Source organism: Nocardioides sp. NPDC057767, assembly GCF_042798275.1.
GTDB lineage: Bacteria > Actinomycetota > Actinomycetes > Propionibacteriales > Nocardioidaceae > Nocardioides.
The window spans coordinates 1-56,415 of sequence record NZ_JBHVKJ010000023.1 but is presented as its reverse complement, the minus strand read 5'-3'; the positions used below and the strand labels follow the sequence as shown (position 1 = coordinate 56,415).

Annotated in this window: 51 protein-coding genes and 3 tRNA genes (1 of these 54 only partly in view); 30 read left to right on the top strand and 24 right to left on the bottom strand. The window is 69.5% G+C overall.

Going from position 1 to position 56,415, the window contains the following annotated elements; translation table 11 throughout:
• On the bottom strand, nt 1-360 hold the 5' portion of the coding sequence (locus ACFVDI_RS13780; RefSeq protein WP_378905812.1) for a hypothetical protein. The gene continues 96 nt to the left of window position 1, outside the view; the window shows 360 of its 456 coding nt (coding positions 1-360); its start codon is at nt 358-360; its stop codon lies off the left edge, out of view.
• Between the two features lie 108 nt (nt 361-468).
• On the opposite strand from ACFVDI_RS13780, the gene ACFVDI_RS13775 reads away from it, so the two are divergent.
• Nucleotides 469-1,434: a hypothetical protein gene (locus tag ACFVDI_RS13775; protein WP_378905810.1), complete on the top strand. Its 966-nt coding sequence runs from the start codon at nt 469-471 to the stop codon at nt 1,432-1,434.
• Between the two features lie 49 nt (nt 1,435-1,483).
• Here ACFVDI_RS13775 and ACFVDI_RS13770 read toward each other — a convergent pair whose 3' ends face one another.
• Both ACFVDI_RS13770 and ACFVDI_RS13765 read right to left on the bottom strand, forming a co-directional pair.
• A complete protein-coding gene (locus ACFVDI_RS13770; RefSeq protein WP_378905808.1) occupies nt 1,484-1,969 on the bottom strand; it encodes a YfbM family protein in 486 nt (161 codons plus the stop codon).
• A 34-nt stretch (nt 1,970-2,003) separates the two neighbouring features.
• Nucleotides 2,004-3,236 (bottom strand): MFS transporter, encoded by a 1,233-nt coding sequence (locus ACFVDI_RS13765; protein ID WP_378905806.1) that lies wholly within the window; start codon nt 3,234-3,236, stop codon nt 2,004-2,006.
• Between the two features lie 79 nt (nt 3,237-3,315).
• Between ACFVDI_RS13765 and purS the strand changes: the two genes are divergently transcribed.
• Both purS and purQ read left to right on the top strand, forming a co-directional pair.
• Entirely contained in the window at nt 3,316-3,567 is a 252-nt protein-coding gene (gene purS / locus ACFVDI_RS13760; protein ID WP_378905804.1) for a phosphoribosylformylglycinamidine synthase subunit PurS, read from the top strand.
• Entirely contained in the window at nt 3,564-4,250 is a 687-nt protein-coding gene (purQ, locus tag ACFVDI_RS13755) for a phosphoribosylformylglycinamidine synthase subunit PurQ (protein WP_378905802.1), read from the top strand. Before purS ends, purQ begins: the two co-directional genes overlap by 4 nt.
• A gap of 111 nt (nt 4,251-4,361) precedes the next feature.
• On the opposite strand, the gene ACFVDI_RS13750 is transcribed toward purQ, so the two are convergent.
• Entirely contained in the window at nt 4,362-5,651 is a 1,290-nt protein-coding gene (locus tag ACFVDI_RS13750) for a glycoside hydrolase domain-containing protein (protein WP_378905800.1), read from the bottom strand.
• A 158-nt stretch (nt 5,652-5,809) separates the two neighbouring features.
• Complete coding sequence (locus ACFVDI_RS13745) at nt 5,810-7,249, bottom strand: MFS transporter (protein ID WP_378905798.1); 1,440 nt, start codon at nt 7,247-7,249, stop codon at nt 5,810-5,812.
• A gap of 174 nt (nt 7,250-7,423) precedes the next feature.
• Between ACFVDI_RS13745 and ACFVDI_RS13740 the strand changes: the two genes are divergently transcribed.
• The 7 genes from ACFVDI_RS13740 (at nt 7,424) to ACFVDI_RS13710 (ending at nt 11,843) form a co-directional block, all read left to right on the top strand.
• A complete protein-coding gene (locus ACFVDI_RS13740) occupies nt 7,424-7,975 on the top strand; it encodes a TetR/AcrR family transcriptional regulator (RefSeq protein ID WP_378905796.1) in 552 nt (183 codons plus the stop codon).
• 24 nt (nt 7,976-7,999) lie between these two features.
• Nucleotides 8,000-8,506, top strand: coding sequence for a general stress protein (locus ACFVDI_RS13735; protein ID WP_378905794.1), 507 nt, complete (start codon nt 8,000-8,002; stop codon nt 8,504-8,506).
• A 101-nt stretch (nt 8,507-8,607) separates the two neighbouring features.
• On the top strand, nt 8,608-9,027 hold the full coding sequence (locus ACFVDI_RS13730) for a hypothetical protein (RefSeq protein ID WP_378905792.1): 420 nt from the start codon (nt 8,608-8,610) through the stop codon (nt 9,025-9,027).
• Nucleotides 9,028-9,037: 10 nt separating this feature from the next.
• Nucleotides 9,038-10,834 (top strand): M91 family zinc metallopeptidase, encoded by a 1,797-nt coding sequence (locus ACFVDI_RS13725; RefSeq protein ID WP_378905790.1) that lies wholly within the window; start codon nt 9,038-9,040, stop codon nt 10,832-10,834.
• A gap of 7 nt (nt 10,835-10,841) precedes the next feature.
• Nucleotides 10,842-11,432, top strand: coding sequence for a hypothetical protein (locus ACFVDI_RS13720; RefSeq protein WP_378905788.1), 591 nt, complete (start codon nt 10,842-10,844; stop codon nt 11,430-11,432).
• Nucleotides 11,432-11,596 (top strand): hypothetical protein, encoded by a 165-nt coding sequence (locus ACFVDI_RS13715; RefSeq protein WP_378905786.1) that lies wholly within the window; start codon nt 11,432-11,434, stop codon nt 11,594-11,596. Before ACFVDI_RS13720 ends, ACFVDI_RS13715 begins: the two co-directional genes overlap by 1 nt.
• A 43-nt stretch (nt 11,597-11,639) precedes the next feature.
• The gene (locus tag ACFVDI_RS13710) at nt 11,640-11,843 is read left to right on the top strand and encodes a hypothetical protein (RefSeq protein ID WP_378905784.1); all 204 of its coding nucleotides are present in this window, start codon (nt 11,640-11,642) and stop codon (nt 11,841-11,843) included.
• 40 nt (nt 11,844-11,883) lie between these two features.
• Here ACFVDI_RS13710 and ACFVDI_RS13705 read toward each other — a convergent pair whose 3' ends face one another.
• The gene (locus ACFVDI_RS13705; protein ID WP_378905782.1) at nt 11,884-13,233 is read right to left on the bottom strand and encodes a glycoside hydrolase domain-containing protein; all 1,350 of its coding nucleotides are present in this window, start codon (nt 13,231-13,233) and stop codon (nt 11,884-11,886) included.
• A 180-nt stretch (nt 13,234-13,413) separates the two neighbouring features.
• Between ACFVDI_RS13705 and ACFVDI_RS13700 the strand changes: the two genes are divergently transcribed.
• The gene (locus tag ACFVDI_RS13700) at nt 13,414-14,037 is read left to right on the top strand and encodes a hypothetical protein (protein ID WP_378905780.1); all 624 of its coding nucleotides are present in this window, start codon (nt 13,414-13,416) and stop codon (nt 14,035-14,037) included.
• 55 nt (nt 14,038-14,092) lie between these two features.
• A complete protein-coding gene (purL, locus tag ACFVDI_RS13695; protein ID WP_378905778.1) occupies nt 14,093-16,381 on the top strand; it encodes a phosphoribosylformylglycinamidine synthase subunit PurL in 2,289 nt (762 codons plus the stop codon).
• Here purL and ACFVDI_RS13690 read toward each other — a convergent pair.
• Nucleotides 16,300-17,049: a DUF2306 domain-containing protein gene (locus ACFVDI_RS13690; RefSeq protein WP_378905776.1), complete on the bottom strand. Its 750-nt coding sequence runs from the start codon at nt 17,047-17,049 to the stop codon at nt 16,300-16,302. The two genes, purL and ACFVDI_RS13690, sit on opposite strands and share 82 nt — an antisense overlap.
• A 103-nt stretch (nt 17,050-17,152) precedes the next feature.
• Here ACFVDI_RS13690 and ACFVDI_RS13685 point away from each other — a divergent pair, with 103 nt between their 5' ends.
• Both ACFVDI_RS13685 and ACFVDI_RS13680 read left to right on the top strand, forming a co-directional pair.
• Nucleotides 17,153-17,887: a TetR/AcrR family transcriptional regulator gene (locus tag ACFVDI_RS13685; RefSeq protein ID WP_378905774.1), complete on the top strand. Its 735-nt coding sequence runs from the start codon at nt 17,153-17,155 to the stop codon at nt 17,885-17,887.
• A gap of 44 nt (nt 17,888-17,931) precedes the next feature.
• The gene (locus ACFVDI_RS13680; RefSeq protein ID WP_378905772.1) at nt 17,932-18,951 is read left to right on the top strand and encodes a CAP domain-containing protein; all 1,020 of its coding nucleotides are present in this window, start codon (nt 17,932-17,934) and stop codon (nt 18,949-18,951) included.
• 4 nt (nt 18,952-18,955) lie between these two features.
• Here ACFVDI_RS13680 and ACFVDI_RS13675 read toward each other — a convergent pair whose 3' ends face one another.
• Genes ACFVDI_RS13675 through ACFVDI_RS13665 form a run of 3 tightly spaced genes read right to left on the bottom strand, consistent with a single transcriptional unit; the run spans nt 18,956 to nt 22,327 of the window.
• Nucleotides 18,956-20,458 (bottom strand): DHA2 family efflux MFS transporter permease subunit, encoded by a 1,503-nt coding sequence (locus ACFVDI_RS13675; protein ID WP_378905770.1) that lies wholly within the window; start codon nt 20,456-20,458, stop codon nt 18,956-18,958.
• Nucleotides 20,459-20,513: 55 nt separating this feature from the next.
• Nucleotides 20,514-21,320 (bottom strand): ABC transporter permease, encoded by an 807-nt coding sequence (locus tag ACFVDI_RS13670; RefSeq protein WP_378905768.1) that lies wholly within the window; start codon nt 21,318-21,320, stop codon nt 20,514-20,516.
• A complete protein-coding gene (locus tag ACFVDI_RS13665) occupies nt 21,317-22,327 on the bottom strand; it encodes an ATP-binding cassette domain-containing protein (protein ID WP_378905766.1) in 1,011 nt (336 codons plus the stop codon). Before ACFVDI_RS13665 ends, ACFVDI_RS13670 begins: the two co-directional genes overlap by 4 nt.
• Nucleotides 22,328-22,539: 212 nt before the next feature.
• On the opposite strand from ACFVDI_RS13665, the gene ACFVDI_RS13660 reads away from it, so the two are divergent.
• Nucleotides 22,540-23,496 (top strand): helix-turn-helix transcriptional regulator, encoded by a 957-nt coding sequence (locus tag ACFVDI_RS13660; protein WP_378905764.1) that lies wholly within the window; start codon nt 22,540-22,542, stop codon nt 23,494-23,496.
• Here ACFVDI_RS13660 and ACFVDI_RS13655 read toward each other — a convergent pair.
• The 3 genes from ACFVDI_RS13655 to ACFVDI_RS13645 are packed head-to-tail and all read right to left on the bottom strand — an operon-like array spanning nt 23,476 to nt 25,565.
• Complete coding sequence (locus tag ACFVDI_RS13655) at nt 23,476-24,027, bottom strand: GNAT family N-acetyltransferase (RefSeq protein ID WP_378905761.1); 552 nt, start codon at nt 24,025-24,027, stop codon at nt 23,476-23,478. The genes ACFVDI_RS13660 and ACFVDI_RS13655 overlap by 21 nt on opposite strands.
• Before the next feature lie 34 nt (nt 24,028-24,061).
• On the bottom strand, nt 24,062-24,826 hold the full coding sequence (locus ACFVDI_RS13650; RefSeq protein ID WP_378905758.1) for a serine hydrolase: 765 nt from the start codon (nt 24,824-24,826) through the stop codon (nt 24,062-24,064).
• Between the two features lie 10 nt (nt 24,827-24,836).
• Complete coding sequence (locus ACFVDI_RS13645) at nt 24,837-25,565, bottom strand: hypothetical protein (RefSeq protein WP_378905755.1); 729 nt, start codon at nt 25,563-25,565, stop codon at nt 24,837-24,839.
• A 62-nt stretch (nt 25,566-25,627) separates the two neighbouring features.
• On the opposite strand from ACFVDI_RS13645, the gene ACFVDI_RS13640 reads away from it, so the two are divergent.
• From ACFVDI_RS13640 to ACFVDI_RS13630, 3 genes are all read left to right on the top strand, one after another.
• The gene (locus tag ACFVDI_RS13640; protein ID WP_378905753.1) at nt 25,628-25,999 is read left to right on the top strand and encodes a sterol carrier family protein; all 372 of its coding nucleotides are present in this window, start codon (nt 25,628-25,630) and stop codon (nt 25,997-25,999) included.
• Between the two features lie 356 nt (nt 26,000-26,355).
• Nucleotides 26,356-27,192 carry a hypothetical protein gene (locus ACFVDI_RS13635; RefSeq protein ID WP_378905750.1) on the top strand — a complete coding sequence of 279 codons (837 nt, stop codon included), beginning with the start codon at nt 26,356-26,358 and terminating at the stop codon, nt 27,190-27,192.
• Between the two features lie 108 nt (nt 27,193-27,300).
• Nucleotides 27,301-28,668, top strand: coding sequence for a dipeptidase (locus tag ACFVDI_RS13630; RefSeq protein WP_378905747.1), 1,368 nt, complete (start codon nt 27,301-27,303; stop codon nt 28,666-28,668).
• Here the strand turns inward: ACFVDI_RS13630 and ACFVDI_RS13625 are convergent.
• The 3 genes from ACFVDI_RS13625 to ACFVDI_RS13615 form a co-directional block, all read right to left on the bottom strand.
• A complete protein-coding gene (locus ACFVDI_RS13625) occupies nt 28,665-30,467 on the bottom strand; it encodes a sensor histidine kinase (protein WP_378905744.1) in 1,803 nt (600 codons plus the stop codon). The two genes, ACFVDI_RS13630 and ACFVDI_RS13625, sit on opposite strands and share 4 nt — an antisense overlap.
• 140 nt (nt 30,468-30,607) lie before the next feature.
• Entirely contained in the window at nt 30,608-32,452 is a 1,845-nt protein-coding gene (locus tag ACFVDI_RS13620) for a sensor histidine kinase (protein ID WP_378905741.1), read from the bottom strand.
• 47 nt (nt 32,453-32,499) lie between these two features.
• Nucleotides 32,500-34,392 (bottom strand): ATP-binding protein, encoded by a 1,893-nt coding sequence (locus ACFVDI_RS13615; RefSeq protein ID WP_378905738.1) that lies wholly within the window; start codon nt 34,390-34,392, stop codon nt 32,500-32,502.
• 179 nt (nt 34,393-34,571) lie between these two features.
• Between ACFVDI_RS13615 and purF the strand changes: the two genes are divergently transcribed.
• Together purF and purM are read left to right on the top strand one after the other, a co-directional pair.
• Entirely contained in the window at nt 34,572-36,089 is a 1,518-nt protein-coding gene (gene purF, locus ACFVDI_RS13610) for an amidophosphoribosyltransferase (protein ID WP_378905735.1), read from the top strand.
• Nucleotides 36,090-36,103: 14 nt separating this feature from the next.
• Nucleotides 36,104-37,171, top strand: coding sequence for a phosphoribosylformylglycinamidine cyclo-ligase (gene purM, locus ACFVDI_RS13605; RefSeq protein WP_378905732.1), 1,068 nt, complete (start codon nt 36,104-36,106; stop codon nt 37,169-37,171).
• Nucleotides 37,172-37,295: 124 nt separating this feature from the next.
• Here purM and ACFVDI_RS13600 read toward each other — a convergent pair whose 3' ends face one another.
• Nucleotides 37,296-39,419 carry a PhoX family protein gene (locus ACFVDI_RS13600; RefSeq protein ID WP_378905729.1) on the bottom strand — a complete coding sequence of 708 codons (2,124 nt, stop codon included), beginning with the start codon at nt 39,417-39,419 and terminating at the stop codon, nt 37,296-37,298.
• A 287-nt stretch (nt 39,420-39,706) separates the two neighbouring features.
• Between ACFVDI_RS13600 and ACFVDI_RS13595 the strand changes: the two genes are divergently transcribed.
• A complete protein-coding gene (locus ACFVDI_RS13595; RefSeq protein WP_008360564.1) occupies nt 39,707-39,898 on the top strand; it encodes a DUF3073 family protein in 192 nt (63 codons plus the stop codon).
• A gap of 50 nt (nt 39,899-39,948) precedes the next feature.
• Here ACFVDI_RS13595 and ACFVDI_RS13590 read toward each other — a convergent pair whose 3' ends face one another.
• The 3 genes from ACFVDI_RS13590 to ACFVDI_RS13580 all read right to left on the bottom strand — a co-directional run bounded on the left by ACFVDI_RS13590 (nt 39,949) and on the right by ACFVDI_RS13580 (nt 44,937).
• Entirely contained in the window at nt 39,949-41,247 is a 1,299-nt protein-coding gene (locus ACFVDI_RS13590; RefSeq protein WP_378905726.1) for a hypothetical protein, read from the bottom strand.
• Nucleotides 41,248-41,297: 50 nt separating this feature from the next.
• Complete coding sequence (locus tag ACFVDI_RS13585; protein WP_378905723.1) at nt 41,298-44,726, bottom strand: SCO7613 C-terminal domain-containing membrane protein; 3,429 nt, start codon at nt 44,724-44,726, stop codon at nt 41,298-41,300.
• Nucleotides 44,727-44,863: 137 nt separating this feature from the next.
• Nucleotides 44,864-44,937, bottom strand: a tRNA-Phe gene (locus ACFVDI_RS13580).
• A gap of 115 nt (nt 44,938-45,052) precedes the next feature.
• Here ACFVDI_RS13580 and ACFVDI_RS13575 point away from each other — a divergent pair.
• The 6 genes from ACFVDI_RS13575 (at nt 45,053) to ACFVDI_RS13550 (ending at nt 50,242) form a co-directional block, all read left to right on the top strand.
• Nucleotides 45,053-45,125: transfer RNA gene (locus ACFVDI_RS13575), tRNA-Glu, on the top strand.
• A 108-nt stretch (nt 45,126-45,233) separates the two neighbouring features.
• A complete protein-coding gene (gene macS, locus ACFVDI_RS13570) occupies nt 45,234-46,355 on the top strand; it encodes a MacS family sensor histidine kinase (protein WP_378905720.1) in 1,122 nt (373 codons plus the stop codon).
• Nucleotides 46,328-46,987: a response regulator gene (locus tag ACFVDI_RS13565; RefSeq protein ID WP_378905717.1), complete on the top strand. Its 660-nt coding sequence runs from the start codon at nt 46,328-46,330 to the stop codon at nt 46,985-46,987. Before macS ends, ACFVDI_RS13565 begins: the two co-directional genes overlap by 28 nt.
• A gap of 35 nt (nt 46,988-47,022) precedes the next feature.
• Nucleotides 47,023-48,816, top strand: a complete 1,794-nt coding sequence (locus ACFVDI_RS13560) for a hypothetical protein (RefSeq protein WP_378905714.1) — start codon at nt 47,023-47,025, stop codon at nt 48,814-48,816.
• A gap of 76 nt (nt 48,817-48,892) precedes the next feature.
• A tRNA-Asp gene (locus ACFVDI_RS13555) sits at nt 48,893-48,966 on the top strand.
• Between the two features lie 604 nt (nt 48,967-49,570).
• A complete protein-coding gene (locus ACFVDI_RS13550; RefSeq protein WP_165111345.1) occupies nt 49,571-50,242 on the top strand; it encodes a hypothetical protein in 672 nt (223 codons plus the stop codon).
• 191 nt (nt 50,243-50,433) lie between these two features.
• Here ACFVDI_RS13550 and ACFVDI_RS13545 read toward each other — a convergent pair whose 3' ends face one another.
• Entirely contained in the window at nt 50,434-51,483 is a 1,050-nt protein-coding gene (locus ACFVDI_RS13545; protein ID WP_378905711.1) for a hypothetical protein, read from the bottom strand.
• Between the two features lie 282 nt (nt 51,484-51,765).
• Between ACFVDI_RS13545 and ACFVDI_RS13540 the strand changes: the two genes are divergently transcribed.
• Both ACFVDI_RS13540 and ACFVDI_RS13535 read left to right on the top strand, forming a co-directional pair.
• Nucleotides 51,766-52,113 (top strand): WhiB family transcriptional regulator, encoded by a 348-nt coding sequence (locus ACFVDI_RS13540; protein ID WP_378905708.1) that lies wholly within the window; start codon nt 51,766-51,768, stop codon nt 52,111-52,113.
• Between the two features lie 30 nt (nt 52,114-52,143).
• On the top strand, nt 52,144-52,500 hold the full coding sequence (locus ACFVDI_RS13535; RefSeq protein WP_008360579.1) for a metallopeptidase family protein: 357 nt from the start codon (nt 52,144-52,146) through the stop codon (nt 52,498-52,500).
• Nucleotides 52,501-52,800: 300 nt separating this feature from the next.
• Here ACFVDI_RS13535 and crcB read toward each other — a convergent pair whose 3' ends face one another.
• From crcB to ACFVDI_RS13520, 3 genes are read right to left on the bottom strand one after another with little or no spacing between them, the layout of a single operon-like run.
• Nucleotides 52,801-53,166, bottom strand: coding sequence for a fluoride efflux transporter CrcB (crcB, locus tag ACFVDI_RS13530; protein ID WP_328528725.1), 366 nt, complete (start codon nt 53,164-53,166; stop codon nt 52,801-52,803).
• The gene (locus ACFVDI_RS13525; protein ID WP_378905703.1) at nt 53,163-53,651 is read right to left on the bottom strand and encodes a fluoride efflux transporter FluC; all 489 of its coding nucleotides are present in this window, start codon (nt 53,649-53,651) and stop codon (nt 53,163-53,165) included. Before ACFVDI_RS13525 ends, crcB begins: the two co-directional genes overlap by 4 nt.
• A gap of 18 nt (nt 53,652-53,669) precedes the next feature.
• The gene (locus tag ACFVDI_RS13520; RefSeq protein WP_378905701.1) at nt 53,670-54,614 is read right to left on the bottom strand and encodes an ATP-binding protein; all 945 of its coding nucleotides are present in this window, start codon (nt 54,612-54,614) and stop codon (nt 53,670-53,672) included.
• Nucleotides 54,615-54,926: 312 nt separating this feature from the next.
• Here ACFVDI_RS13520 and ACFVDI_RS13515 point away from each other — a divergent pair, with 312 nt between their 5' ends.
• Nucleotides 54,927-56,369 carry an NAD(P)/FAD-dependent oxidoreductase gene (locus ACFVDI_RS13515; protein ID WP_378905698.1) on the top strand — a complete coding sequence of 481 codons (1,443 nt, stop codon included), beginning with the start codon at nt 54,927-54,929 and terminating at the stop codon, nt 56,367-56,369.
• The last annotated feature ends 46 nt before the right edge of the window (nt 56,370-56,415 follow it).

The window sequence follows — 56,415 nt, the reverse complement described above, 5'->3', positions numbered from 1 at the left end:
CCGGGGTAGTCGAGCGACGGTCCACAGCGTCACCCGCAGGCCAGCGAGGAGGGGTCCGAGGACCGCGCCGGTGTAGCGGGTGACCGAGCTCAGGCTGCTCGCCGCAGCCAGCAGATCCGCCGGCACGACCGACGGCACCGTCGCGCCGGTCCCGAGGGCCGCGCCGATCAGCGTGGCCATCGAGACAGCGGCGGCCGCCGCGGCGTACGCCGATGACCCGGTCAGCTCGAACAGCTGCAACGGCACCGCGAGGCCGCTGAACGAGCCGCCGATCGCGGTCACGGCGGAGGCGAACCACAGACGCCGGTACGCGGGAAGCTGCAGCGGGCGTACGTCCATGAGGAGGGAGCGCAGTCGCATGGCTCCGACCCTGGCGGTTGCCCCTGGGACAAGGTCCACCGTTGCACGGTCGAAGTTCGCAGTCACTTGGTGGCCGCGAACTTCGAGTGTTTGGGTCAGACTGTGGGTGTGGCCGACTCGGGGGACGTGAGGCAACCGTTTGACCGTGATGGCATGGTGCGGTTGCGCGACGAGATCCAGGGCGGCGTGATCTCGCGGCGCCAGTTGCGCGAGCTGCGCGCGCAGGACCACGACATCCGCCGCCTCGTACGAAACTGCGAGCTCACCGCGATCCATCCGGGGGTCTATGTCGGTCACACCGGCAACCCGACCTGGGGTCAGCGGGCGTGGGCGGCGGTGCTGGCCTGCTGGCCGGCGGCTCTGACCGGGAGGTCGGCGCTCCCGAAGCCACCGGAGCGGGCGCCGATCGAGGTGATGGTGCCGATGGGTCGCACGGTGCGTGCGCCCGAGGGTGTGATCGTCCGTCGCCGGGCCCGTTTCGAAGGGTACGTGGACTGGGCCGACTATCCGCCGCGACAGCTGATCGCGGAGGCGGCGATCGATGCGGCCGCGGAGGCGGCCGACGTCAATGAGGCATTTTCGATGCTCGCCGACCTGGTGCAGAGCAAGGCGCTGAGGGCCGGGGCGTTGGTCGAGGCCCTGTCACATCGCCGACGCCTGCGCGATCGGCATCTCCTCGGCGAGTTGCTCGAGGATCTCAAGGCCGGCGCGTGCTCGGTGCTCGAGCGCGAGTATCTCAGGTGCGTCGAGCGCGCTCATGGCCTACCGGCCGGGGAGCGCCAGATCGCCGACTCGGTCGATGGCGTCTCCGTCGAGCGCGACGTCACCTATGCCGCGTACGGTCTGGTCGTCGAGCTCGACGGGCGCGCCTTCCACGGCAGTGCTGCATCGCGCGATGCCGATCACGCTCGCGATCTGGCTGCCGCTGCTGCGCGCGGCCTGCGCACCGTCCGGCTCACCTATGGGCAGGTGCTCCGTGATCCGTGCCGGACGGCCGCCCGCATCGGCGATCTGCTGAGGCTCGGCGGTTGGGAGGGTCAGGTTCGCTCGTGCTCGGTGTGTGCAGATGCGTAAGATCGAAGATCGCAGTCACCGGGTGGCTGTGAACTTCGACCTTGGAACATCAAGTCAGCTGCTGGATGACCGAGAGGCCGTTGCTTGCGGCATGCGCATAGAACGCCCGGAGTTCCGCCAGGTGCTCGAACGTGTAGGCCTGGCCGTCTTCCTCCCAGATACCGACCGGATAGAGTTCTGCAGCGTTCATCGCCGCCCCGTCGTAGCGCGATGTGAGTTCAGCTTCGCTGAGTGCTGATAGAGCCGCGTGCACCTTGACCGTGCGGTCCGCGCACAGGTGGCGCGGGCGCCCGTAGCCGTTGTCCTCGCCGAACTCGTCTCCGCCGAAGATCGCGTCACCAAGAGGGGGTTCACCCTCCCAGACGCTGCCTGTCAGCAGCCAGTGGATCCCGTGCCACGCCTTGTCCACGTCGACAAGCCGTGGATCGTTGTCGTCAGCGAGCCGCTCCTCGAGGTCCCAGAGTCGCTCCGGGTCGGTCTTGATGCCCTCGGCCGTCGTTTCGTCGACCGCCAAGGCGATCCAGATCATTCCCATGGCAGGAGCATGCGCCATCGACTCCGGCGACACATCAGGTTCTTGGCAGATCCGTTCGGAAGGTGAGCATCGGCCGGGAGGTGACGCCGACCGCGACCAGGGCGAGCAGGCAGGTGAGGCCACCGCTGACCAGGGCGAACGGGCCCGAGGTGAGCTGGGCGACGGCGCCGCCGCGGAGGTTGCCGACCTCCGGGCCGCCGGCTCCGACGATCATCTCGATCGCGGCTGTGCGGCCGCGCAGGTCGTCGGGCACCGCCAGCTGGATCAGGGTGCCACGGGTGACCACGCTGACCGAGTCGGCCGCGCCCGCGACGGCGAGCAGGGCGAGGCAGAGCCACGGTGAGGTGGCCAGCCCGACGGCCCCCAGGCTGAGGCCCCACACGGCGGCGGCGCCGATGGTGATCACACCCGGCCGGCTGCGCCGGGTGAACGAGCCCGAGACGAGGGAGGCCGCGACCCCGCCGACCGCGATCGCGGTCAGGAACAGCCCGAGCGTACGTGGGTCGCCGCCGAACCGGGCCTCGTTGATCAGCGGGAACAGGCTCACCGGCATGGCCAGGACGGTGGCTGCGAGATCGACGAGCAGCACGCCGCGTACGACGGGCTGGGTGGCGGCGAAGCGCAGCCCTTCGAGGATTCCGCCGCCGCTCGTTCTGGTGACGGGAGCGAGGGCCGGGAGGCCGCGCACGCCGAGGAAGCCGGCGGCGAAGGAGACGGCGTCGACGGCGTAGGCGATCTCGAGACCCGCGTAGCCGATGATCAGGCCGCCCAGTGCCGGGCCCAGGAGCATCGACCCCTGGAAGCTCAGCCGGTTGAGGGCGAGCCCGGCGGCGACCTGGTCGGCCGGGAGCAGACGCGGGATCACGCCCATGCCGGCGGGGGCGGCGACCGCGCCGGTCCCGGCGATGAGCGCGACCAGCGCGAGCACGGGCCCGAGCGAGGCGGGGGAGGTGCCGAGCCAGAGGGCCTGGGCGACCAGCAGCCCGGCCAGCGTGAGCTGGACGACGGTCGTGGCCATCAGGATGGTGCGCCGGTCGGCCCGGTCCGCCACGGAACCGCCCCAGAGCCCGATCGTGAGCATCGGGACCAGCTGCGCGAGCGCGACGCTGCCGGACCAGAACGGGCTGTGGGTCGCCTCCCAGACCTGGTACATCACCGCGACCACCGAGATCTGTCCACCCAGCCCCGAGACCGCCCGCCCGATGAAGAACCGGCGGAAAGCAGGTGACGTACGCAACGGCGTCATGTCGATCAGCAGATGGCGCACGAGGAGCGATCGTAAAGACCGGATCGGGCGGGTGCCAACGGTTTAGGTGAGCGGCGTATGGCCCACCTACACTGCAGCCATGCCTCGCGTTGTCGTCGACGTCATGCCCAAGCCCGAGATTCTCGACCCGCAGGGGAAGGCCGTGCTCGGCGCCCTGCCGCGGCTCGGGTTCACCGGGGTCACCGAGGTCCGTCAGGGCAAGCGGTTCGAGCTGGAGATCCCCGAGGTCACCGACGAGGCGCTCGCGCAGATCGAGAAGCTGGCCGAGACCTTCCTGGCCAACACGGTGATCGAGAACTACGTCGTCCGCGTGGAAGAGCCGGTCAAGTGAAGATCGGCGTCATCACCTTCCCGGGCACGCTCGACGATGTCGACGCGCAGCGCGCCGTCCGCATCGGCGGCAACGAGGCCGTTGCGCTCTGGCACGGCGACCACGACCTCCAGGGCGTCGACGCGGTGATCCTGCCGGGCGGCTTCTCCTACGGTGACTACCTGCGCTGCGGTGCCATCTCCCGCTTCGCCCCGATCATGACCGAGGTCATCGAGGGTGCCCAGAAGGGCCTCCCGGTCCTCGGCATCTGCAACGGCTTCCAGATGCTGGTGGAGTCTCACCTGCTCCCCGGCGGCCTGCTGCGCAACGACCACCTCAAGTTCATCTGCCGCGACCAGAAGCTGCGCATCGAGAACACCTCGACCGCCTGGACCTCCGCCTTCACCCAGGACCAGGAGATCGTCGTCCCGCTGAAGAACGGCGAGGGGCAGTACGTCGCCGACGCCGACACCGTCAAGCGGCTCGAGGACGAGGGCCGTGTCGTGGCGCGCTACCTCGACGTGAACCCCAACGGCTCGGTCAACGACATCGCCGGCATCACCAACGAGGCCGGCAACGTCGTCGGCCTGATGCCCCACCCCGAGCACGCCGTGGAGACCCTCACGGGATCGGGCACGGACGGGCTCGGCTTCTTCACTCTGTCGTTGGCGATTGCCTCGCAATTCGCGAGCGCTTCCGCTTGACCCTCGTCTTCCTCCGCTGCGCTCGTCGCTTCGCTCCTCGCTCCGCTGCGTCCAGACGAGCGGCGCTCCAGCGCTGAGCCGGCCGAGAAGACCTTCGCCTGACCTCTCACCTCAGCGGCCCCGAGACAGGTCGTACCAGGTGATGTCGGTCGCCATGCCGTTGGTCGTGCGCCCGAGGCGCCGCTGGTAGGCGACGAGGCCGACGTGGGTGTTCCAGTCGAGGACCCCGGTCACCTTGACCCGCTCCTCGGTGCGGGTGGTGGAGTTGAGGGCGCGCTGGAGATCGCGGACCTGGTCGCCGGCCGAGCCGCGCTTCAGGAGCGGGTGTCGGTTGGCGGCCCACAGCGTCTTCCAGGCGCCGCGGGTCCACAGGTCCCGGACGGCGAGGCCGTGCGTACGCTGCCAGTTGTGGACGGCGGCGCGCAGCGCGGAGCCGTAGTAGCCGCTCATCACGCCGTCGAAGGTGCCGCGGGTGCTGAGCATGCACTTGAGCGCCTTCACGTACGCCGCGGGCGGCGTGTAGGTCGACGTCGCCGGGCGGAGGTCGGGGTAGTAGTCGAAGTCGACGCGTACGCCACCGCACCTGACCACCGGCGGTGCGTAGGAGCCGCGGCCGACGTCGAGATAGTCGGAGTCGATGTTGATCGTGACGCCGCCGTGCGTCTCGTCGTGGCCGCCGCGATACTGCTTGACGCGGTCGTGGTCGCTCCACACGGTGTCCGGGATGTACGTCGTCGAGGTGTTCGCCTTGCCGTCCCAGTCGGCGATCCAGATGTCCGACGGATACGTGAATCCGGGCGTTTGCGCGCGCCGGACGTCGTAGATCGCCTTGATCCCCGACGCCGCGCTGGAGTACATCGCCGAGCGGTAGCCCAGCACCTTGATCCGGTAGCTCCACGCGGAGATGAACCACATCGCCGACTCGCGGCAGACCCGGTTGGAGATGTCGAAGGCCTCCAGGTCGTAGAACATCGTGCTGCCGGCCGCGATCCCGTAGCCCTTGGCGGCGGTGACCGCCGCGTTGGCCTCGTTGATCGCCTGACGCCTCGCCGCCGCGTACCCGTCGGTCGGGTCAGGGTTGATCTTCGGATCGTCGCCGTAGCGCGGATAGCGCGGGTTGCACGAGGCCTGCGGGCCGAGCGTGATCGGCAGCAGCCGCCAGCCGCGGGCCTGCTGGTTGCGCACCCAGGTCGCCGAGAGGTACGTCTGGACGCGGCAGCCACGTGACTTGCCGGAGATGTAGATGCCCACGCCGGTGAAGTTCGAGTACTTCCACCACTGGTCCATCGCGGTCTGCGACGGGGCCTGGCACTGGTCGAAGCCGAAGCCGGTGAAGTTGCCCGGGGTGACCGGGTTTGCGGCCGTCGCGGGACCGGCAGAAGCCAGTCCCGCGACAGCCATGACGCCTGCGGTGATGCCGGCGACCAGGATGCGCCGGGCGTGCCCGAATGTAGTGATACCCCCCCATGGTGTGAAATTTGCAGATGGATGACCGGGACGGCAGAGGCAGAACGACTCGTGCCGATGGTCCAACGTCCCCGATCTCGCGGACAGCGACCTCAGTCGACCTCGACCGCTGCTCTTCCCGTGACGTACGACGGTGCCCCGGAGGGGCGTCGGAGCACGACGCTCAGTGAGGCGATGATCCCCAGCGCGCCGAGGGCGGCCGCGGCGTAGAAGGCCTCGCGCATCCCGGGCACGACCTCGCCGGGGATGCCGTTGGCGACGTAGACCGAGGCGATCACGGCCAGGCCGATCGAGCCGCCGAGCTGCTGCATGGTCTGCACCAGACCCGAGGCCGAGCCGGCGTGAGCGGCGTCGACACCCTCCAGGCCGAGGGCCGTGGTGGAGGTGAAGACGAGCGAGGCGAAGGCACCGTTGAGGAGGAACGGAGCCAGGACGGCGCCGGCGTACGTGCTCGTCTCCGACAGCGTGCTCAGCCACACGAACGACGCGGTGAGGCCGGTGGCGCCCAGGACCAGGAGCCGCGGCATCCCGATCCGGGCTGCGATGCGGGGTGCGATCCGGGACATCGCGAAGATCATCAGGGTGAGCGGCAGGAACGCCAGCCCGGAGGCGAGCGGCCCCATGCCGAGCACGCCCTGCAGGTAGATCACGGTCAGGTAGAACGTCGCGAACTGCGCGCCGACCAGCCCGACCGCGGCGATGAACGCGGCGACGCGGCGGTGGCTGTTGAACAGGTGGAGCTGCAGCAGCGGGTGAGCGACCCGGCGCTCGGTGAGCACGAGGGCGACCAGCAGGAGCAGGCCGACCGCGATGCCGCCGATGGTGCGTACGGACGTCCAGCCGTGCTCCGGAGCACCGATCAGCGACCAGACGATTGCGGCCGCGCCACCGGTGGCGGTCACGGCGCCGACGATGTCGAAGCGTCCCGGTCGCCGAGCGGTCTCGGAGACCAGGCGACCGACGAGGGCGAGCACGACGAGCCCGATGGGTACGTTGATGAACAGCGTCCAGCGCCACGACGCGATGTCGGTCAGGATGCCGCCGAGGATGAGGCCGATCGAGGCGCCGCTGGAGGAGACCGCTGCGAAGAGCGCGATCGCCCGGGCCCGGCCGGCCTCGTCCTTCGCCGAGGTGGTCAGCAGGGCCAGCACCTGAGGTGCGGCGATCGCGGCACCGAAGCCCTGCAGCGCCCGGGCGATGACGAGCAGATCGTCGGTCGGCGCGAGCCCGCCGGCCAGGGAGAAGAGGGTGAAGACGGACAGGCCCGCCACGAACGTACGTCGCCTGCCGAAGACGTCGCCGAGGCGACCGCCGAGCAGCAGCAGGCCGCCGAAGGCGAGGGTGTAGCCGTTGAGGACCCAGGTGAGTGCCGCCGGCGTGAACTCGAGATCCCCGGCGATCCGGGGGAGCGCGACGTTCACGACCGCCGAGTCGAGCACGATCATCAGCTGGGCGACCAGGACCAGGGCGATCCCGGCGCCGGCGGCCTTGGTGGCCGCGGGTGGCGTGGGTGGTGCCACGGTGGATGTCATTCGAGAGCTCCTGTTGGAGACGGAAAGGGAGTACAGTGAAGCGGAGGAAGTCTCCGCTTGACTATGACACTACCGGAGAGTGTCTCCGTTTAGCAACGCATTTAGATGGCCGGGCGGTGACTGCTGTTAACTTGAGGCCCCCGCAGTGCAGCGGGAGCCACCGAGGAGGTCCTGATGAGAGCCGACGCGCAACGCAACCGCGAACGGCTGATCGAGGTCGCCCATGCGGTCTTCAAGGAACGTGGTCTCGACGCGCCTCTCGACGAGGTCGCCCGGCGGGCGGGCGTCGGTCCCGGCACCCTCTACCGCCACTTCCCGACGCGCGAGGCGCTCCACGATGCGATCATGGCGACCTGGATCGAGGAGGTCTCCGCCCATGTCGAGAAGGCGATGGCGACCGAGGGCGGTTGCCGCGAGAAGCTCCTCGCCTGGTTCGAGGAGTACGTCGCTCTGCTGACCCGCCACCAGGGCGCGGCCGCCAAGATCACCGCCTCCCTGGGCTGTCAGGACTCACCGCTGCGCACCAAGTGCCAGACCTACGCCGACGCCAATGAGAGCGTGCTGACGGAGATGGCCGACCACGGTGTGCTGCGCGAAGGTGTCGACAACCTCGACGTCTGCCGCCTCCTGGGCGGCGTGGCGACCATGGCCGACCAGTCCTCGCTCGAACCCAAGGACGTACGTCCCATGCTCGACGTCATTGCGAACGGCGTCCTCAAATCCTGACCTGCCCTGGGGCAGACTGGACGCATGTCCTTCACCTCGCCGGTCAGCGGCCCGCAGAGCCCGCTGAAGCTGGAGTTCCCCCAGTCGCTCGCGACCTATGACGACTACGCGGCGGCGCAGAAGTCGGTCGACTTCCTCTCCGACAAGGAGTTCCCGGTCGAGAACTGCATGATCGTCGGCACCGAGCTGAAGCAGATCGAGCGGATCACCGGACGCCTGACCTGGAGCAAGGTCGCGCTCGCCGGCGTCCTCTCCGGTGCCTGGCTCGGTGTCTTCGTCGGCCTGATCATGTCGCTCTTCGGCGGCGAGAACTTCCTCTTCATCCTGCTTTCGACGGTGCTCCTCGGCGTCGTCTTCGGCCTGATCTGGTCAATGATCGGCTACGCCGCGACCAAGGGCACCCGCGACTTCTCGAGCGTGAAGATGATCGTCCCGACCAAGTACGAGGTCCTGGTCGAGCACAAGGTCGCCGCCCGCGCCCGCGAGCTCCTCGCCGACCTGCCCGGCGCCCTCCCCAACCCGTTCTCCTGAGCGCACACCGCCGCACGCGTCTCGGATGATGAGACGTGTGCGGCGTTCGCGTGTAGCCCCGCGTGTTCCGGGGAAGAACTCCGTTGAAGAGGGAGGCCCCGATGTCATCTCAGATCAACGTACGTCCCGGCGAGCTGGTCAAGCTCGCCGACCGCTGCATCGACTGGGCGATGGACCTGACCGCTGCGACCACGGACAACGCCGGCGCACTCCATGTCGCTCAGCGCGACGCCGGCAACACCCAGGGCGGCTACGACACGACGGCCGCCCACGGACCGTTGGTCGAGGCCGCGTCGAGCGCGCTCGAGTCGTTCGCGGCGGTCTTCGAGGCCGACGCCGACGCCCTGATGCTGTGTGCGTTCGACATCTCCGCGACCGATGAGGAGACGGCACGAGCCGCCCAGTCGAGCAACTCGCTCCCTCCGGGGCCGTTGCCGCGTCCGCCGGAGCCGACCCCGGGTCCGAAGCCGCCTTCGCCCACCCCGAGCCCGTCGCCGGGCCCCACCCCGACCCCGCGCTGAGGAGCACGAGATGTCCGAAGGCACCTGGAAGCTGTGGGACGACGCGGCCTCGATCGACGAGGCGTCACGAGGCTGGGCCTCGGTGGCGAAGGCGCTCGACGGTGTCACCGAGTCGTTCATCAGCGGCTCCAAGGATGTGGTCGCCGACTGGGAGGGCCAGACGGCCGAGTCCTACGAGGGGCACCGCAAGACGCTGCTGACCGACCTCGACAAGGCGCGCGAGCTCGCCGACAAGGGGTCCGCGGCGATGGCCCGGATCGCCGGCACCGTACGCATCGCCCAAGGTCACCTCGACCAGTCCTGGGCCACCGTCGCCCACATTCCGCACCAGGGCAGCCCGTCGGGTGACATCCGGTTCCAGCCCGAGACCCCCGAGGACAGCAAGCTGGTCACCGACGCCATCGCGCGCGCCTACGAGATCCGCACCGGCCTCGATCGCGACCTCGACGCCGACCGGCAGGTGCTGGTCGACACCACCGCCGCCTGGCAGGGTCTGTCGACGAGCATGGCGGCGATCGCCGAGTCCGGACAGGACCCGTTCCACGTCCCGGCCGACGTCGACTCGGTCGGCATGATCAACGTCGACGGCAAGACCTACATCAACACCGGCAGCGGCGACGACGTGGTCACGGTCGGGATCAATCCGCTGACCGGGAAACAGGTCGTCACCGTCAACGGCCAGATGTACGAGGTGCCGCCCGGCAACGAGATCGTCATCCGCGCCGGCGAGGGCAACGACGAGATCAACGTCCCGCAGGGCACCAACGTCAATCTCTCCCTGCTCGGGGGCAGGGGTGACGACCGGCTCGACGGCGGCAGCGGGAGCGACCGCATCCTCGGTGGCCAGGGCCGCGACCACGTCTTCGCCGGTGACGGTGACGACCGGGTCTCGGGTGGCACGGATCGCGACTACATCGACGCCCAGGGCGGCAACGACCTCGCCACCGGAGCGGGTGGGGACGACACCGTCTACGGCATGGCCGGAAACGACCGGATCAGCGGTGGTCGCGGCCAGGACTACCTCGAAGGTGCCGACGGCGACGACGTGCTCGTCGGTGGCGACGGCAACGACATCGCCTCCGGCGGCGACGACAACGACCGGATCCACGGTGGCGCCGGCGACGACGTGAGCTACGCCGGGCGGGGCAGCGACACCACCTATGGCGGCTCGGGTGACGACAAGGCCCACAGCGAGTCCGGTGACACCGATGAGGACGTCGAGCAGCACGTGACGGTCCAGATCACCGAGGTCCCGGAGTGGATCAAGATCGAGGGGTCACCGGAGTTCGTCGCCCGGACCCGTGCCGACCTCGAGATGCTGGCCGCGTCGCCGACGGGGCAGCAGATGCTCGCCGCGCTCGACCGGAGACACGACGACTCGGGTGTGTTCGGGATCGGGCAGGAGAACCTGACCATCCGCGAGTACGTCGGTGACACGCCGAACAGCTCGGCGTCCGACGGGCCGATGGGCGGCAACGAGATCAAGTACATGCCGGACATCGACACGATGAACACCGGCAACCGTGCTCCCCAGACGCCTGTCGACGGCCCGCCGGTCGCGGTGCTCTACCACGAGATGGCGCACGTCTACGACTACATGCATGACACGCTCGAGCCCGGGGAGTATCACGGTGACGACCCCGAGAACCAGGGGACCAACAACCGCGAGCGCGAGGCTGCCGGTCTGCCCGTCGACCACGACAACGACCCGAGCACGCCGGAGCAGATCGACCCGGACCATCCCTACGTCTACACCGAGAATGGGCTCCGCGACGAGATGGGGGCACCACACCGTGACCACTACTAGGTTGATGATGCTCGCATCGCTGCTGACGGCGGGAGGTCTGGTGATGAGCGGGTGCGCGAAGGCCCCCGAGGGCGAGCGGGAGATCGAAGGGGTCCGGTTCGAGTCGGAGATCGCCACTTCCGGCGATGCCCTGGAGATCAGCTATCGGGTGGTCAACGACGCGGATGTCGACGTCTACGTGGTCGACTCGGTTCCGACGTACGCCAACGGAGCGCTGCAGCCCGCTTCGGCGGACACCGTCTACGTCCTGGGCAGCGGCGGGAGCCGGGCCGAGGTGAGCAAGCGGATCTTCGCGCTGCCGGACGACACGTCGTTCGCCCAGATGCCGGCGGTCGGCTGGGTCGAGCTCGCGGCGGGCGAGGAAATGGAGCGAGACGTACGTTTGCCGCTGCCGCTCGAGGAGTATCGCCCGTTCGACGACGACTCGGCCCCGAACCTTCCGGACCCGGTAGACGAGGTGATCTTCTGCGTCGGTGTTCTTGACCTCCGTGACCTCTACCCCGACGGCGTGCCGGCCAGGGTCACCGGCCTCGCCCACTCCGACTCGGCCGCCGAGTCCCAGCAGATCTTCTGCTCCGATCCGGTGTCCCTGGACTGATGAAGCGGGTCGGCGTGCTCGCGGCGGCGCTGCTGATGCCGCTCAGCGGGTGCGCCGAGGATCCGCCCTACGGTGAGTTCGGTCCGTCGGGATCGGCGCCGGAGCCAGGGGCCACCTTCCATGCCGAGGTGACGGTCAGCGACACCGAGGTCCAGGTGAGCTAGCGGTTCGCCAACGACGGTGATGAGCCCCTGCTGCTCATCAACCTTGCCCGCGGTCCCCGCCGGTGCCGGCGTCCGCTACCGGGAGGATGCGGCGTACGTCACCGAGGACGCCGGCGGTGGGGCACTGTTGTCGCAGACGCTCTTCGGCTTCCCTGACACCGATCAGACCTGGGCGTCGATCCCGACGGTAGGGGTCACGGAGGTGGCGCCGGACGAGGCTGTCGAGGTCGGGGAGTTGTGGAGCTGAGCGTGGCCCATAGGTCACGCTCAGCTCCACGACCTCGGAATCAGCGGCCGTGAGCCAGGTCGTACCAGGTGACCTCGGTGGCCATGCCGGTTGCGGTGCGGCCCAGGCGCTTCTGGTAGGCGGCGAGGGCGACCTGGGTGTTCCAGTCCAGGACGCCGGTGATCTTCGGGCGCTCGGGTGCGGAGGTGGCACTGAGCGCACGCTGGAGGTCGCGGACGCTCTCGCCGGCGGAGCCACGCTTCAGGAGCGGGCGGCTGTTGGCTGCCCACAGCGTCTTCCAGGCGCCTTGGGTCCAGGTCTTGCGCACCGCCAGTCCGTGCGAGCGCTGCCAGGCATTGACCGAGCGCACCAGTCCGGCGTCGTACGTCCCGTCGATCGGGCCGCCGAAGTTCCCCCGCTCGCGGAGGATGCACTCGAGCGCCTTGGTGTAGATCGGCGAGGGAGTGTAGGAGCTGGTGCGCGGCCTCAGTGCGGGATAGCTGGTGAAGCTGACCGGCACGCCGCCGCAGTGCGTCACCGGCCGCGCGTAGGAGCCGCGGCCGAGGTCGACGAAGTTGGAGTCGATCTCGATGGTGGTGCCGCCGTGGGTCTCCTTGTGCGGGCCGCGGTACTGCTTGACGCGCTTGTGGGGGTTCCAGGGGGTGTCCGGGATGTAGCGGGTCGAGGTGTTGGGGCGGCCGTCCCAGTCGGCGATCCACAGGTCCGCGGGGTAGACGAAGCCGCGCGGCTGGGCGTGCCAGACGGCGTACATCGCCTTGATGCCGGTGGACGCGCTCGAGTACATGGCCGGTCGGTAGCCGAGCGCCTTGATCCGGTGGTTCCAGGCCGACACGAACCACATCGCCGACTCACGGCAGCGCTTGTTGCCGATGTCGAAGCCCTCGAGGTCGTAGAACATCGTGCTTCCGGCGGCGATGCCGTAGCGCTTGGCCGCGTCCACGGTCGCGTTGGCCTGGTTGACGCCCTGGCGCTTCGCCGTGGCGTACTGGTTGGTCGAGTCGGCGCTGATCCGCGGGTCGTCGCGATAGCGCGGGAAGTGCGGGTTGCAGGACGCCTGTGGGCCGAGCGTGATCGGCAGGAGCCGCCACCCGCGCGCCTGCTGGTTGCGCACCCAGGTGGCGCTCAGGTTGGTCTGGGTGCGGCAGCCGCGCGAGTTGCCGGCGATGTAGATGCCGACCGCGCTGAAGTTGGAGTGCTTCCACCAGCGGTCCATCGCCGTCTGCGACGGCGCCTGACACTGGTCGAATCCGTAGCCCGTGAAGTTGCCCGGCGTGACCGGGTTCGCGGCCGCGGGGCTGGGTGCTGCCAGCCCGGCGATCCCGACGACGCCGGAGATCAGGCTCGCGCCGAGTGCCCGTCTGACGTACCTGCGCCTGGTGAAGTCCCCCATATTTCGTCACGGTAGTCACAACCGTCACTCAGTTACCAGTGGACTCGCGCAGGCGGCGATGTTTGGTCAGGACGTTCGTCCCGGCTGATTTGCCCTAACCAAAGCCGGGCCGCGGCGTTAACTTGGTAAAGAAGCGGACCGCAAAGGGGGTTGGGGCCGGTGCAGGGACGACGTGATCGGGTGACTCCGGTCCTCTTCGCGATCACCGTGCTGCTCGCGCTGACGGTCGCCGGGATCATCCACGTCGCGCACGGCGGCGAGATGGTCGGGCCGTTCGTGGCCGCCGACCAGGTGAGCTCGACCACGAAGCGGGTCAACACGCCCTATGTCTGCTGGGACGGCAACGGCTCCGGCTCCCTGACCCGATGCCCGGACCCGCGCGGCGAGGACGGCATGACGTGGGTCTTCCCGGGCTACGCCGATGCCGCCCGCAGCGGCGAGTGCGACCGGCGCGACACCGGCCCGCGCGACCTCTTCGTGGAGTGCTCGATCTCCTGGCGCGGCAGCGAGATCCACCTCCACTACGCCTACTCGAGCGACTGGCAGGCCGGCCGCCGGAAGTACGCCGCCACCGGCTCGACCCCGAAGATCGAGCAGCGCCCCGACGGCGCGATGTCGCTCTCCTGGCGCCCGCGCCGGCTGCCCACGCCGCACGGTGAGGCCTCGTGGATCACCGCCGAGATGGTGGAGGGTCACGGCTGGAGCGTCGCCGCCTATGCCGCCGACGGCGAGGTCGCCCGGCAGGCGCTCGAGGAGTTCGGTGAGATCCGCGACCTGCGGGAGTGGCGCGGGCTGCCCAGATGATCGGGCCCGGGTGACGACTCGGGGGATTGGGCACTTCTGACGTAGATTTCTGCCCGTGACCGAGACTTCGTCCGCTGCCGTTGCGTCCGATCTTCCGCTCCTGGACACCGTGCACCACGCTGCCGGTGACCCCGACCGCGAGCAGCCCTGGGCCGAGCTCGGCCTGAAGGAGGACGAGTACGCCGAGATCAAGCGCATCCTCGGCCGCCGGCCGACCGGCGCGGAGCTGGCGATGTACTCGGTGATGTGGTCGGAGCACTGCTCCTACAAGTCCTCCAAGGTCCACCTGAAGCAGTTCGGCGAGATCCCGCAGGAGACCCCGGCCGGCAAGATGCTCGCGGGCATCGGCGAGAACGCGGGCGTGCTCGACGTCGGCCAGGGCTATGCGGTCACCTTCAAGGTCGAGTCCCACAACCACCCTTCCTACGTGGAGCCCCACCAGGGCGCCGCGACCGGCGTCGGCGGCATCGTCCGCGACATCCTCGCGATGGGTGCCCGGCCGGTCGCCGTCATGGACCCGCTCCGGTTCGGCCCGCTGTCCGAGGAGGACACCCACCGGGTGCTGCCCGGCATCGTGTCCGGCATCGGCCACTACGGCAACTGCCTGGGCCTGCCCAACATCGGTGGCGAGGCGGTCTTCGACGCCTCCTACCTCGGCAACCCGCTGGTCAACGCGCTCTGCGTCGGCGTCCTCCGTCACGAGGACCTCCACCTGGCCAAGGCCTCCGGCGCCGGCAACCTGGTGATCATGTACGGCGCGCGCACCGGGGGCGACGGCATCGGTGGCGCCTCCATCCTCGCGAGCGTCGAGTTCGACGAGGACGGTCCGGCCAAGCGGCCGAGCGTCCAGGTCGGCGACCCGTTCATGGAGAAGCTGCTGATCGAGTGCACCCTCGAGCTCTTCTCCGCGGGCATCGTCCGCGGCATCCAGGACTTCGGCGCGGCCGGCATCTCGTGTGCCACCTCCGAGCTCGCCGCCGCCGGTGACGGCGGGATGCACGTCGAGTTGACCAAGGTCCCGCTGCGTGACTCGACGCTCGCGCCGGAGGAGATCCTGATGAGCGAGTCCCAGGAGCGGATGATGGCCGTCATCGCGCCCGAGGACGAGGCCACCTTCATGGCGATCTGCGACAAGTGGGACGTCGAAGCCGCCACGATCGGCACGGTCACCGGCGAGGGCCGGCTCCGCGTCGACTGGCACGGCGAGCCGATCGTCGACGTCGACCCGCGCACCGTCGCCCATGACGGCCCGGTCTACGAGCGCCCCTACGCCCGCCCGTCGTGGCAGGACGCGCTGCAGGCCGATGTGGCCGAGAAGCTCCCGCGGGCGGCCTCCGCCGACGAGCTCCGCGAGACCGTCCTGAAGCTGGTCGCCTCGGAGAACCTGTGCGACAAGTCCTGGATCACCGAGCAGTACGACCGCTACGTCCGGGGCAACACCGTCCTCTCCCAGCCCTCCGACGGCGGCATGATCCGCGTCGACGAGTCGACCAACCTCGGCGTCGCGCTCGCGACCGACGCCAACGGCCGCTTCGCCAAGCTGGACCCCTACGCCGGTGCCCAGCTGGCGCTGTCGGAGTCCTACCGCAACGTCGCCTCCGTCGGCGCCAAGCCGCTGGCCATCTCCGACTGCCTCAACTTCGGATCTCCCGAGGACCCCGACGTGATGTGGCAGTTCGCCGAGGCCACCCGCGGCCTGAAGGACGCCTGCCTCGAGCTCGGCATCCCGGTCACCGGCGGCAACGTGTCCCTCTACAACCAGACCGGCGAGGTCGCCATCCACCCCACGCCGGTGGTCGCGACGCTCGGTGTGATCGAGGACGTCACCACGCGTACGCCGTCTGACTTCCAGGCCGCCGACGAGGTCGTCGTGCTCCTCGGTGAGACCCACGAGGAGCTCTCCGGCTCGGAGTGGGCCCACGTCGTGCACGGTCACCTCGGTGGGCTGCCGCCGAAGGTGAACCTGGGCGCCGAGAAGGCGCTCGCCGAGCTGCTGCTGGAGGCCCGCTTCATCACCTCCGCCCACGACCTCTCCGACGGTGGCCTGATGCAGGCCCTGGCCGAGCCGGCGATGTCCTCCGGAATCGGCGTCTCGGTCACCCTCGCCGGCGACCCGTTCGTCGCGCTCTTCTCGGAGTCGGTCGCCCGCGCGCTCGTCACCGTCAAGGCCGACGACGTCGAGCGGCTCACCTCGCTGGCCGAGCGCCACGGCGTCGCGGCGACCAAGCTCGGGGTGACCGGTGGCTCCGCCTACCGGGTCTCCTACGACGGCGGTGCCGTCGAGATCCCGCTCGAGGAGCTCACCGGCGTCTGGCGCTCGACGCTGCGCGACGCGCTCTCCTGACGGTTCCCTCGCCGTCGCGGCTTCCGGTGGATGATCCACTCGGCGATCAGCAGGTTCACGACCCAGCTGACCCAGGCCGATGCCGCGGCGGCGCTGGCGAGGGTGGGGTCCTCGGTGCCGATGTCGGCGCCGGTCATGACGTCGGGCACGAAGATCATGATCAGCACCATGCCCCAGAAGCGGTTGGCGATGATCGAGAACGCCATCGCGTAGCTGCGGTACATCCACTCGCGGTGGTCCTTGAACCGCCGCTGCCGGGCGGCGCGGTAGCCGAGCACCGTGAACAGCAGGAAGAGCACGCCCAAGAAGGTGTTGCCGACCTGCTGGGACGGTCCGGCGACGGGGAACTGGCTGGTGACCAGTGCAGCCACCCCGGTCGGGATCGCGGTGACGACGTAGGTGCGGCCGGTCCAGCGGTGCACCGCGGGATGGTTGGCGCGCAGCCACGGCCACAGCTGGAGCACGCCGCAGCAGAGCATCACCGAGCCGAAGAAGATGTGCGTCACCAGCGCGGGGTAGAAGGCCGGTCCGCGGTCGGTCTCGACAAGCGACTGGGACGGGTCCAGCCCGACATATCGAGGCAGCGCCGTCACCAGGAAGATCACGGTTGCGGCGGCCAGCGGGAAGACCCACCACTGGTGCGCCAGGGGTCGTGGGGGTGTGCTCATGGGTCATCCGATCTAATAGCGTATGTTGTTAACTGTTTATAGATTACGCAGTTTGGCCGGACGGTCAACCGGTTTCGGGAAGGAGCAGGGCATGATGGAGGCGATGAGTTCTGACCTGATCCCTCGCCTGTGGGGCAAGCCTCCGGCCGGCCGGCGCGGCCCCAAGCCGGCGCTGAGCCTCGCCCAGATCGTCGAGGCCGCCTACGTCATCGCGGACGAGCAGGGCCTGGCCGCCGTCTCGATGGCTCGGGTCGCCGAAGCGGTGGGCTGCTCACCGATGGCGCTCTACCGGCACGTGAAGAACAAGGACGAGCTGCTCATCCTGCTCGCCGACCGGCTCTGCGCCGAGCTGCCCGCGCCCGACCGCGACCTGGGCTGGCGCGAGGGTCTGGCGGCCTGGATGCGCGCCCAGGTCGACCTCGTCGTGCGCAAACCGTGGTTCCTGGACCTGCCGGTCGCTGCGGCGCTCCCCGGCCCGAACCGCCTGGCCTGGATCGACCTCGGCTTCTACTATCTGCGCGAGGTTGCGCTGCCTGCCGAGGAGAAGCTGGCGATCGTCGGGATCGTCGCGCAGTACGCGCTGGGTGAGGCGAAGATCGAGGTCGAGGCGGCGCTCTCCGACACGGAGAACCCCTACGCCTCCTTCGAGCAGATGCTCGTGACGTACGCCGATCCGGAGCGCTTCCCGAGCCTGATGGAGTCGATGGCGACCTGGCGGCCTGCTGGGCCTGGCGAGGGGTCCGACTCCGACGACCCGTCCGCCTTCGGGCAGAGCCTGCTGATGGCCGGGATCGCCGCCCACATCGAGCGCCACCTCGAGCGCAGCGCCCCAGAGTAAAGGTCGATACCCTGGCGGGGATGTCCCCCCACCTTCATCGCCCCGTGTCCTCTGTCCTCGTCCTGCTGATGGCGGCCGCCGCGCTGCTTCTCGGCGCTGGTCCGGCGTCCGCGGGGGAGGGTGGCACGATCAAGCGGCTGGCCAACTCCGCGCGGGCCGATGCCGGTCTGGACCCGCTCACGCGCGACTCCGCACTCGACGGCCTGGCGCGCACATGGGCCTACAAGATCGCCGCCGACGGCGAGCTATCGCACAATCCCGACCTCGCCGAGCAGGTCCCGGAGGGGTGGCAGGGTGTCGGGGAGAACGTCGCCATGGGCTATCCGACCGGCGCCGAGATGCACCGGGGATGGATGAACTCCGACGGGCACCGCGCGAACATCCTGGGCGACTACACCCACATCGGGATCGCGTTCGTTGAGGTCGACGGCACCACCTGGGGCGTGCAGGTCTTCGCGAAGTACCCGCCGGGCGTGCGGCCGACCGCGAAACCGGAGGCCGCCGCGGGGCCGGCGCCGACCGCCCCTGCGTCGACCAAGGACCCGACTCCTCGTCAGGCCCCGAAGCCGAAGAAGTCGGCGACCGCCTCGCCGACCCCGTCGCGTACGCCTTCTGCTTCTGCGGCACCGTCGACGTCGCTCTCGGCGTCACCGTCAGAGTCGGAGTCGGCCTCGGCCCTGCCGCAGGGCGACTCGGAGACAGCCGGTCCGGTGACCTTCACCGACGCCTCGGACGGTCAGACACCGGCCTCGAGCGGGCTGTTCGGGATCGGCTACCTCGAGATCGCCGTCGCGGTGCTCGGCCTCTCCGCGCTGGGGCTGCTCATCGCCTTCCTGATGGCGTGGCGCCGGCGCCACGACCGGCACCGGCGCGATCTCGAAGCCACCCGGCCGGTCCGGCCGGCGGGACCCTATCCCGGAGGCGGCCCGCTCCACCGGGGCCTGGTCCAGCCGGCTCACCCCGGCCCCGGCTACCCCGGCCCCGGCTACCCCGGCCGTCCTGTCCCGGGCCCTCCCGCCCCAGGCCACCCCAACCCGTACCCGGGCGGCCACCGCCGGCGGTAGGCGCCTACTCGGCGACCGCCGCGGCCACCGGCTGAAGGCTGTCGGCCGGAGCCGGCCGAGCCGAGGGCGTACGCCGGAAGACGACGAACGCGATGATCGCCGATGCCGCCATCATCGTGACCGGCAGCCAGAAGGCGACCTGAAGAGCCTCGGCAGCCAACGGGGCGACGGCCACGCGCTCGGTGGGTGACACCGTGCTGAGGGCGCCGACGCCGTCGTCGCCCAGTCCGGGCAGGCGAGCGGAGAGTGCGGCGGCCAGGAGCACCGAGACGCCGGCGGTGCACAGGGCGGTGGCGACCTGGTTCATCACGTTGATCATCGTGGACCCGGCCGGGATGGCGCTGTCCTCGAGGTAGCGGGTGGCGATGGTCATCGTCGGCAGCATCACGAACCCGGCGCCCGCGGTCGCGACCGCGTGGGTCGTGGCCAGGAGCGGCATCGGTGCGTCGGCGCTCAGCTGGAGCGCGAGGGCGCCGAAGCCCAGGGTGGAGACCACGATGCCGGAGCCGATCACGGGCAGCGGCGGGAAGCGGTCGATGAGTCGGCCGGAGATCTGGATCATGATCCCGGCCGCGATGCCGGCGGGAGCCATGAGCAGGCCCGCGGTCGTGGCGGACTCGCCGCGTACGACCTGCCAGTAGAGCGGCACCAGGATCATCGAGCCGAAGTAGCCGCCGGCGAAGCAGACGAGCAGTGCGGCGCTGCCGCCGGTCAGCCGCCGGCCGAGGAGCCGGATGTCCAGGAGAGGTGCCGTGGCGCGGAGCGCGTGCCGCACGAAGAGCGCCACCAGGACGATCCCGGCGCTGATCGGAACCAGCACCTGGGCGTCGAGGAGCGTGCCCTCGGCGAACGAGGTGCCCAGGACGAGGAGCGCCATCGCGGGAGGGAGCAGAAGCAGGCCGCGTACGTCCAGGCGGGCGCTCGGCCCGCGGCCCAGGCGGGGGAGGTTGCGCAGGCCGAGGATCACGCCGAGCACACCGAGCGGCAGGTTGATGAGGAACATCCACCGCCACGACATGGTGTCGAGCAGCCAGCCGCCGAGCACCGGCCCGAAGACCGGGCCGACCAGCACCGGCAGCCCCATCAGGGCCATCAGCCGACCCCGCTCCTCGGGCGGCGCCGAGCGCAGCGTCAGGGTCATCGCGGCCGGCATCACGAAGCCACCCCCGAGCCCCTGCAGCACCCGGAACGCGATCAGCGACTCGACGTTCCAGGAGGCCGCGACCAGGCCGGAGCCGACGGTGAAGACGCCGATCGCGGTCAGGAAGACCTGGCGGGCGCCGAACCGGCTGATCGCCCACGCTGCGGCCGGGATGACCGTCGCCAGGGCGAGCGTGTAGCCGGTGGCGACCCATTGGATCACGGGCAGCGAAGCGCCCGTCTCCTGGGAGAGACGGGCGATCGCTACCGCGACGATCGTGATGTCGATCGGGATCATCACCGTGCCGGCGATGACGGTGAGCACGATCGTTGTCGGGCTCGGGGAGGTGCGGGATCCGGGTGTCATGCGTCCAGTCTGGAAGCTAAAGTGAACTTGAGGTCAAGGGGCTTCGACCCGAGGTTCAGCTCGACCGCTCCATGGTCCGTACGCCGACCAGGACTCCCACGACCGCGACGGCCGCGCCCGCGACGAAGCCGCTGACGACCACATCGACCGGGAACTCGCCGGCGAAGAGCGCCCGCTCCGCCTCCACGACGTACGTCATCGGGTTGATGTCGCTGAGGAACTTCAGCCAGCCGGGTGCGCCGTCGAGCGGGAGGAGGACGCCGGAGAGGAGCAGCAGCGGGAAGATCAGCATCTGCTGCACCGTCCAGAAGATCCAGTCCTGCTCCTTGGCGGCGGTGGCCAGGGCGAAGCTGAACGCGCCCAGCCCGATCGCGAAGAGCGAGACGATGACGGCTCCGACCAGGACCCCACCGAGGTGGAGGTCGAAGCTGAACGGGGTCACCACGGCGAGGATGACGGCGGCTTGGAAGAGGACCGGTACGACCTCCTTCAGGGCCCGTCCGACCAGCAGCGACGGCCGGGAGAGGGGCGAGACCAGGAGCCGCTCGTGGGAGCCGGAGCGGATCTCCGCGGTCAGGTCGGCACCGGTCATCGAGGCGCCCATGAGTGCGGTCATCACGACGATGCCGGGCACGAACCACTGCAGCGCGCTGCCGTTCTCGACGGCGGGCAGAAGCGGTGCGAAGAGGCCCAGGAAGACCAGCGGCTGCACCATCGCGAAGAGCATGGAGGCGGGCTGGCGCAGCTTAGGCGTGAGCTCGCGGAGCAGGACGGTCCAGGTGTCGGTGAGGAACCCGGTCGGCCTGCTCAGCGGCTCCGTCGTCCGGCGGACCTGGGTGGCGGGAACGGTGAGGGTGGTCATGCTGCTGCTCCTTCGGTCTGGGTGGTGGAGTCGGCCGACTCGCGCAGGCTGCGGCCGGTGAGGTCGAGGAAGACGTCGTCGAGGGTGGGGCTGTGGACCTCCATCCGGATCGCCGGTGTGCCGTGAGCGGCCAGGTCGATCGCCATCGCCGGGGCGTTGTCGGCACCGCGCGGGGTGCGGATCGAGACCTGTGTCCCGGTGCGCTCGACGAGCGTCGGGCCGGTCAGCACCGACTCGGCCCGGGCCGCGCCGGCGGTGGCGTCGGCCTCGCTGCCGAAGCCGAGGAGGACCAGATCGCCGAGCCGCTCCTTGAGCCGGGCGGCCGTGTCGTCGGCGATCACCACGCCGTGGTCGACGACGATGACCCGGCCGGCGAGCGCGTCCGCCTCCTCCAGGTAGTGGGTGGTGAGGACGATCGTGGTGCCGTCCTCGTGGAGTCGGCGGATCTGCTCCTGGAGGTTGGCGCGGTTCTGCGGGTCCAGCCCGGTCGACGGCTCGTCGAGGAACAGCACCTCGGGGTGGTTGAGCAGCCCGATCGCGATGTCGAGACGCCGCCGCTGGCCGCCGCTGAGCGTCTGGACCGGGCGGTCGGCGTACTCCTGGAGGTCGAAGGCGGAGAGCAGCTCGTCGATGCGCGCCGTGGCGGCGGCCCGCGGGATGCCGTGGGCGCGGGCCTGGGACATCAGCTCGTCGCGACCGCGCTGGACGAAGGCCGCGGCGTTGCCTTGGCCGACGTAGCCGATCGAGCGCCGGACCGCCGCGCGCGAGCGTACGACGTCGTGTCCGGCGACCTCGGCGGTGCCGGAGGTGGGTGGGATCAGGGTGGTCAGCATCCTCAGGGTGGTCGACTTGCCGGCTCCGTTCGGGCCGAGGAAGGCGACGAGCTCGCCCTGGTGGATCTCCAGGTCGAGCCCGCGTACGGCCTCGACGGTCTTCTTTCCGCGGGTGAAATGCCTGGTCAGAGCCTCGGTGCGGATCACCGGCCGCTGGTTGGTGTGGTTCGTCATGACTCCAGCCTCTGAGGTCATCCGGCCAGTTTCTGTCCGCTTTTGAAAATTCTTTGCGAGATCCGGTTTAGAAGTCCGGTGAGTGGGTAAGAGGGGGATAGCGCGACGACGGTCGGCTCGAGGAGGGGGCGAGCCGACCGTCGCGCGATCTCGGGCCCGTTCTTCGCGAATCAGGCCACGATCTGGCCGCAATGGCCTCTAGGGTCGTGAACATGAGTACGAGCGCCCGGATGCTGCAGCTGTTGTCGCTGCTGCAGACCCACCGTTTCTGGCCCGGCACGGAGCTGTCCGTGCGCCTCGAGGTCAGCGAGCGTACGCTGCGTCGCGACATCGAGCGGCTGCGCGATCTCGGCTACGACGTCGACGCCACCCGCGGGGTGGCCGGCGGCTACCAGCTCCGGGCCGGCAACGCGCTGCCGCCGTTGCTGCTCGACGACGAGGAGGCGGTCGCGATCGCGGTCGGGCTGCGCACCGCCGCGGCCGGTCTGGTCGCCGGGATGGGGGACACCTCCGCCCAGGCGCTGGGGAAGGTGGTCGCGCTGATGCCGCCGCGGCTGCGCCGGCGGATGGACGCGGTGACGTCGCAGACCGACTCGCTCCCCTGGGGCGGCCGGGCGCCGCTGGACGCCGGCGTGCTCGGCGTCCTGGCGCAGGCCTGTCGCGACGACGAGGCGCTCACCTTCACCTATCGGGCGCCCGAGGCGGAGCCGACCCAGCGCCGAGTCGAGCCACACCGGCTGGTCACCATCGGCAACCGCTGGTACCTCCTCGCCTACGACCGCGTCCGCCATGACTGGCGTTCCTTCCGCGTCGACCGGATCAGCGACCCGACGACCACCGGCCAGACCTTCCGTCCACGGGAGATCCCCGGCGGCGACGCAGCGACCTACGTGCAGTCGGGGATCCGGTCCCGCCCCGCCGCCCATGACATCTGCATCCACTTCCGGGTCGAGCCCGACGTGGTCTCTCAGCGGGTGGGACGCTGGGGCCAGGTCGAGGCCGCCGAGGGCGGCTGCCGGCTGCGGATGCAGGCCGACGACCTGGGGTGGCCGATGATGATCCTCGCCGGGGTCGAGGCCGAGTTCACGGTCGAGCAGCCGGCCGAGCTGGCCGAGCTGGTCAAGCAGGCGGGGGAGCGGTTCGTTCGCTCAGCTGCCGGGGCGCGCTAGCCACTCCTCGCGCAGCAGCCCGTAGACCACCAGGTCCCGGCGCTCGCCCGGGTAGGCCTGCGCGCCGCGCATGGTGCCCTCGTGGGTGAAGCCGAGCCGCTCGGCGACCGCACGGCTGCGCTTGTTGTGAACCGAGGTGTCGATGATCGCCCGGGCGATGTCGTACTCGTTGAAGAGCGTGTCGAGCAGCGCCGAGACGGCCCGGGTGACGAGGCCACGGCCCTCGTAGGCCTCGCCCAGCCAGTAGCCGATCGTGGCCGACTTCTCGTAGAGGTTGATCCGCGCGGTCGTGGCACCGGCCACCTGACCGTCCTGGCGGATGACGCATGGGATCGCCTCGCCCTTGACCCACTGGGTGAGCAGGTAGGTGCCGAGGCTGGAGATGCTGATCATGGACTGGTCGGCATGCGCCCACGGCTCCCACTCGCGCAGGTGGTCCAAGTTGGCGTTGATGAGCCGGTGGACGGCGAAGTCGGTCGACCGGTCGCGCAGGACGATCTCCGCGCCGGTCCCGAGGTCGATGCTGAACAACTCTGCTCCTACTGGCCGATCCGGGACCTGGATCCTAGCCGTCCTGCAAGGCATCCAGGAGCAGCGTGCCGTAGGCACGCATCTGCCCCAGCACCGGGACGACATCGCCCTGGAAACGGCAGATGACCGCGTACGCCGCCTGTCGCTCACCCACGTCGAGCAGTCCGACCTCGGCGCGGACGCCGTCGTCGGTGCCGGTCTTGCTCCATACCTGGAGACCGTCTGCCAGATCGGAACGGAGAGGTTCGGTGTGGGCCAGCGGGTCCAGACCGAAGGCCGAGGAGACCATCGACAGGTCGGCGGACGGCGCCAGCCAGGACAGGACGGTGGGGTGCGGCGTACGGAAGTAGGAGACCCAGTCGGCGGCGCAGCCGACGGAGAGCGTCGGCGGATGATCCGGCGTCCGTACGTCCCGGACCCAGTCGTTCAGCATCGACCCGCCCGGGGCGAGCCGCGAGGCGACGGCCTGGACCCGGGCGAGACCGACATGGTCGAGGAGCACGTTGGTGGCCAGGTTGTCCGAGACCGCGCCGACCAGCCGGGCGCAGTCGCTCAGCGTCAGCGCCGGGGCGTCGAGGTGCTGCCACAGCCCGCTGTCGGCCACCGCGGCCGTGCTGTCCTTGCGCAGCAGCAGCTGCCCGAGGGACGGGTCCTCGTCGAGCAGCTCGGCGAGATGGTGCAACAGGAAGATCTTGCCCACGCTGGCGGTCGGCAGCAGCCGGTCCGGCGCGGACTCGACGAGGGTCTTGCCGGTGCCGGTGTCGACCGCGAGGATCGACCAGTCCATCCGTGAGCTCATGGACCTGAGACTAAACAGAAGTAGACGACTGGTCCTCGCGCAGCTCGCCCACGACCTGGATCTTCTGCCAGATCTTGCGGGAGAGGTCGACGGTGAGGCCCTCGACAGTGCTGACGGTGTCCAGCACGACGTTGTCCTGGGAGTCCTCGGCGCACAGCGCCGCCGTCTTGCCCACGAGGCTGAGCAGCTCGGAGCAGTACTCCAGGTAGTGGATCAGCTGGTCGGCGTCGAGGGTGAGCTGGACGCTGGCAGAGGTCTCCTTGAATCCCGTACGCAGCCGCTCGGGGTCCTTGGTGAGCTGGTGCATGTCGATGATGTGGGCCAGCGAGCGCAGCCGGTGCAGCAGCTTCAGTGCGCGCGACCGCAGCAGCCGCTCCGGGATCGTGTAGAGGAAGAAGATCGCGACCGCGGCGAAGATGAGGTCGTTGACCGTGCTCTCCATCAGCGGCAGCCACTGGACGCCGGTGAGCGTCTCGTCGCCGAACGCCGTCGCGAGGGCCCAGACGATGGCGACCAGCGTCAGGGTGAGGACGGCGACGATCAGCGTACGAGAGACCGCACGGGTCCACACCAGCCGCTGCCGGAGCCGGTCGCCGACCCCGGCGGACTCCCGGATCAGGTCGGCCAGCTCCTCGGCGACCTTCACCAGGCCACGGTCGGGGAAGCGCGCCGCGATCCGCTCGTGCAGGGTCTCGACGGTCTTCAGCACCATCGCCGACTCGAGTCTCTCCAGTCCCACCTCACGGAGCGTAGTGGTCGCGCGCCGCCACCGCGCCCAACTGCCACAGATAGGCTGGCGACGTGCCAGCCCGACTCAAGCCCGCGGCCGCCGCCGACGTGGCCGATGCTCTCGGTCGCGTACGCGCCGGGGAGTCCGCCAAGGCCGATCTACGGCTCCTCACCAAGCACTTCCTCGCCGTGCTCGAGCAGCGTGCGCCGGGCAGGAGCGTCGAGGTGCGGGTCCCGCCGTACGCCGCGGTGCAGTGCGTCGAGGGTGTCCGGCACACGCGGGGCACCCCGCCGGCGGTGATCGAGACCGATGCGCTCACCTGGATCGCCCTCGCCACCGGGGTGATGGCCTGGTCCGACGCCGTCGACCAGGCCCGGGTGAGGGCCTCGGGAGAACGCACCGACCTGTCGGCTTTCCTGCCGCTGGGTGGGGTAGTCCGGTAGCGAGCTGCCCATATACCCGCCAGTAATAGGCAGTTGGCTACCGGACTACCCCACCACCCACCGACCCCGACCTCCGGGAGTTATCCACAGGGCACCAGAAATGGGAGGTCGTGGAGCCGTCGGGGGCGCACGCTGGCGCCATGGTGAAACGAGCACCTCACTTCGAACCGCGGCGATGGTCAGCGGAGCGGCCACATGTCGTCATGCCAGTGGCCCTCGACCCCACGGGGCGGGCAGGACCGACAACCAGGCAGAGCCGCGGTCGGAGATGGAGACGGGTCTGGCGGGGGCTGTACGTCCCGGCGAGCGTCGACTCGTCCGACGCACAGCAGAGGGTGTTGGAGGCTGCGGCGCTGTTGCCCAACACGGGCGCCGTGACCGGATGGGCGGCGTACGCATGGGTCGGTGCGAAGTGGTTCGCGGGAATGGGCGAGACGCGGCCGGTGACGTTGGCGACGTATGGTCACAAGATTCTCACCCAACCCGGCATCGCCGTCTCAGCCGAACGGATGCCGCCTCAAGAGCGTTGCTGGATCGACGGCCTTCCGGTCACGAGTCCCGCCAGATCGATCGTCTACGAGATCCGGTATTCGCCGGATCTGCGTGAGGCGGTGCGGTGGCTCGACCTGGCGCTGGCGAGCGACCAGGTCAGTCTGAACGAAGCGGCGGCGTACATATCGACGCTGAACGGCTGGACCGGTGTCGGGATGTCCCGGCAGGCGATCGTCTTGGCCGACGAGAACGTCTGGTCGCCGAGGGAGGTCGACCTACGGCTCCTGTGGCGGATCGATCTCGGGCTCTCCGCACTGGTGTGCAATCGTCCGGTCTTCGACCTCGAGGGTCGGCACATCGGGACTCCCGACGTACTCGATCTCGAAGCCGGCGTCGTGGGGGAGTACGACGGCAAGCTTCATCTGGAAGGAAAGCGGCGGGCCGTCGACATCCAGCGCGAGGGCCTGTTCCGTGCCGCCGGCCTCGAGTACGTCACCATGGTTTCTCGCGACATCGGTGATCCCAGTGGGTTCCTTCGCCGCACCCTGGAGGCGAGATCCCGTGCGCGCCGGATCCCCGTCGCTGACCGTCGTTGGACGATCGATCCACCCCGCTGGTGGATCCCCACCCACACCGTCGAACAGCGTCGAGCGTTGAACGACGTGCAGCGGGAGCGCTTCTTGTCGAATCGGGCGGGGTGAGGTGGTCGTCGAGGTAGTCCGGTAGCGAACTGCCCATATACCCGTCAGTAATAGGCAGTTCGCTACCGGACTACCCGGGTCCCACCCTCACCCAGATAATCTCACCCTATGACCCTCTCCACCGAAGACATCAAGACCCGTGTAGACGAGCTCTTCCCCGGGATCCGCAAGGACCTCGAGGACCTGGTGCGGATCGAGTCCGTGAGTGCCGATCCGGAGCGCCTGAGCGAGGTCGAGAAGAGCGCGGAGAAGACGCGCGACCTCTTCGCGGCCGAGGGCTTCGAGGTGGAGATCGTGCGCGCCTTCGACGGCGCCCCGCCGGCGATCGTCGGCGAGAAGAAGGGTCCTGAGGGCGCCCCCACGGTGCTGCTCTACGCCCACCACGACGTCCAGCCCGAGAACGACCACGCCGACTGGGACACCCCGCCGTTCGAGCCGACCGAGGTGGGCGACCGCCTCTACGGGCGCGGCGCGGCCGACGACAAGGCCGGCATCGCTGCCCACATCGGCGCGATCCGCGCACTCACCAGCCTGGACGAGAACGGTGACCTTCCGGTCACCGTGCGGCTGTTCATCGAGGGCGAGGAGGAGGTCGCCTCCGCGACCCTGCCCGAGCTGCTCGGCAAGTACCAGGACAAGCTGAAGGCCGACGTCATCGTCATCGCCGACTCCGGCAACTGGGACATCGGCGTCCCGGCGCTGACCACGTCGTTGCGCGGTCTCATCCGCGTCGACGTCGAGCTCCGCACCCTGGGCCACGCGGTCCACTCCGGCATGTGGGGCGGGCTGGCCCCCGACGCGATCATGGCTCTCGTACGCCTCCTCAACACCCTCTGGGACGAGGACGGTGCCCCGGCGGTCGAGGGCCTCGTCTCCGGTCCGGCGGCCGACGTCGACTACCCCGAGGAGCGGCTCCGTGCCGAGTCCGGGGCGATCGCCGGCCTGCAGTGGGTCGGCAAGGGCAGCGCCGTCGAGCGGATGTGGACGCAGCCGGCGATCACCATCACCGGTCTGGACGCTCCCAAGGTCGACGGTGCGTCGAACACGCTCTCACCGACCGCGCGCGCCAAGGTCACCATCCGGATCGCGCCCGGCGACTCCGGTGAGAACGCCGTCGCCGCTCTCACCAAGCACCTGGAGAAGCACGTCCCGTGGGGCGCCGAGCTGACCACGAAGGTCGTCGACACCGGTGAGCCGATCGCCCTGGACGCGACCGGCCCGGCCTACGACGCGGCCCGCGCCGCCTTCACCGAGGCCTGGGACGGCACCGCGCCGATCGACACGGGTGTGGGCGGGTCGATCCCGTTCATCGCGGAGTTCCTCGAGGCGTTCCCGCAGGCCAGCGTGCTGGTCACGGGCGTCGAGGACCCCGACACCCGTGCCCACGGCGCCAACGAGGGCCTCCACCTCGCCGAGTTCCGCCGGGTCGTCGTCGCCGAGGCGCTGCTGCTCCAGAAGCTGGGCGCCCAGAGCTAGATGCCAGGCAGCGTCAGCGCCACCCGGGTGCCCTCACCGGGGCGGGAGTCGAGCTCGACCAACCCGTGGTGGCGGCTGGTGATCTGGTCGACCAGCGTCAGTCCGAGCCCAGCTCCGCGCGAACCACCGAGCGCGGAGTTGGACCCTCGGTAGAACGGTTTGTAGACCTCGGACTGCTCCTCGTAGGCGATGCCGACACCGGCGTCGGCGACGATGATCGTGACCTCGTTGCCGGCGCTGTAGAGCATCACCTGCACCCGCGATCCGCGGTAGCTGTAGGTCAGAGCGTTCTTCACCAGGTGGAGGAAGGCAGCCCGCAGCTCGCGCGGGTCACCGACGACGTACGCAGGTCCGGTCGGGGTCGTCAGGACGCACTCGATGTCCTTCTGGGCGGCGTCGGGATCGAGCTCGTCGAGCACGTCGTCGAGCATCTCGGAGACCTCGATCGTGGTCTCGCCGGGAGCGTTGGCTGGGTCGCGGATCCGGGAGAGCAGCAGCAGGTCGCTGACGATGCCCTCGATCTGGGCGCTGCGCACGGTGAGCGTCTCCACCTGCACGATCCACGGCAGGGTGTTGGGCTGCTCGTCGCACAACGCGTTCAGCGACGTGCCGAGCGCGTTCACCGGGATCCGGAGCTCGCGGGCGACGGCCTCGATCAGCTGGTTGCGTTCGCGGTCGGCGGCGGCGAGATGCTGGGCGAGGTCGCGCTCCTGGGTGTAGGCGTTGGCGGTGAGCACGATGCGGCCGAAGTCGCGGCCCAGCTCCATCGCCAGCCTGCCCTCGGCGTCGGTCCAGGTGGGTCGGCCGGGCGCTCGGAGCAGGACGATGTGGCCGAGCCATTCGTGGTCGGCGCCGACAGGCACCACCAGAGCGCTCTGCGCCCCCAGGGTCTCGAAGAACTTGTCGGCGACGCTGGCCTGCTCGTTCCACTCCGAGGAGTTGTTGATCCGCTCGCGGCACATGATCGAGTAGGTGCCCTCCGCCCAGTAGCGGGAGGTGTTGCGCGAGGTGAGCGCGGCCAGACCCGGATCGGGGTCCCAGTTGAGACCAGGGGTCGCGTGCACGACCATCTCCCTGTGCGGTCCCTTGGTCGCCATCCAGATCCCGTCGGCACCCAGGCCTCGGATCAGTGCGTCGTGGCTGGCGTCGAGCACGTCGGCGAGGCTGAGCTTCGAGCTGGCGTCGCGCAGGAACTCCTTGACGGTGTCCAGGTTGGCGGCGCGCTCGTAGAGCCGCTCGCGATCGATGTAGCCGAGCACGACCCGCTGAGCACGCTTCGCGAACCTGTTGAGCACTCGGCGCTGGGTGAAGTCGGGCCGCCGGCCGCTGACCGGCATGTCGACGGAGAGACAGCCCTGGATGGATCCGTCGTCACCGAGGATCGGCGCGATCAGCATGTCGTGGGGGTGCCAGGCGTCGGCCGCGTCGATCATGTTGGTGGTCGAGACCCAGCTGCCCTCGTGCAGGTTCACCCGCTCCTGAGGGACGAAGCGCCAGTCGCCCCAGTTCTCGCCGCGGGAGAGGTTGTCTCGCAGGTCGGAGAGCGCCCACCGGGTGCCGAGGATCTCCTCGGCCGTCTCGCGCCGGCCGTGCGCGTTCAGGCCGCTGATGAAGCCGTGGACGGCGACCACCTCGAGCTCGTCGCCACGGACCACGTTGATCGCGGCGATGCCGAAGCCGAGCAGCTCGCAGATGCCCTCGGCGATCATCTGGAGAGCAGGATCGACCACCGGCAGCGACGTCTTGCTCGGCGTGCTCGGCGGCACGTCGAGGGCATCGACTGACTGTGGTGGGGGCATCCTTGCTCTCAGGTAGGTCGGTCAGGGCGGGTGTTGCAACGGCGTGGCAGTCCTGAGGACCTGGGCACCACGGAGTGTTGCACGAAACACCCGTCCTGTGCAGGCGTAGACGGTCGTCTCGACACAATTGTGACGTTCGGTTAATCAAACGAGATCGTGTCGTTGGCCAGCGGAAGGACCAGCGAGACCCGGGTGCCGGTGCCGGGCTCCGAGCGCAGCGTGACGCGGCCGTCGTGGCGGCGTGCGACCCGGTCGACGATGCTGAGCCCGAGCCCGACGCCCTTCCGGCCCCCGATCGCCTGGCTGGTCCCGCGGTAGAACTCGGTGAAGACCTGAAGCTGCTCGGCCGCGGGGATGCCCACGCCGTTGTCGGTCACCGAGATCGCCGCCTCGCTCGCGCTCTCCACGATGTAGAGGCGCACATGGCCGCCGCGGTGGGTGTAGACCAGAGCGTTGTCGACCAGGCGCAGGATCGCCGCCTTGATCTCGCTGCGGTCGCACAGCACCTGGACGGGGTGGGAGGGCACGTCGATGCTCACCTCGATGCCACGCTTCTCCGACTCGTACGTCCTCTGCTCGAAGATCTCGCGCAGGAGAGGTGCCAGATCGACGTAGGTCAGGGTCGGCCGCGACGAGGGGTCGGAGAAGCGGGAGAACAGGAGCAGGTCGTCGACCATCGCGACCAGCTGGTCGGACCGGCTGATCAGGTTGCCGACCTGCTGGAACCAGGTGGCCGAGCCGCGGTCCTCGTGACGCATGGCGTCGATGCCGGTGGTGAGCGCGGTGAGCGGGTTGTGCAGCTCCTGGGCGACGGACTCGATGAGCCGGCTGTGCACCTTGTCGGCGGTGGCGAGCCGCTGGGCGAGGTCTCGCTCCTGGGTGTAGGCGTTGGAGGTGAGCACGATGCGACCGAAGTCGCGGCCGAACTCCATCGCGAGGCGGCCCTCGGCGTCGGTCCAGCGTGGCCGGCCCGAGCCGCGCACCAGCACGAGGTGACCCAGCGCCGTCGTCTCCACGCCGATCGGCACGACCAGGAGGGAGTCGGCCCCGACCGTGTCGAGGAAGTCGATGCCGATCCTGGCGAACATCTTCCGCTCGGCGTCGCCGTGGTGGAGAGCGTGGAGGAGCAGGTCGCGGTTCACGATGGCGTGCTGGCCCTCGTTCCACAGCCGGGTGGCCTGGTAGGCCTGCCCTGCGGCGATGTTGTTGCTGTCGTTGGCGTTCCAGCCGAGTCCGGGGGAGGAGTAGACCACCGATCCGCCCTCCCCGTCCTGGGCCTGCACGTAGAGACCGTCGGCGTCGAGGCCTCGGCTCATCGCTTCCTGGGTCGCCTCGAGGACCCCGGTGAGACCGAGCTGGGAGTTGGCCTCGCGCAGGAAGCTCTGGGCCTCGATCAGATTGTTGGCCCGCTCCTCGAGGTATTCGCGCTCCAACGACAGCAGCACCGCCCGCCGGGCCTGGCGGGCGAACCGGTTGAGGATCCGCTGCTGCCGCCGGCCGGGCCGGCGGCCGTTGGTCGGACGGTCGATCGACAGTACGCCGACGAGCTCGCCGTCCTCGTCGTAGAAGGGAGCCAGGAGCTCGTCGAGGCGGTGCCAGTCCTGCGAGTCCTTCAGGACGTCCTCGTCGGTGTCGGGGACCCAGTAGCCCTCCGCCGCCCCGATGGTGTTCTTCTCGTGCGGGACGAACTTGATGTCGCCCCAGTCCTCGGACATGTCCAGCAGGTCGGTGACGACCGAGACCGGGAACCGGGTGCCGAGCATCTCGGCGACGGTCATCTCGCCCTCGACCGTCTGGCCGCTCTCGTCACCGTAGGCGGCGACTATCTCGAACTCGTCACCGCGCCGGATGTTGATGACCGCGGCGCCGAAGCCGACCAGCTCGGTGACGCCCTCCGCGATCAGCTGCAGACCAGGGTCCGGGGTCGGGTACGCCTCGGAGGCGCCGACTGGCGCGTCCGGACCCTCTGAGGGCGTACTGGTCATGAGTTCTCCGCCGAGATGAAAATGCAACCCGTTCCCGGGGCGTAAGGTTAAACAATGGGCAGCGTCACACGGAATGTGCTTCCCGCGCCAGGGGTGGAGTCGACCGATATCAGTCCGCCACGACGGCTGACGATCCGCGACACGATGGTCAGACCGAGCCCGGTGCCCGGCTGTTTGAGCGCCGTGGGGTTGGTCGAACGGAAGAACTCGGTGAAGAGGCGGTCCTGGTCCTCCGGTGAGATCCCGAGGCCGTGGTCTGTCACCCGCAGTTCGAACCAGCCGGGGCTGGTGCGCGTGCTCACGATGACCTGACCGCCCTCGGGGCTGTACTTGATCGCGTTGGTCACGAGGTTGATCACAACCCTGTCCAGGTCGCCCGGAGCCAAGGTCACGTGGACGTCGTCGGACGGCATCTCGAAGACGAGCTCGTGGGCGTCGCTGGTGGGCATCTCGGCGCTGAGCTGGCTGTAGATCTCCTCGAGCACGCGCGAGACCTGGATCGGCACGGTGGTCGGGAGGTGGTCGGGGTCGGACACCTTCGACAGCATCGCGAGGTCGGCCACGATCTTCTCGGTGCGGTCGCGGTTGCGGGTGAGCGCGGTCAGGACCTCGGCGTACTCCTCCTCGGACTCCGCGTAGGGCAGTGACTCGATGTTCCACCGGAACGCGGACAGCGGGTTCTTCAGCTCGTGGGCGACCGTCGCGATCAACCGGCTCTTGTGGGCCTCGAGCTCGCGCAGGGAGTCGACGGCCGCCTTCTGACGCAGGTAGGCCCGGGAGTTGTGGACCACACGGCCGAAGTCGCGTCCGAGGTCGGCGGCCGTGATCAGCTCGAGCTCGCTCCAGTGCGGCTTGTCGGGGCCACGGCCGAGGAGCATCGCGCCGTACCACGTCTGGCCGGAGCCGATCGGGACCCCGACGATCGAGCCGACCTTGTAGTGGCGGATCCACTCGGTGATCCGCTGCTGCGCCTCCGGGTCGGGGTGGGGCAGCCGCTCGGCGCCCTCAGGGGTCTGGACGGTGATGCTGCGCTGGTCCCACAGGTATTGCCCGTAGTCGACCATGAACGGGCTGGTCAGGTCCCCGATCGGGAGCTTGAAGTCCTCCCGGTAGACCTTGGTGCGGATGCCCCGGCCACCTGGCTTGGACATGTGCAGCCAGAAGTCGGTCAGGTCGAGGACGTCGACCAGCCCGGTGCTCAGCGAGTTGAGGATCTCGTCGGGGTCCAGCTCGCGCCCGGCGCGGCGGATCACGTCGCGGGCGGCCTCCGCGAGGCGTACCTGCTCGTAGAGCTCCTCGCGCTCCAGGGCGAGCAGGATCGCGCGCTGCGCCTGCACCGCGTGCCGGCTGAGGATCGCCCGCTTCTCGCGGTCGGGACGCCGTCCGTCGCTGGGTTGGTCGACCATGAACGTCCCGCGGAGCCGGCCGCTCTCGTCGCGCAACGGAGCGACCAGGATGTCTATCGGATCCCACGCGTCCGGCCCGTTGAGGGGCTGACGGGTCGAGTGCCAGCCGACGGCGGCGTCGCTTGCGTCGCGGCGCTCGGCGGGCACGAACTTGAAGATCCCCCAGTCGTCGGCCCGGGCCAGGTCGCGTTCGAGCTGGGAGAGTGGTGTGGACAGTCCCAGCAGTCTTTCCCTCGCCGACGCCGGACCCGAAACCACCGCTACGTGGAGGTGGTTGTCGGGTCGGGCGATGCTGATCGTGGCGGCCTCGAACCCCGCCAGCGCGGTCAGGCTGTCGGCGATCAGCTGGAGGTCGGAGAGGTCCTCGCCAGGGGTGAGCAGCCCACCGATCTCGGCCAGATCGGTGGTGATCGTCGTCATCGTCGTGGTGAAGTCGCTTCTGGCGCGCTTCCCGCCGCCCAACGGTGGTGGGGCGAATCCTGGTGGCACCGTCAGTCGGTGGCCACCGGCGGGCGGGGGCGCTGAAGAAGTCATCGGGGCGATTATCCGGGAAGAGCGTCCCGGGCGGTAGGGCAGACGTGGAGAGTTCTTTGCAATCATGATCCCGAGACGTTCATGTGACCACTCTTACAGGACGGTCAAGGGTTCGTTGATCGCCAGAGTGCGCCCTTACACTCGATGCCGTGGTCAACCTCACCAGCTCAGGTAGGCACGTGTCCCGACGCAAGGGCGGCGACGGCCGGCTCACCGCCGCCCTCGACCCCCACGATCAGGGTCCTCAGGACCACTGCGGCGTCTTCGGTGTGTGGGCGCCGGGCGAGGACGTCGCGAAGCTGACGTACTTCGGCCTGTACGCGCTGCAGCACCGTGGCCAGGAGTCGGCGGGCATCGCGGTCAGCAACGGACGCCAGATCCTCGTCTACAAGGACATGGGCCTGGTCTCGCAGGTCTTCGACGAGCCGACCCTCGAGTCGCTCAAGGGCCACGTCGCCATCGGTCACGCTCGCTACTCCACCACCGGTGCCTCGGTGTGGGAGAACGCGCAGCCGATCTTCAAGCCCACGCCGGACGGCTCCGTCGCGCTGGGCCACAACGGCAACCTGATCAACGTCGCCGAGATGCGTACGGCCGTGGAGGCGCTGCCCGAGCACTCCGAGGGCCGCCACGCCCCCGTGTCGACCAACGACACCTCACTGCTGACCGAGCTGCTCGCCTACCACCCTGACTCCTCGCTGGAGGCGCGTGCGCTGGAGGTGCTGCCGACGATCCGCGGCGCCTTCTCGCTGGTGTGGATGAACGAGGACACCCTGTTCGCCGCGCGTGACCCGCAGGGCATCCGCCCGCTGGTGCTGGGCCGTCTCGACCGCGGCTGGGTGATCGCCTCCGAGGACGCCGCGCTGGCCACCGTCGGCGCGAGCGTGGTGCGCGAGGTCGAGCCCGGCGAGATGATCATCATCGACGAGTCCGGTCTGCGCTCGGTGCGGTTCGCCGAGACCGACCGCAAGGGCTGCGTCTTCGAGTACGTCTACCTGGCCCGTCCCGACGCCAACATCGCCGGCCGCAACGTCCACGAGTCCCGTGTCGAGATGGGCCGTGAGCTGGCCCGCGAGTTCCCGGTCGACGCCGACCTGGTCATCCCGGTGCCCGAGTCCGGCATCCCGGCCGCGACCGGCTACGCCCTGGAGAGCGGCCTGCCGTTCGGGCAGGCGTTCGTGAAGAACGGCTATGTGGGACGTACGTTCATCCAGCCCTCGCAGACCCTGCGCCAGCTCGGCATCCGGCTCAAGCTGAACGTGCTCGAGCACATGGTGCGCGGCAAGAAGGTCGTCGTGGTCGACGACTCGATCGTGCGCGGCAACACCCAGCGTGCCCAGGTCCGGATGCTGCGCGAGGCCGGCGCCCTGGAGGTCCACGTGCGGATCTCGTCGCCGCCGGTCAAGTGGCCGTGCTTCTACGGCATCGACTTCGCCACCCGCGCCGAGCTGATCGCCAACGGCCTCTCCGTCGAGGAGATCGCCGCCTCAGTGGGTGCCGACTCGCTGGGCTACATCTCGCTCGACGGGATGATCTCGGCGACCCGCCAGGAGCGCTCGACGCTGTGCACCGCCTGCTTCACCGGTGAGTACCCCGTGGAGCTGCCCGACCAGAGCATGCTCGGCAAGCACCTCCTCGAGGTCTCGCTGCAGTCCCCGACCGAGGGCAAGGCCCTGCCGGTCCTGAACAACCCGTGATCGGAGATCCATCAGTGAGCCAGACCGAGCCGACCAACGCGTACGCCGCAGCAGGTGTCGACATCCATGCCGGTGACCGCGCCGTGGATCTGATGAAGGTCTGGATCGAGAAGTCCCGGCGCCCCGAGGTGCTCGGCGGGGTCGGCGGCTTCGCCGGCCTCTTCGACGCGAGTGCCCTGAAGGGATACGAGCGGCCGCTGCTGGCCACCTCCACCGACGGTGTCGGCACCAAGGTCGCGATCGCGCAGGCGCTGGACAAGCACGACACGATCGGGTTCGACCTGGTCGGCATGGTCGTCGACGACCTCGTCGTCTGCGGCGCCGAGCCGCTGTTCATGACCGACTACATCGCCACCGGCAAGGTCATCCCCGAGCGGGTCGCGGCGATCGTCAAGGGCATCGCGGAGGCCTGCGTCGAGGCCGGCTGTGCGCTGGTCGGCGGCGAGACCGCCGAGCACCCGGGGCTGCTGGCGGCCGACGAGTACGACGTGGCCGGCGCGGCCACGGGCGTCGTCGAGGCGGACAACCTGCTCGGCGCCAACCTGGTGAAGCCGGGCGACGTCGTCCTCGCCATGGAGGCTTCCGGTCTCCACTCCAACGGCTTCTCCCTCGTCCGCCACGTGCTGCTCAACTCCGGCGCCTACACGCTCGACGCGCAGGTCTCCGAGTTCGGCCGTACGCTCGGCGAGGAGCTCCTCACCCCGACCCGCGTCTACGCCAAGGCCTGCCTCGAGCTGGCCCGTGGCACCAGGACCCACGCCATGTCCCACGTCACCGGCGGCGGCCTCGCGGCCAACCTGGAGCGGGTCATGCCCGCGGAGCTCTCCGCGCGCATCGACCGCACCACCTGGACCCCGGCGCCGGTCTTCGACCTCGTCCGCCGCACCGGCGACGTGGCCCTGGAAGACCTGGAGATGACCCTCAACTGCGGCGTCGGCATGGTCGCCCTGATCGATCCCGAGGACGTCGACGAGGCCGTCCGCATCCTCGCCGGCTACGACATCCGCGCCTGGGCCGCCGGTGAGGTCGCCGCGACCCCTGGTGGCAAGGTCGAGCTCACCGGGGCGTACGCAGGCTGGTGACCAGCCTCGCTGGTCGAGCCCGGCGAGCGCCAGCGAGCCGGTGCCGAGACCAACACAGTTCGTATGCGACTGTGTTGGTCTCGACACGCCTTCGCCTAGCGGCTCCGGCGGCTCGACCGGCGGACTACTTCTTGCGCACCTGCACCACGGACGGCCGCGGACCGGCGAACTGGCCCTCACCGGCAGCGCCCTCGACGTAGTCGGGGAACAGGGAGTTCTGCGCCTCCCAGGTGCCCTCCTCGCCCGGGTGCTGGACGGCGACGAAGACCGAGCCGTCGCGGTCGTGGATGACCGGACCGCAGGTCTCGGCGTCGCGGGGAACCGAGAGGAACTGCTGGACGTGGCCGCGCTCGCGGCCCTCGAGCGGGACCTTGAACAGCCCGTCGTTCTTCTGGATCGAGCTCGGCTGGCCGTCGGTGGAGATCCACAGGTTGCCCTCGGAGTCGAAGGCCAGGTTGTCCGGGCAGGAGACCGGGGAGACCTTGTCCTTCGGGTAGCCCGCGAAGTAGGTGGACGCGTTGGTCGCCGGGTCGCCGGCGACGATCATCAGGTTCCACCGGAAGACGCGTGAGGTGTGGTCGCCGTCGTCCTCGGTGATCTCGATGACGTGGCCGTCACGGTTGGTGTTGCGCGGGTTGGCCTCGTCGGCCGGGGCCTTGTCCGTGGTGCCGCGCTGGGAGTTGTTGGTGCAGGCGACGTACACCTTGCCGGTCTTCGGCGAGGGCTCGACGTCCTCGCACCGGTCCATCTTGGTGGCGCCGGCCTTGTCGGCGGCCAGGCGCGTGTAGACGAGCACCTCCTCGACGCTCATCCCGGAGACCTTGCTGCGGCCGTTGACCACGAGCGGGATCCACTGGCCGTAGCCGTCGAACTTCCCGTCGCTCGGCAGCGTGCCGGTGCCGTCGATCTCGGCAGCGGGGGAGTCGCCGTGGAAGCGGGCGACGTAGAGGCTGCCCTCGGTCAGCAGCTCGAGGTTCTTCGCCCGGTTACGGGGGTTGTACGTCCCCTTGGAGACGAACTTGTAGAGGTAGTCGAACCGCTCGTCGTCGCCGGTGTAGGCCACGACCTTGCCGTTCTTGGCGATGACGACGTTCGCGCCCTCGTGCTTGAGGCGGCCGAGCATGGTGTGCTTGCGCGGGGTCGAGGTCGGGTCGGTCGGGTCGATCTCGACGATGTAGCCGAACCGGTTCGGCTCGTTGGCGTAGTCGGCCGAGCGCGCGTCGAAGCGCGGCTCGATGGCCTCCCAGCCGTACGTCGACGCCTTGTCGGCCAGGCCGTAGCGCTTCTCCTGCGCCGAGGTGCCGGTGGCGCGGAAGTAGCCGTTGAAGTTCTCCTCGCCCGACAGGATCGTGCCCCACGGCGTGGTGCCGCCGGCGCAGTTGCCGATCGTGCCGAGCGCCACGGTGCCGGTCGGGTCGGCAGCGGTCTTGAGCAGGTCGCTGCCGGCCGCGGGACCGGTGATCTCGAACGGCGTCGAGGCGGTGATGCGCCGGTTCTTCGGAGCCGAGGGGACGTACGTCCACTTCTCGCCCGGCGCGGAGCGCTCGAGCTCGACGATCCCGAAGCCGTGGGCGGCCATCGCGATCTTCAGCTTCTCGGTGGCGTCGAGTCCGGGCGGGAACATGATGTCGGCGTTGACGTACTCGTGGTTGCAGCACAGCAGGGCCTTGGTGCCGGCCTTGTTGGTCACGATGACGTCGGTGTAGTCGTTGTTGTAGCCCCAGGCGAGCGCCTGCTTCTCGGCGGTCTGGTTGTCGACGTCGAAGGGGACGCCGCCGGGCAGGATCGGGTCGCCCCAGCGGATGATCGGCTCCCAGGTGTAGCCCTGCGGCACCACGAAGGTGTCCTCGGTGGCCGCTACCGGGGTGATCGGCTTGAACGGGAGGTTCGTACGCCCGCCGTGGCCCCGGCCCGCGAGGGCCGCCTCGAGGGGGCTGGCAGCGGCGGCCAGGCCGCTGCTGCTGACGGCGAGGGCGACGGCGCCCGCGCCGGCGAGGCCGAGCGCGTGACGGCGGCTGAGGGCCTTGCCGGCGATGTCGCGGAAGTAGCCGTTGTCGGAGGTGTTCGGTGCCGGCTTGGCGCAAGCGCTGTCGCACTTGAGGGCGCAGGTCACTGCGCTGCGCTTGCCGCGCGTGTGGCCGGCCATGGGCAGCAGAGCGCGGGGGGCGGGTGAGCCACGGTGCGCGTCGCTGCTGCATGAGGGACAGGCGGCGGCGGTGTCGGTCTGGATGTCGCTCAGTTCGGTCACTGCATTTCCGTTCAAGACGCGTTTTGTCAGGTCTCCCAAGAATCGGAAGGGAGGCTATGCCCGGCGGGACAACCGTCCGACCCCTCAATCTGTCATCGAGGTGAACGCGCGATGACGAGTCACCAGGCGTGGAATCGTGTGACCTCGGTAACATTCGCTCCCAGCGAACGGATTTTCGACACCCCGGCGTGCGGATTCTTGGGATGAACCGGTAGCGTTGTCCTTACGAGAAACCTGTGAACAGCCCGGGACTATCCCGGCCAAGTGCGACGAGGGGGCTGGACCCTATGGGGCGCGGCCGAGCGAAAGCCAAGCAGACGAAGGTCGCACGCGACCTGAAGTACCGGACTTATGAGACGGACTTCGGGGCCCTTGCGCGCGAACTTCACGGTGATGACGACACCAGTCAGAAGTCCGATCAGCAGCCGGACGACTACGACGACTGGTCGGACTACGACGCGGGATCCTCGCGCGACTAGGGTCGGTCGGCCAAAGCGGTGACGCCTTGGTCGACACCACCTTCAGCCGGTCAGCCCTCGGTTGATCGGCTCAGGACAACCTCCCCGTGAGTGCCGTAGCCGGGTAGCCGGCCGCCGTGAGGCGTGCCGTCGAAGGCGACGTGCAACCACCCTTCCCCGAGCGGGATCAGGGTGGGCCACGGAAGGTTGGTGACGTACGCCGACCGGAGCTCTGCGACCTCGTTGAGGTCCAGGTCGAAGATCGGGTAGCGAGCGCGGACGCGACGCGGGTTGTCGCGTCCGTCGCTGGCGCCGACCACGACTGTGCCGCCCAGCGGGACAAGCGTGGTGCCCTCGGTGGCCGTCCGGTCGGTTCGTGCTGCCCGCAGGCTGAGCGCGTCCAGGCTCGGCCCGCTGGCGAGCATGGGATGGAAGTCGAAGTACTCCTTCGCGCTCACGTAGCCGACCAGCCACTCGCCCTCACGGCGGACGAGGTGCGGGTCCCAGACGCCGACACCGTCGGTGGGCAGTGCGAGCGGTGTGGCCTCGAGGACGTGCTCGCCTCGGGTCAGGTCCTCGCGTGAGCGGGCGATGGTGACGCCGACCGGGCTCCACGGCTTGCTCGGGTCCGTCTTGTCGGGCGCCTTGAAGCCCGCCCAGGTGCTCGTCGCGACCAGCCACTCCTCGCCCTCGCGCACGAGGTGGGTCGCGTGGTCTCCGTAGATCAGCCCGTCCCGGCGGAAGTAGAGCGCGCCGCGGTGGGCGAGGTCGTACGTCACCGGGTCCAGCGCCCACACCGAGGTGTGCGCGGTGGGGAAGAAGCCCGGGCCGGCACTGGTGGCGGTGAGCAGGACGCTGCCGTCGGCGTCGAGGAACGGCGAGCCGTCGGCGTACGTCACTGCCCGGATGTCGCGCAGGCCGAGCTGCCCGAACGCGCCGGTGCGCACGTCCCGGACAGCGCCCTCGTGGCCGGCGCTCAGGCCGGCGAGCCAGGACTCGTCCCGCGGCTCGATGCCGACCTCTGAGAGGTCGACCCGTGCTCTCGCGACCCACGAGCCGTCAGCACAGGTCAGCGCGGTGAGCATCGTCCCGGTCAGCGTCAGCGCGAACCGGTCGACCCCACCGCCGGCCCGGCCGTGGCGACGGCTCGCGTGGGACGTACGCCGCGACCCGGTGGTCACCTCCAAGGAGACCCGCCGCCCGTCGTAGCTCCCGGTGAGCATGTCCCCACCCGAGGAGAAGGTCAGCGAGACCGGTCCGTCACAGGCCGCCTCGATCGCGGCGTTGGCCGCGGGCCGGGATGTGCTGGTGGACTCGACCGCGATCGTGACGGGGCGCTGGCGACGTACGACCTTGAATTCGGGGAACATCGGCTCCAGTCTTCCGGGCGCGTGGGCACCGTCTGAGGGCGGGGCCCGCCCTAGCGCAGCCCCCGGACATAGGCGGTGGCCCGCCGCAGGTCGTGGAGTCGTGCCTCCCAGGTGATGCCGAGGAAGAGCAGCAGGAGCCCGGCCGCGCCGAGCACCCACCACTGCTGCAGCGTCTGCGCCGACGGCATCTGCGCCAGAGCCAGGACGGAGGCGACCAGGGCGCCACCGACCAGTGGTGCGGCCCAGCGCAGCCAGGCGCCGCCGATGATGAAGGCGAGGCAGGCGATGCCGAGCACCGCGGTCCGCATCGAGACCGGGTCCTGGAGAGCTGCCGGGACGGACGGGACCAGAGCCAGGAAGACCCCGGGCCCGAGGACCGCCAGCGATCCGACCTCCCGGTCGAGCCGCAGCTTGACCACGCCGAAGACGATCAGCGCGATCGCGGGCGGCAGGGTGTAGGACTCCCAGGTCGTGACCGAGGTGTCGACCAGTCGGATCCACAGCGCGATGGTGGCCAGTGAGAGCCCGACCCAGCCGAGCCAACGGCGCTCGGGACGGGCGATCGCGTGCGCCGAGACGCCGGCAGCGGCCAGGACCAGCAGGATGCTCAGCCAGGGGAGGTCGACACCACGCGACCCGACCGCGACCGGTCCGTCGGGGGTCAGCACGATCGTCGGGCCGAAGCTGACCGTGCCGACGACGATCGTGACGACCGCGGCGACCGCGGCGGCGATCTCGACCGAGGGCAGCACTCGGAAGATCGTGACGAGGGTCAGCAGGACGATGATCCCCGCGGCGGCGTGCGGCTTCGCGATGTCGTTGAGGTTGGCGAACATCCAGCAGAACGCGGTCAGCGTGATGACCCAGTAGGGAGCGGTGACGGCCTTGGTCTGGTGCTCCGGGGAGAGGCGGTCGACCGCGATCGCCGCGGCGGTGAGCATCCCAGCCACGATCAGCGCGAGCAGCTCGTTGCCGAAGGCGGCGCCGAGCGAGCCCAGGCCGAGCAGACCGGCGACGGTGAGCCGGGGCCCGGACTGCTGTGCCTCGTGGCGCAGGATCGTCGCGATGCACATGACGCCGGCGATCAGCAGCAGGATCGCCAGCCAGTCGGTGTCGAGCGTCCAGCCCGGGCCGAAGGCGCCCAGGACGATGGACACGGCCGCACCCGCCGCGGCCGCCGCCTCGGTGGAGGGGCTGCGGCGTACGAGCACGATGACGCCCATGGCGACGACGACCGCGACCGCGGTGTAGGGCTGGTCCACGTCGGCCAGTCGGGCCGCCTGCCAGACGGCGGCGGTCAGGGCCAGGATCCAGTAGGAGGTCGCGACCTCCTTGGTCGCACCGGACTGGACCCGGTCGACGACGACGGCGAGGGCGGTGAGGATCACGGTCACGGCGAGCGCGAGGACGTCGTCGGAGAGGACCGCCGCGGTGGCGGCACCGATGCCTACGGTGCCCGCCACGGCCAGCGCGGGAGGCTGGCGGTGGTGCAGGCCGATGGCCGCCGCGAGCACGGTGGCTATGATCAGCATGACCGCCGCCCAGGTGACGTCGACCGCGCCGATCCCGATCGAGATCGCGGCGCACGCCACGGCCGCCCACCAGCCCGAGCCCCGGAAGCGGAAGAGCGTGATCAGCCCGAGGACGGTGACGATCCCGCAGGCGGCCCACTGCCGCTCCACGTCGATCAGCGGCGCGAGCGACCACAGACCGAGGGCGAGCGTCGTGACCGAGTAGCTGGCGGTGACCTCGCGGTCGGCACCGACCAGACCCTGACCCGCGTACGCAGCCACCCCCGCCAGCGCGAGCGCGACGACCACGGTGAGCAGGTCGCTGGGCAGGGCGGTGGCGAGCGCGACCAGGCCGAAGATGCCGGCGGCGAGGAGGCGTGGCCACCGTTCCGCCCACCAGGCCAGAGCGACGGCGACGCCGAGCAGCAGCAGGGCCGGGACCAGGAGCGGTGCGCCGTAGCAGGCGGCGGTGATCGCGAACCCGGAGACGCCGCCGGAGAACGTGAACCAGCCGACCGTGTCCCGGTAGCTGCGGAACGCGGGCGGGTTGGACCGGTAGAACCAGGCGGTGCCGAGGGCGAGGATCGCGAGCATCGCCGGCAGCGTCAGCCAACCGGGCAGCAACGGTTTCGGACCGGTCACCGGCGAGAACGCCGACTCCGTCCAGGGCACGGCCGCGAGCCGGACGGCGGCGGAGATCGCCAGGACGAGGACGGTGATGCCCAGGCCGACCGCGTACGGCGTCAGTGCGGCGGCCGACCAGCGCCACGGCCGGGGGAGGGTCAGGAGCGCGCCGGCGGCGATCAGGGTGACCACCACGGCGACGACGGTCAGGGTCACCGCGCCGTCGTCGAGCGCGGGCTGGGTGAAGGTGTAGGCGGCGATCAGGAGCGACACCCCGACCATCGCGACCTTGGCATCCTTGGGCAGCGGGAACAGCAGCGCCACGATCGTGAGCACCGCGGCTGCACCGAGCAGCAGGGGCAGGGTGCCGCCGCGCAGCAGCTCGGAGACGGTCAGCGCCGGGTCGGCCAGACCGCGGACGATCAGCATCAGCCAGAAGCCGGCCATCACGACCATCGCGCCGATGGTCAGCGCCTGCAGGTCGGTCTTGCTCGCGATGATCACCACGACGAGGGCGATGACCGCGGCGACCAGCGGGAACCAGATGAGGTCGGAGATCAGCTCGAGGCCGATCAGGGCGCTGAACACGCCGACAGCGGCCGCCACCTGCGGCCCGATCACCGAGTCGAGCTTCTCGGTGCGTGCGCCGACCAGCGACATGACGGTGCCTGCCAGGAAGACGACGACGCCGACGACGACCAGGAAGCCACGGTCCCAATCGGCTTCACCGAGCCAACCGGCGTACTTCATCCCGGCTAGGTCCAGGGCGAGCAGTCCCAGCGCCAGCGTCCAGACGCCTTCGGTGCCGGCCCGGAGCTCGAGATGCATCAGCACCGCGCCGCCGACGGTGAACAGCGCGGTGAAGACGAGCAGCATCGTGGTGCGCCCGCCGACGCCCATCGCAGCCCAGGCGACCGCCAGGAAGATGACGCCAGCGACGAGCAGGAAGAGCACACCGACGCCCACCAGGATCAGCGGCACCGTGATCGGCGCACGCCGTGGGGCCGGGGCGCCGGGGAACGGCGCAGGCGCGGCGACGGCACTCGCGGCCGGGTCGGCGAGCGGGACCGCGACGGGCTCGGGTTGGATCTGCGGTGGCGCCGAGGGCGGCGGTGTGAGCGGCCTCGGGCCGGGTGCTGGCGGCACGGTCTGCCGCGCGGCACGGCTCGCCTCCTCCCGGATCGACCGCAGCCGGGTCATGAGTACGTCGGCCCGCAGCAGCGTCCCGTAGAGCTCTTGGGCGACGGCGTTCTCCAGCGGCAGCCCGCAGTGCGGGCAGGGGCTGGTGCCGGGCTCGAAGGCCTCCCGGCAGTCGGGGCAGCGACCAGGATCGGCGTACTTCACAGCCAACCATCCTTGCGTAGTTCCGCCGAAGCGTGTGTGGGAAACGCAGAGCATGGAGAGCCGGTCCCGAATTGACCAGTCCCGAAATGACAACCGGCTCCGACCGATAACTGCTGGTCGGAGCCGGTTGTTGCTTGTGGGCAGGGGCGGGGTCGAACCGCCGACCTATCACTTTTCAGGCGATCGCTCGTACCAACTGAGCTACCTGCCCAAGCGAGGTGAAACATTACCGGAAGCGACCGCGACGTTCCGAATCGGGGCCTGCCGGCGGACGTACGGCCTCGCTTTGGCGGCCCCGCACGCAGGCCTCTAGGATGTCCCGGCAGGCCCCCTTCGTCTAGCGGCCCAGGACCCCGCCCTTTCACGGCGGTAGCGCCGGTTCGAATCCGGTAGGGGGTACACAGTCTCTTCATGTCTCGAGTCTCGCCCGCCGCCGGTGCGGCCGGCATCCGCACGGATACTCATATCGAAGGCGTACCCCGCGAGGTTGGTGCCACACTTCGCTCTGTGAGTGCGTGGACGTCGCCGGCGGCGATCGAGGTCGAGAGCAGGCTCTTCCGGGCTCTCGCGGTGCTGCGCGTGGTCGTGCTCGTCAACGCCGTCGGGCTGACGATCTACCGGGCCGGAAACTTCGTCTCGCCCACGGCGGCGCTGGTCTGCGCGCTCGTCATGGTCGGCTGGACAGCCTTCGTCGTCTGGGCGTACGCAGCGCCGAGCCGCCGCACGGCGGTGCTCGTCGGCGCCGACCTGGCGATCGCGCTCGGGCTCATGCTCGTGACCCCGTTGATGAAGGGGCCGGCCTTCCAGGCGAGCGTGCCGGGGTTCTGGGTGAGCGGCGCGCTGCTCGCGTGCGCCATCCACTACCGCTGGCTCGGTGGCCTCCTGGCCGGTGTCGCGCTGGCAGCCGTCGACCTCGGACTCCGTCAGGAGATCGACCAGTCGATCTACGGCAACGCGTTCCTGCTGGTCATCGGAGGCCCGGTGGTCGGCTACATGTGCGAGTCGGTGCAGCAGATGGCGCTCGAGCGCGACGAGGCGCAGCGCGTGGCCGCGCGGGCGGAGGAGAGGGCGCGGCTCGCCCGCGTGGTCCACGACGGGGTGCTCCAGGTCCTCGCCCTCGTCCAGCGTCGCGGTGGCGAGCTGGGTGGTGACGCCGCCGAGCTGGGCAGGTTGGCGGGGGAGCAGGAGCGCGAGCTGCGCACGCTGATCCGAGGTGAGCAGCCCGGCCGCGGCCCGGCGGTCGGCATGACCGATCTGGCAGCTGCTCTCGCCGAGCTCGAGACCGGCACCGTGACCGTGTCCGGACCCGCGACGGCGGTCGAGATGCCCGCCCACCCGGCCGAGGAGATCGTCGCCGCGACCCGTGCGGCGCTGGACAACGTACGCCGTCATGTCGGGGAGGACGCCCGCGCGTGGGTGCTCCTGCAGGCCTTTCCCGACCATGTCGAGGTCTCGGTGCGCGACGAGGGCCCGGGGATCCCCGACGGTCGCGTCGCGGAGGCGGAGCAGGACGGAAGGCTCGGCATCGTCGGTTCGATCCGTGGCCGGATCCTCGATCTCGGGGGCACGGCCGAACTCATCACTGGAAGGACGGGAACGGAATGGGAACTGACGGTTCCACGAGGGTGATGGTCGTCGACGACCACCCGATGTGGCGCGACGCGGTCGAGCGCGACCTGGCCACCGCGGGGTTCGAGGTCGTCGCCACCGCCAGCACCGGCCGTGAGGCGATCACCCGCTTCGCCGCGACCCGGCCGGAGGTCGTGGTGCTCGATCTGCAGATCCCGGAGCCCGACGGCGTCCAGGTCACCACCGAGGTGATCGCCCTGCATCCGGCGACCAAGGTGCTCATCCTCTCCGCCTCGGGCGAGCAGAACGACGTGCTCGCCGCGGTCAAGGCGGGCGCGACGGGCTATCTGGTCAAGTCGGCCTCGCGCGAGGAGCTCCTGGACGCGGTGGAGCGCGTCGCCGCTGGCGTCCCGGTCTTCACCCCCGGCCTCGCCGGGCTGGTCCTGGGCGAGTTCCAGCACAGCGCCGCCACCGAGGTGCGTGGCGACAAGCCGACGCTCACCGACCGCGAGACCGAGATCCTCAAGCTCGTCGCCAAGGGATTGAGCTACCGCCAGATCGCCGACCGGCTCGTGCTGTCCCATCGCACGGTCCAGAACCATGTGCAGAACACCCTGCGCAAGCTCCAGATGCACAACCGGGTCGAGCTCACCCGCTACGCCATCGAGCAGGGCCTCGACGGCGACGACTGACCTGTTCGCCGCCCGGCATGGGGGAGAATCCAGGGGTGGTCTCGCTTCTCTACCTTCACGGCGTCGGCAACGGCGACCCTCGCGACGCCTGGCGCCGCGCGCTGGACAAGTCGTTGCAGGACGCCGGCTACCCCGGGCTCGACGAGGTCGAGGTGATCGCGCCGAAGTACCCCGACGTGCTCCGCACCGACGACGGCGACCGGACCATCAAGCTCCCGCCGATCACGGCCCCCAGGCTGAGCGCCGAGGAGCAGCGGATCGTACGTCGCCGGGTCGAGCGCGCCACCGCCGAGCTCGAGACGATCCTCGGCGAGCCGGTGCCGGCCTCGCCGGTCGGCGTCACCGACTCGTTCGCGCCGATCGTGCTGCGGGTGCTCCGCCAGGCCCACAACTACGTGACCAAGCCCGGGATCCGGGCCCGTACGCTGCGCATGGTCCTCGACGAGCTCCCCGAGGAGGGGGAGATCGTCATCGTCGGGCACAGCCTCGGCTCGATCATCGCCATCGACCTGCTCCGCCGGCTCCCGCCGAAGCTGACGGTCACCGGCCTGGTGACGATCGGCAGCCCGGCCGCCCATCCCAACCTCCACGAGGACTCCGACCGGCTGGAGATGAAGGCGCCGGTCGATCACGTCGGCTGGTGGGTCAACGTGTGGAGCAACGGCGACGCGGTCACCGGCCTGCGCGGCATCTGGCGCCACTTCCCGTGGGCGCTCGACCTCCAGGTCGGCCTCGGCCTCGACCACCGCACCACGACCTATCTCCGCTCCACGCCGGTCGCCACCGCCATCGGCCGCGGCCTGTTCGGCTCGCTCTCCAAGGAGATCGCGGTCGTCGAGGGCACCCCCGACGTCGCCCTGAACTCCCTCGAGGTGCGCCTGGCGCTGTGGCTCGCCTACGCCCAGTTCGTCCGCGACCACCTCAAGGGCGCCACCCGGGAGCGCTTCGGCGCCGCCCTCCGCGTCGTCCAGCACGAGGTCCTCGAGCGCCTCATCGAGAACTACCAGGCCGACGACGTACGCATCCCGCAACAGCTCCTCGACCTGCGCGTCTCCCCGGACATCCCCGGTGACCAGGAGCTGCCTCGTCCCAAGCCGCTGACCCAGCTCTCCAAAGAGGAGGCCGTCCTCGCCCTGGTGGCGCTGGCGACCGCCAACCCGGTGCGGCCCTACGAGATCGACGTGCCCGACGACGTACGCCGCCAGGCCTTCCACGACCTGACGGTCTGGATGGGACTCGGCGGAGGGCTCGGTGAGAACCTGCACATCGCGATGCAGTCGGCGTCGAAGGCCGTCTACCCGGTCGACCAGTGGAAGCTGTGGGTCGGCATCGGGATCGGTGCCGCCGTGCTGGTGGCCGGGCCGATCGGGCTCGCCCTGGCCGCGCCCGCCGGCCTCGCCGGGGGAGCGGCGATCATCGGCGCCCTCTCCGCCTTCGGGCCCGGTGGGATGGTCGGCGGGCTCGTCACCGCCGGTGCGATCACCACCACCGGCGCCGGCACCATCGCCGCCACCCTCGTCTCCAGCTCGTCCACCGCCGAGGACGTCGAGGTCACCGTCATCCAGCTCCTCACCGCCGCGATCCTGCGCTCCCGCGAAGGCCTCGAGCAGGACCTCGGGGTGTGGCTCGCGATGTCGGAGATCCAGCGTCAGACCGGACGCGAGGTCGCTCGGCTCGCGGCCTACAGCGACGAGAAGGCCCCCGGCGTCGAGGCCCTCCGGCGCAAGGCCCGGGCGGCCGAACGGGCGATGGCCTACATGGTCAAGAACCGACTCGTCGAGGGCCTCACCGACGAGGAACCGAAGGGCGAGGAGGCCTTCGAGGAGTAGGACGCGTCCCCGATTGTGAATCCTCCGCACCCATGGGCTATGTTTTTCCCGTTGCCGCAGAGAGCGGAAACAACAAGGCCCTGTAGCGCAGTTGGTTAGCGCGCCGCCCTGTCACGGCGGAGGTCGCGAGTTCAAGTCTCGTCAGGGTCGCGGACGAATCAGAGAGGACGTGTGTCGCGTAAAGCGACCACGTCCTCTTCGTCATTTACATTGCGGCCTTCGGCCGCGGCGGGGGATATCCCCCGCACCCCCTTAGTTGCTCGGGGTGCTGTGTCGGGTTCGGGCCGGCGTGCGGGGTACCCCGGTGGACCGGGGAACCTGGAGTTGGTGGGCACTGAAACACCCGTCGAGTCCAGGGATTCCCGGTCAACCGGGTGTCCCTGGGGCTGGTGTTACTGATGCGATCTCGTGTTGTTGCCGGAGCGTGGGACACGCCGGGCTGTGGCGAGCGCGAGGGGGCTCGGGCGTGGGAGGGTTGTCGTCCTGCTTCGGTAGGAGTCTCGGGCCAGAGATCCCTAGATCTCACCCCCCGGCTCGGGCCGTTCGACCCTGTGGGATATAAGCCGATTTGGCGGTAACGTGCAGGCTGCTGTCCTCTCGTGAGAGGATTCTGCCGCTTGTGTCGACGTCGCAGCTCGGCATGGCACGGGGGAACGACTAAGACGTTCGGTATTCAGGAGGCAACACCACCATGTCGTCGTACTACCCGCATCGGCCGCCCCATGCGGCGAGTGCGGACGAGCTTGCGTCACGGATGCAGACGAACGGTGCCTACCGCACCCCGGCCGCGCCGGCGCAGCAGCAGCCCTCCGCTCTCGGATGGGACCAGCGTCCGCAGCAGTCCCAGGCCCAGCCGCAGTACCAGGAGCCGGCGATCCAGCAGCCGGCCGTGATGGCGCAGACCACCGGCACGCACTGGCCGCAGTTCGTCAACAACAACCGCCTCATCGGTGCCCTCGTCGCCGGTTTCGGTGCCACCCAGCTCGCCACGATGTTCGGCTACTGGATCTACGGCCTCGGCATCATGGAGGGCCCGCTGGACTTCGCGTTCTTCAACGGCGTCATCCTGACCCCGAACGCAACCGCCAACGAGGCCGGCTTCGCCGTCTCGCAGTGGTTCGCCGGTATGGGCTTCCACTACTTCAACGGCATGGTCTTCGCGCTCGCCTACGCGCTGGTGATCTTCCCGTGGCTCGGCAAGACCCACACCACCTCGAGCAACCTCGCGCGTTCGCTCGGTATGGGCATGTTCCTTGCCACCGCGTCCTGCGGTTGGTGGATCCCCGCCCTGCACCCGGAGGACGTCATCGGCATCGACCCGGGCTTCTTCTCCATCAACCTCGGGTGGGGCACCGTCCTGGGTGTCTACCTGTGGCACGTCGTCTGGGCGGTCGCCCTCGGCCTGTTCTTCAACCCGCAGGACTGATCCACACCACACGCACGAGAGCCCCAGCCGAAACGGCTGGGGCTCTCGCTCATTTGCGACCGCTACATCCGAACCCAGCGCTGGAGCGCCCCTCGTCTGGACGCAGCGCAGTGAGGAGCGCAGCGACGAACGGAGCGGAGGAAGACGAGGGTCAAGCGGAAGCGCTGCGCGAATTGCGAAGCAATCGCAAATTACTCAGGCCAGGCGTCGAAGACCTGGCCGCCGTTGGTGGTCAGGTGGTTGTGCAGCTGCTCGCCGGCAGCAGCGTCGCGCAGCGTACGCAGCACGAGGCGGCGCCGATCGGAGGGGTTGGCCGTGGGCGGCCCGGGGGTCAGCGCCATGGTCTCGGTGACCCGCTCGGCGAGCAGGCGCAGGTGGCTGCGCTCGCCACCGGCGTAGATGACGTGGGTGTGCTCGAGCGGAGAGGCCCACAGGATGTTGCCCTCGACGACGATCAGGCGTGACTCGGTGGCCATCACCTTCATCTCGACGTCCGTCATGTTCTGGATCATGTCGGCACCGGCGAGGATCGACTCACCCTCGTGCAGGAAGGCGGGGAGCGCGTGGGCGAGGTTGGCCTCGACCAGCGCGGCCTCCTCACGGGCGCGCTGCTGGGCTCCCAGCTGACCGCCGTAGGCGCTGCCGACGGCGCGCTGGGCGCCCGTGTTCGGTGCCTGGCCGTAGGCACCGGTGTTGGTGCCGTACGACGAGCCCTGGTTGGGGTAGTAGGAGCCGGTGTTCGGGTAGGCAGAGCCCGGGGGCGGGTAGGACCCCGGCGCCGGAGCCACGCCGTAGCTGGTGGGGGCGGGCTGGCCGTAGGCGTTGCCGGACCCGTACTCGCCACCCCAGCTGGCGTCGACGTTCAGCTGCGCGCCGGCTGCCCGGGCGGCGTAGTCGAGGGTCGGGAAGAAGTCGTGGAAGGCGTCCTTGTCGCGGATCTTCATCGTCGTGGAGTAGGACGAGCCGGGCACGAGAGCCTCGATGATGAAGTCGCCGAGGCTGGGCGGCGGCGGGACACCGATGAAGGTGACCACGGCCAGGTTGACCGAGAAGACACGCTCGTGGAACTCGAACATCACCCGGCGGTCGGTCAGGAACGCGTGACCCGAGGCATTTCCCTCGTGGGGGAACTTGACCGCGACCCGCACCCACTGGACCTCGCCGGGCTGGAGAAGGGACTTCACCAGCAGCCAGTCGCGGGTCTCCGAGGCGATGGCTCGGCTGTTGGGATCATGCGCCATCCGTCGGTGGAAATCCTCCACGGGTCGGTGGCCCACGGTGATGGACGCCGAGGCCCTTCTCATTGAGCGCATGGTCGCAAACCCTAGCCCTTCCTCCCTCTAGTGTGGACAGTTTGTACCAGCAGGGTCGCGATGTTGTGGAATCCCCTGATGTAGATGACACCTCAACTCTGCGTGACCGATCCAAGCACCTACCGATTGACAGAAAACTGACAGGCCATCCGACCACCCTCTTTGGTGGGTATCCCTGACGAGGGGGATCAGCGAGGGGATGGGACTGAGATGACTGTTTCGCCTGTGGCGACGGCACGGGAGACGTCGGGCGTGCACTGGAACGAGCTGCCCTGTGCGATCGAGGACGGGGACCTGTGGTTCGCCGCGACCAGCGCCGACGCCGACCGGGCCAAGGAGCTGTGCCACACGTGTCCGCTGCAGCGTTCCTGCCTGCAGGGCGCCATCGCGCGGCAGGAGCCCCACGGCGTGTGGGGCGGCGAGGTCTTCTACGAAGGGATCGTGGTCGCTCGCAAGCGCACCCGTGGCCGCCCCCGCAACGGAGAGCTCCGCCAGCGGGACCTGGAGCGCCAGGCTCGCGCAAACCTTCGGAAAAATACTTCGGAAGCAGTTGCGTAGCCGTATCTGTCACCCGGCAGAATAGCGCCTGTGGGGATTGAGATAAGCCCAGAGCGCTTCGACGCACTCGTGGACCAGGCGCTCGACGCCATCCCGGACGAGCTGGCCGCCCAGGTGCACAACCTCGTCGTCCTCGTCGAGGAGTGGCCACCCGAGAGCGAGCCGCAGGACACCCTCGGGCTCTACGACGGCGTCGCGCTGACCGATCGCAACGATCTCTACGGCCTCACCCTGCCCGACCGCATCTTCATCTTCCGCCAGCCGCTCCAGCAGATGTGTGTCGACGAGGCCGACCTGGCGGCCGAGATCCGCATCACCGTCATCCACGAGATCGCCCACCACTTCGGCATCGACGACGAGAAGCTCCACCAATTGGGCTGGGCTTGATTGTTGGCGATTGCTTCGCAATTCGCGCAGCGCTTGCGCTTGACCCTCGTCTTCCTCCGCTTCGTTCGTCGCTGCGCTCCTCACTGCGCTGCGTCCAGACGAGGGGCGCTTCAGCGCTGGGTTGTTGGCGATTGCTCTTCCATTTGCGACGCTGACGCGTCGCGAGTCCAGCGCTATAACCCTCGTCTTCCTCCGCTGCGCTCGTCGCTGGCGCTCCTCACTGCGCTGCGTCCAGACGAGGGGCGCACTGGACTGGGCTTGTTGTTGGCGATTGCTTCGCAATTCGCGCAGCGCTGGAGCTCAGTGATGCATCAGGAGGTAGCCGAGAGTGACCGCTGCGGTCCCGATCGCGAGGGAGCCGAGGACGTTCAGGGCGGCTGATCGCCAGCGGCCGTTCTCGGCCAGGCGGACGGTCTCGTAGGAGAAGGTGGAGAACGTGGTCAGCGCCCCGCAGAAGCCGGTGCCGACCAGAGTGAGCACCCACCCGGGAAGTACGCCGCCCGCGGCTGCCCCGGCCAGCGCACCCAGCACGAAGGAGCCGACGGCGTTGACCGCCATCGTCCCCCACGGGAAGTCCGTGCCGGTCCACTCGCGCACGTAGAGGTCGGTCAGGTAGCGGGCCGGCGCCCCGATCGCGCCGCCGAGCAGGACCAGGAGCGCGGTCATCGATCCTCTCCTCTGCCCCGGTCCGGCGCGGGGTCGGGATCGAGGTCGGGGTCGATGCCGTCGACCACCACCTGGCGGCCGCTGTCGAGCACGATCACCCGGCCGAGCGTCAGTCCGAGCCAGGCGGCGCCGATCCCGGCGATCACCGAGACGATCAGGTAGAGCATCGCGAACGCGGGCGCATGTCCGCCCAGGACGTACGTCTCCAGCTCGTAGGTCGAGAACGTGGTGTAACCGCCGAGGACGCCGACGCCGAGGAACGGGCGCAGGTAGCGGCTCCAGAACGGGACGGTGGACCACGGGCCCAGGACGAACGCCATCAGCACCCCCAGCAGCAGACAGCCGGAGACGTTCGCGAGGAGGGTCGCCCACGGCCAGGTGTGGCCACCGTGGGGGAGAACCGTCGCGAGCCCCCAGCGGGCCAGCGAGCCGAGCGCTCCGCCGGCCGCGATGGGGGCGAGCAGGTCGCCATGCTCACGCAGCACGCGGACAGCGTACGGGTTCTAGAACCGGGGGCCGGCCATCTGGGCCGCGCTCCACCGGGTGGGGCGGCCGCCGGCGGCCTGGGTGAGATATTCGCCGAGGAACCAGCGCTGGAAGGCGACCTGCTCGGGAGAGCGGGCGAGGACGAGCAGGCGCTCCTGGCGGCAGAACTCGTCGATGAGATCGAGCATGTCGAGGAACCGGCGCATCGTCTCCGCGGCGGACCGCGGCATGCGTACGTGCAGGTCGGCCGTCTCCCGGTGGCTGCCCGATCCCTGCCCGATCACGCCGGAGAGCTGGCCGTGGCCGAGGCCGTCGAGGAGCTGGCGCTCCAGCGAGCCGAACAGGGTCGAGAGGCTGGCGGCGAGGGGGTAGTCGTTGGCGTGGGCGAGCGAGAGGAGGCGTACCTCCCGCCGCAGCTCGCGGAAGTGGTGCTGGAAGCCTCGGTAGAGGGCGAGAGGCACGCCGAGGATGCTGACCTGCACGGTCTCGGAGCCGAGGCGCTCGGGCTTGGGTGGTGCGCCGGCGGGGCCGGTGATCACGCCCTCGACCCCGTCGCCCTCGCTGATCTCGGCCGCCGGGGTGAACCAGACGGTCTTGCCGGCAGCGTCGATGTCGGCGCCCCAGGCGTCGGAGACGCTGGCCACGATCGAGAGCCCGCGACCGACCGTCAGCAGGACCTCGTCCTCGTCGTCGAGGGCGAGGGGGACCGGCAGCAGCGGCGGCTCGGTCGAGGCGTCGCGGATCTCCACCCGGGGATGGTCGACCGTGCCGCGCATCCGGATCGTGACCGGTGCGGTGCCGTGGAAGAGGGCGTTGGAGACCAGCTCGGAGACGCCGAACTCGGCGCAGTCGACCAGATCGGTGCGTTCGATCTCCTCACAGGCCGCCCGGACCCAGGCGCGGGCGTCCTGAACGGCGCGGGAACCGGTGCGAAGCAGGAGAGCTGGCCGGCTCAACGGCATGTTCTCCTCCTCCGATCTCGCGGGTCGGGATACACACGATGGGGTTGTGTGCTGTTCGTTGCAAGAATTTTCCGCACTTGAAGGTGTCTGATCCGGGCCATGGAGGACTAGGGCACAAGGTCCCGGTCGCCCTCACAGATTAAAGTCAGCGGGTCTCGAGTCGGTAACGGACACGCGGCAGGAACGCATGCTCATCGGTCGGCTGGCAACTGTGACGAAGTAGTCGTGCCCGGGAATGAACAGATCCGCCGCGATGGTTCAGAATATGGGTGGAACGTTCAAAAGGTCTCGTTTGAGGTAGGGGATTAGGCAATGTCAGCGGACCAGGCAAAGCACCGGGTCGTCATCATCGGTTCCGGCTTCGGGGGACTCTTCTCCGCGAAGGCGTTCAAGGGCCGCGACGACGTCGAGGTGACCTTGATCGCGAAGACGACCCATCACCTGTTCCAGCCGCTGCTCTACCAGGTGGCGACCGGGATCCTGTCGCAGGGCGAGATCGCCCCGCCGACCCGTGACATCCTGCACCGGCAGAAGAACGCCCGGGTGCTGCTGGGCGAGGTCAGCGAGATCGACGCCGAGGCCAAGACGGTCAAGGCGAGCATCCTCAACCAGGAGATCGACGTTCCCTACGACTCGCTGATCGTCGCCGCCGGCGCCGGACAGTCCTACTTCGGCAACGACCACTTCGCCGAGTTCGCGCCCGGCATGAAGTCGATCGACGACGCGCTCGAGCTGCGCGGCCGCATCTTCGGCGCCTTCGAGATCGCCGAGCTCACCGCCTCGCGCGGCGAGCCGATCGGCGACCTGCTCACCTTCGTCGTCGTCGGCGCCGGTCCGACCGGTGTGGAGATGGCCGGCCAGATCGCCGAGCTGTCCCGCCGGGTGCTCAAGAAGGACTTCACCCACATCCAGTCCGAGAAGGCCCGGGTGGTCCTGGTCGACGCCGCGCCGCAGGTGCTCCCGCCGTTCGGCGAGAAGCTCGGCGCCAAGGCCGAGAAGGCCCTGGAGAAGGCCGGTGTCGAGGTCGTCCTCGGCGCGATGGTCACCCATGTCGACGAGTTCGGCATCGAGATGAAGTTCAAGGACGGCCGGACCGAGCGGATCGGGTCGATCGCGAAGATCTGGGCCGCCGGCGTGCAGGCCTCCCCGCTCGGCAAGACGCTCTCCGAGCAGACCGGTGCCGAGCTCGACCGTGCCGGCCGGATCGCGGTCAACCCCGACCTGACCCTGCCGGGCCACCCCGAGATCTTCGTGGTCGGCGACATGATCAGTCTCGACCACCTTCCCGGTGTCGCGCAGGTCGCGATCCAGGGTGGCAAGCACTCGGCCAAGACGATCAAGGCCCGTCTGAAGAACAAGCCGGAGCCCGGCAACTTCAAGTACTTCGACAAGGGCTCGATGGCCACCATCTCCCGCTTCAACGCGGTCCTGATGATGGGCAGCTTCAAGCTCTCCGGCGTCCTCGCCTGGTTCGGCTGGCTGCTGGTCCACCTGGCCTACATGACCGGGTTCCGCAACCGGCTCACCGCGACCCTGCACTGGATGATGTCGTTCATCGGCAAGGACCGCTCCGAGCGCACCACCACCATGCAGCAGATCTTCGCCCGTGAGGCGCTCGAACGCGTCCCCGGCGGCATGGCCGCGCTCATCGACGACCCGGCCGAGGTCGCGCTGCAGGTCGAGCGCCGCCGCAAGGAGCTCGAGGACCACGCCGCCGAGGAGTCGCGTCTGGCCGACTCCCACAGCGGCTCGTAGCTTCAGCTGCCTTCCGACCCGGCCCGCCGCAGACGATGTCTGCGGC

What these genes read in the sequence shown, in the direction of transcription:
- crcB (WP_328528725.1), bottom strand. Translation starts at nt 53,166, where the DNA reads ATGACCGCGCTCCTGGTCCTGCTCGGCGGCGCGATCGGGGCGCCGGCC.
- ACFVDI_RS13630 (WP_378905747.1), top strand. Translation starts at nt 27,301, where the DNA reads ATGACCCTCTCCACCGAAGACATCAAGACCCGTGTAGACGAGCTCTTC.
- ACFVDI_RS13730 (WP_378905792.1), top strand. Translation starts at nt 8,608, where the DNA reads ATGTCATCTCAGATCAACGTACGTCCCGGCGAGCTGGTCAAGCTCGCC.
- ACFVDI_RS13660 (WP_378905764.1), top strand. Translation starts at nt 22,540, where the DNA reads ATGAGTACGAGCGCCCGGATGCTGCAGCTGTTGTCGCTGCTGCAGACC.
- ACFVDI_RS13715 (WP_378905786.1), top strand. Translation starts at nt 11,432, where the DNA reads ATGAAGCGGGTCGGCGTGCTCGCGGCGGCGCTGCTGATGCCGCTCAGC.
- ACFVDI_RS13515 (WP_378905698.1), top strand. Translation starts at nt 54,927, where the DNA reads ATGTCAGCGGACCAGGCAAAGCACCGGGTCGTCATCATCGGTTCCGGC.
- ACFVDI_RS13770 (WP_378905808.1), bottom strand. Translation starts at nt 1,969, where the DNA reads ATGGGAATGATCTGGATCGCCTTGGCGGTCGACGAAACGACGGCCGAG.
- purS (WP_378905804.1), top strand. Translation starts at nt 3,316, where the DNA reads ATGCCTCGCGTTGTCGTCGACGTCATGCCCAAGCCCGAGATTCTCGAC.
- ACFVDI_RS13550 (WP_165111345.1), top strand. Translation starts at nt 49,571, where the DNA reads ATGCAGACGAACGGTGCCTACCGCACCCCGGCCGCGCCGGCGCAGCAG.
- ACFVDI_RS13620 (WP_378905741.1), bottom strand. Translation starts at nt 32,452, where the DNA reads ATGACCAGTACGCCCTCAGAGGGTCCGGACGCGCCAGTCGGCGCCTCC.
- ACFVDI_RS13690 (WP_378905776.1), bottom strand. Translation starts at nt 17,049, where the DNA reads ATGAGCACACCCCCACGACCCCTGGCGCACCAGTGGTGGGTCTTCCCG.
- ACFVDI_RS13625 (WP_378905744.1), bottom strand. Translation starts at nt 30,467, where the DNA reads ATGCCCCCACCACAGTCAGTCGATGCCCTCGACGTGCCGCCGAGCACG.
- ACFVDI_RS13670 (WP_378905768.1), bottom strand. Translation starts at nt 21,320, where the DNA reads ATGACCACCCTCACCGTTCCCGCCACCCAGGTCCGCCGGACGACGGAG.
- ACFVDI_RS13595 (WP_008360564.1), top strand. Translation starts at nt 39,707, where the DNA reads ATGGGGCGCGGCCGAGCGAAAGCCAAGCAGACGAAGGTCGCACGCGAC.
- ACFVDI_RS13705 (WP_378905782.1), bottom strand. Translation starts at nt 13,233, where the DNA reads ATGGGGGACTTCACCAGGCGCAGGTACGTCAGACGGGCACTCGGCGCG.
- ACFVDI_RS13520 (WP_378905701.1), bottom strand. Translation starts at nt 54,614, where the DNA reads ATGCCGTTGAGCCGGCCAGCTCTCCTGCTTCGCACCGGTTCCCGCGCC.
- ACFVDI_RS13675 (WP_378905770.1), bottom strand. Translation starts at nt 20,458, where the DNA reads ATGACACCCGGATCCCGCACCTCCCCGAGCCCGACAACGATCGTGCTC.
- ACFVDI_RS13725 (WP_378905790.1), top strand. Translation starts at nt 9,038, where the DNA reads ATGTCCGAAGGCACCTGGAAGCTGTGGGACGACGCGGCCTCGATCGAC.
- ACFVDI_RS13650 (WP_378905758.1), bottom strand. Translation starts at nt 24,826, where the DNA reads ATGAGCTCACGGATGGACTGGTCGATCCTCGCGGTCGACACCGGCACC.
- ACFVDI_RS13740 (WP_378905796.1), top strand. Translation starts at nt 7,424, where the DNA reads ATGAGAGCCGACGCGCAACGCAACCGCGAACGGCTGATCGAGGTCGCC.
- ACFVDI_RS13685 (WP_378905774.1), top strand. Translation starts at nt 17,153, where the DNA reads ATGAGTTCTGACCTGATCCCTCGCCTGTGGGGCAAGCCTCCGGCCGGC.
- ACFVDI_RS13750 (WP_378905800.1), bottom strand. Translation starts at nt 5,651, where the DNA reads ATGGCTGTCGCGGGACTGGCTTCTGCCGGTCCCGCGACGGCCGCAAAC.
- ACFVDI_RS13540 (WP_378905708.1), top strand. Translation starts at nt 51,766, where the DNA reads ATGACTGTTTCGCCTGTGGCGACGGCACGGGAGACGTCGGGCGTGCAC.
- ACFVDI_RS13615 (WP_378905738.1), bottom strand. Translation starts at nt 34,392, where the DNA reads ATGACTTCTTCAGCGCCCCCGCCCGCCGGTGGCCACCGACTGACGGTG.
- ACFVDI_RS13545 (WP_378905711.1), bottom strand. Translation starts at nt 51,483, where the DNA reads ATGGCGCATGATCCCAACAGCCGAGCCATCGCCTCGGAGACCCGCGAC.
- ACFVDI_RS13590 (WP_378905726.1), bottom strand. Translation starts at nt 41,247, where the DNA reads ATGTTCCCCGAATTCAAGGTCGTACGTCGCCAGCGCCCCGTCACGATC.
- ACFVDI_RS13735 (WP_378905794.1), top strand. Translation starts at nt 8,000, where the DNA reads ATGTCCTTCACCTCGCCGGTCAGCGGCCCGCAGAGCCCGCTGAAGCTG.
- ACFVDI_RS13745 (WP_378905798.1), bottom strand. Translation starts at nt 7,249, where the DNA reads ATGACATCCACCGTGGCACCACCCACGCCACCCGCGGCCACCAAGGCC.
- ACFVDI_RS13720 (WP_378905788.1), top strand. Translation starts at nt 10,842, where the DNA reads ATGCTCGCATCGCTGCTGACGGCGGGAGGTCTGGTGATGAGCGGGTGC.
- ACFVDI_RS13565 (WP_378905717.1), top strand. Translation starts at nt 46,328, where the DNA reads ATGGGAACTGACGGTTCCACGAGGGTGATGGTCGTCGACGACCACCCG.
- ACFVDI_RS13665 (WP_378905766.1), bottom strand. Translation starts at nt 22,327, where the DNA reads ATGACGAACCACACCAACCAGCGGCCGGTGATCCGCACCGAGGCTCTG.